The organism is Metabacillus idriensis (assembly GCF_050483325.1).
Taxonomy (GTDB): domain Bacteria; phylum Bacillota; class Bacilli; order Bacillales; family Bacillaceae; genus Bacillus_P; species Bacillus_P idriensis_A.
Genome location: NZ_JBCMYF010000021.1, coordinates 57,672 through 106,930 on the forward strand (window position 1 = coordinate 57,672; position 49,259 = coordinate 106,930).

The window sequence follows — 49,259 nt, forward strand, 5'->3', positions numbered from 1 at the left end:
GAGCTGCCTCCTTTTGTTCAGAATGTATTAAGAAACGTTCCTTATGCAACCCTCGGAGCATTGATTGTTCCTGGTGTTTTTCTTATTCAAGAAGATATCTGGTTTGGAATCACTGGGGGGATTGCTGCTTTTGCCATTGCTTATCTTGGTGTAAATGTCATCGTCGTTGTGATGAGCTCCATCCTGACGCTGATTGTATACGGGCTCGTGTTTTAACCCGAATTTTAAGTTCTAACTCTCTTTGTCGTGAACTACACTAATACAAAGAGCTTGTTCGAGGGGGCATCATCATGCGCAAATGGCTGACTGTTTCAGTCCTGATTTACTTCTTGTATGGCCTGTTTGTTTATTGGTATATCTATATGGGGGCAGATTCCGCCTTGCCAACCCAGTTTCAGGGAGGTTCAGCTGACCCGAATACGTTTATGAACAGCCGAGAACTGGTGCTGTCAGGCGAATATTCCAGGCTCAGGGATTTTCTCTATTTTGTCACCGCTCCATTTGAATGGTTTATCTTTTTCGTTATTCTAGTCATTGGATTTTCAAGGAAAATTCAGCATTGGTCTGAAGGGATTTCACGCTTCTTTGTCATACAGACTGCGGTATTTGTGTTCTGGCTTTCTTTTATCGTGACACTTTGTGCGTTCCCAATTGAATGGATGCGCTATAAAATCTCGCTGTCTTACCACATCACAACTCAATCCTTTGCTGGATGGATGAAAGATCAATTGATTGATTTCTGGGTGAATTATGCGTTTATGATTTTAATTGTTGCTGTGCTGTATGGGCTTATCCGCAAGTTTTCCAGGAAGTGGTGGCTTTTTGCCTGGGTGCTGTCGATTCCGTTCAGTCTGTTTTTAATGTTTATCCAGCCTGTTCTAATTGATCCGCTTTACAATGATTTTACCCCGCTTAAAAACAAAGAGCTTGAAACGAAAATCCTGGCTATAGCGGAAAAAGCGGATATCCCGGCAGAGCATGTGTTTGAAGTGAATATGTCGGAGAAAACAAATGCGTTAAACGCATATGTAACCGGAATTGGAGAGAATTCGCGAATTGTGCTCTGGGATACTACTTTAAACAAACTGAGTGAGGAAGAAATTCTGTTTATCATGGCACACGAAATGGGACATTACGTCATGAAGCATATTTATGTCGGAATTGCCGGCTACCTTGTTTTGACGCTGATCGGTTTATATTTGATCAACCGGTTAATGAATTTTTCAATCAGGAGATTCGGGCATATTCTGAATATCACGGAAAAACAGCAGCTTGCTTCCCTGCCGTTGTTTCTGATGCTCCTGGGAATGCTCACCTTCGTATCAGATCCGTTTTCGAACATCATGTCTCGCCATCAGGAAAAGGACGCAGATTTATACGCTATTGAAATGACTGAAAATCCGCAAGCAGCCGTCAATACGTTTCAGGAGTTGACGAAAGCAGGCCTAAGTCAGGTTAATCCACCCGGCCTGGTGAAAATTTTCAGATACAGCCATCCTACAATCCTTGAGCGGATTACGTATCTTGAGGAATGGGGAAGCGGTAATTCTGATAAATAAATATAGCAGCAGCGCTGTCTCTTTACGGAGCAGCGCTGTTTTTATTTTCACCTGCAATCATTGTCTTTTTTCCATTGAAACGCCCATTCTATTAAGCATTCAATCTCTAAAAATAAAAAATTCAAAAAATTTTAAAGAAAAAGATTCCATTTCCAATTAATCTGTTATATATTAATACTATAAATTTATAACTGTATTATAACAATACAAACAACCTACTGGAGGGATCAGGAAATGACGAATGAAAGAGCACTGAAATTACAGGAAAATTGGGCAATGGATGAAAGATGGAACGGAGTTGAAAGACCATATACAGCGGAAGAGGTTATTCGCCTTCGCGGATCTATTGATATTGAACATACACTTGCACGCAGGGGCGCTGAAAAGTTCTGGAACCTGCTGCAGACGGAAGATTATGTACATGCACTGGGCGCCCTTACCGGAAATCAGGCAGTTCAGCAAGTAAAGGCAGGATTGAAAGCGATTTATTTAAGCGGCTGGCAGGTAGCAGCTGATGCAAACCTTTCGGGACAAATGTACCCGGATCAAAGTTTATATCCGGCAAACAGTGTGCCGTCTGTTGTTAAACGGATCAATCAGGCCCTGCAGCGTGCCGATCAAATTCAGCATCTTGAGGGAGAAGGAAACATCGACTGGTTTGCTCCGATTATTGCCGATGCAGAAGCAGGCTTTGGCGGACAGCTGAATGTATTTGAATTAATGAAAGGAATGATTGAAGCTGGAGCTGCAGCGGTTCATTTCGAAGATCAATTATCATCTGAGAAAAAATGCGGTCATCTCGGCGGAAAAGTATTGCTTCCGACACAAACAGCTGTAAAGAATTTAATTTCAGCACGTTTGGCAGCTGACGTTATGGGCGTTCCTACATTAATCATTGCAAGAACCGATGCAGATGCAGCAGACTTAATCACAAGTGATGTAGATCCTGAAGATCAGGCATTTATTACAGGCGAGCGCACACCGGAAGGCTTCTTCCGCACAGCTGCCGGCATTGATCAGGCAATCGCACGCGGACTTGCTTACGCACCATATGCTGACTTAGTCTGGTGTGAAACATCAGAGCCGAACTTAGAGCAGGCGCAGAAGTTCGCTGACGCCATTCATGCAAAATTCCCAGGCAAGCTGCTTGCCTACAACTGTTCGCCATCTTTCAACTGGAAGAAAAAATTAGACGAAGAGACAATAGCCAAATTTCAAAAAGAAATTGCCAAAATGGGCTACAAATTCCAATTTGTTACTCTTGCCGGTTTCCATGCTCTAAACTACGGCATGTTCGAGCTTGCAAGAAAATACCGTGATTACGGCATGGCTGCCTACTCTGAGCTTCAGCAGGCTGAATTTGCAAGTGAACAATACGGCTACACAGCAACAAGACATCAGCGTGAAGTCGGAACTGGCTACTTTGATGAAGTATCACAAACCATCACAGGCGGTACTTCTTCTACAACTGCGCTAAAAGGATCTACAGAAGCAGAGCAGTTCACGGCTAATCAATCTTAAATAGGACAGAAAAAGCTGGGCCGCATCGTTTTAGTGCGGCCGCTTTTTTTGTGTATGGGATTTCCTTTTTCTTTTTTGATATCAAGGAGGTTATATGATGTATTAGAACCGAGAAGGTCATGTAAGATGGTGCTAAAAGAGGCTGTTTAATGCCTTAAACTGAAAAATTATAATCAAAGGTAATCAAAGAACTTGTATGGATTCCCTGCGAATTCTTTTACCAGCAACATAAAAGCAAGCCCCGCTTCGGGGCTTGCTTTTAAATGATTAATCGCAGCTCTGCATATTCTTTGGCTAACTTTAAAAATAGCGGTTTGTCATTACGGTCCAAGGACTCATCGATCTTTTCTGAAAGGAGGGACAGTTTCCGGGTTAACACAGCTTCATCCAACACCATTTGAATGTAAATATCAAGTACGGTTTCCTGTTTCTTTTCCATCTTGAAAGTGTTACGGGACTTCATGATCTCGGTATACGTTTTCCTGTTTTTCACGAAAGATCACCCCTGATGCCTTTTTTTAATTATATGGATAAAAGCCCTAGAAATCAACTAAATATTTATAATTTTTAGAAAACTTATTTCTCCAAATTCTGCATGTGGTTAAAAATCAGGAAAACATGGGAGTCTCAAGATAAGTTGAACGCAGAGCAATACACAGAAAATTGGTTGGAATTTTCCGGAAGTCGCGCATTTAGGGCTTTCTTTTTGTAGATAAGATTTGGATATAGCCTTTTCTCTAACTTTTCATCAAAATGTTAAAATATTGTAAAATTGTAGAAAAAGAGAAATAAATATGCTAGATTGAAACTAGTTCTATATTCCTATATAACTAGAGGTGAAAATTTTTGGAAAACGAGCAAGCAGAGTATTTAGATCATTACGTAGCAAATCGATTGACGATGGCAATCTTGCCTGAGGCGCACAGAGGAAGTCTGTTTTCTAGAGTCATTGAGGCAGAGCAGGAGGTTTTTGTGAAGCTCAGTCCTCAGGAGATTATGAACCGCAGCTGTTCTTATTTCGGATCCAGCTACGAAGGGCGCAAAGCCGCCACCAGGGATTTAATGGGAATTACCCATAAACCTCCGATTGTCATTGATCCGGGAAATCATATGTATTTCTTTCCGACGTCTTCTTCATCAAGAAGTCAATGCGCATGGGTTTCACATGCACACATTCTTCAATATACAGCAGCTGATTTTGATAATACAGACATTTTCTTTACAAATGGGGGAAGTGTGACAATTTCAGTCTCTTCAACCTCTTTTGAGAACCAATTATTCCGGACGGCTCAGCTGCGCACGATCATTACAGCCCGAATTGAAGAAGAGCACCGCAAGATGAACTTGGTGCTGTTTCCAAAGGAAAAGCAGACGAATCTCATTTACGAACAGATCATTCGCGAGCTGAACAAACATTAATTACTTTTTTATCACTTTAAATAAATATTGTTCCATGAGTTCGCATACTTTATTGCGAATTCTCGGATTAAAATAATTGTGCTGCTCCTCGTAGCCTTTAAAGATGAATGAGTACATTGTAAATGCCTCATCTCTTTGCACCTGGCTGACCTTTATGCTGTTTTTTTTCAGTTCATGGCGTACGACTGTCAGATCTTTTTGTGCAAGTTTGAGTGATTCTTCGATGATGTTCAGGTAAGGCTGTTTGAGCTTGAACGGACTTTGCTCAATAATGGATAAGTCCCGGTTGAATATGGAAATGGTCATCGGAAGGTATATGGACATTTCAATTGCATCTCGAAGGTCTGAGGGAATTCTCGTCATCAAAAAAACCTCGCTTCAACATTTTAAAAAGAACATATGTTCGATTTTATTTTACTTTATCAGCTTATGAAATGCAAGTCTGTTTTATGCATGCTCCCGCAATGAACTGCCCTCTATGTTTAAAGTCTTTACACAAACGTGTAAAATAATAGCATAGATAAAGATGTAAGGAGCTTACCGCATGGAACTCGAAGCGTTTCTGGATTATTTTACTATTGAAAGAATGATGGAATTTTTTAAGGATTACCGTTCGTTTGGCCCGCTGCTGGGCATAGGGCTTCCTTTACTTGAAGCGTTTCTGCCATTTTTGCCGTTGGTCGTTTTTCTTGTAGCGAATGTCAATTCATTTGGCCTGTGGCCCGGTTTTATTTATTCCTGGATCGGAAGCTGTCTTGGTGCACTGATTCTGTTTCTGATTGTCCGAAAATACGGACAGGAGAGGTTCTTCAGGGTTTTCAGCCGGAATGCAACTGTGCAGAGAATGATGGGGTGGCTTGAGAGGCACGGGTTTGGTCCTTTGTTTTTGCTGCTTTGCTTTCCATTTACGCCATCTGCTGCCGTTAATATCGTAGCGGGACTGTCTAAGGTGAGTATCTGGCAATTCAGTTTGGCTGTGCTTTCCGGGAAGTTTGTGATGATTTTTTTAGTCAGTTTCATCGGATATGATTTGCGAGCTTTGATTACGCAGCCTGTTAGAACGGTGATTGCCGTGTCTGTCATTTTTTTATTGTGGTTCATCGGCAAGCAGCTTGAAAAGCGGCTCAATGTTAAAATGCTAGAAAAGAAAAGAGATCATTAAATTTACGGAGGGTTAAGATGAGAAAAAGATACTGTTTTTTTACAGCTGTCATCACATTCTTGCTCATTATTACCATAAAAAATCTCGTTTTCGTTGATTATAAGGTTGAAGGTGTTTCCATGCAGCCTACTCTGACAGCCGGACATCTGCTGTCCATAAATAAGGTCAATCACCGCCTGTTTGATTTCAAACGCTTTGAAATCGTTGTGTTTAAAGCACCGGGGGGAGAAGATGCTTACATCAAAAGAGTGATCGGTTTGCCGGGGGATGAACTCGAATATAAAAATGATAAATTGTTTGTAAATGGCAAGGCGATGGAAGAGCCTTATTTGAAAACGCTGAAAAAAGGGAATCCTTTCGGAAGAGTGACAGGCAGCTTTACCTTAAAAGAAATCACCGGAAGAAAGACAATTCCAGAGGGATATTTATTTGTTTTAGGGGATAATCGTCTTGTAAGCCGTGACAGCAGGCAATTTGGCTTAATCAGTGAGGATGAAGTGATTGGAAAAGTGAAATGAACCTATTTTCTGATTGTAAAAAGAACAGCTATGCTGAAAAACACCGAGAACAAAAACAGAATTTCATGAAAGGAAAAGATGGCCGCTAGTAAAGGGCCTGTGCTTGCTCCGGCTAAAAGCAGGAATGAATAAAGGGACACTGCAGTTGCCCTGTCACTTCCCCCGTATTCGCCGATAAGCGAAATGACAGCGGGTATGCAAAGGGAGAGCGACGCTGTGTAAATCACAGAAAATCCTGCTGACATGTAAAGATTCGTGCTTAAAAATGATAGAAGAAATGAAAGAACGATACCAATCATGGCATATCTGACGGCAGTCAGCTTACCAAACCTTATAATCCACATCCCGCTCTTCAGTGAGAAAAATACTCCCGTTAATCCAGCGGCTTTTGCCCAAAACAAAGCCTCATCCGAAACCGTTCCCCCGTATTTTCTGTGAAAACCTTCATAGTAAGCAACAAATGACATTAGCATCGCAAGAGCAAGAAGATAACACAGCAGCAATTTTTTATTTTTAAGAATAGAACTTAAAGAAGCGAAGAAATTTTTCCGCACAGCTCCCATTCTTTTCTCCTCAATCAAAAAGACCATACCAGTCATTGCTAATGCATACATGCATGCAAAAAAATAAAACACTGCAGCCCAATTGAAAGCTGCAGCAATCGCTGAGCTGATCAGCTGACCAATGATGCCCGACATCAAAAAGCCCATATTGATGAGGGAAATCAGCCGTGTCCGTGTTTTCTCATCAAATGATTCAAAACAATAGGCATATGCGACAGGCGCGAAGCAGCCCAAAGAGAATCCTTGTAAGGAGCGCAGCGGGAGAAAGGTTGAAGGCGCAGCAAAAGCTAAAAGAATCGTGGCAATGATGGAGCAGCCAAATCCGGCAATGAGAATTTTTTTCTTCCCGGCGATCTCTGTAAGCGGACCAAATACAAGAAGCCCGGCTGCATAGAAAAAGGTGAAAAAAGTGCTTCCGAGTACAGCTTCATCAAATGAAATTCCAATGCCTTCTGCTGTTTCGCGATAAATCGGAATAAGAATATAGATGCTGCTTGCGACCATGATAGCCGTAATCAAAAAAAAGAATGAGAGTAGATTCATCTTATTCATAATCCTGCCTCCTTTTCATTTATATCAAAATGCAGATAGCACCTGGCAGCTATGTCCAAGTACCCGAGTGCCAGGATATTCTGTCAGAACGGCTCTGATAACCCATTTGGGATTGCCCTTTTCTTATAGCCTATGCATCTGCCAATAAGGCCGTTCTCCCATGATTCTGCAAAACTTGGAAAGAGGGCGGGAATGGTATTCCCCTGATTTTTAAAGTAAAATAGATGGAGAGATTACAATTGAAATAATAGATAGTTTAAAGAATAAAAAGGCATATTGGTATGCCTTTTTATTCATTGCCGATAAGAAATTAATTTGGAATTTTATAGATAGAAAGCTGCCTGTGCGCATCAATGTTTTTTTAGAAAGGGGTCCTGAATGTGGGAGTAAAGTTTGTTTTAGGGAGATCTGGAAGCGGGAAAACACACCGGCTGTTAAATGAAATCCGCATGGATCTTTTTGAAAGGCCGGAAGGAGATCCAATCGTTTATTTGGTGCCTGATCAAATGACGTTTGGCATTGAATATGAGCTGGTTAAAACGCCTGATTTAGGCGGGATGATGCGGGCGCAGACATTCAGCTTCAGCCGTCTGGCATGGAGGATTCTGCAGGAAACAGGAGGAATCAGCCGCTATCATATATCCGGAACAGGGATTCAAATGATGATTCGGAAGCTTGTTGAACAGCATAAGCAGGAGTTTAAAATTTTTGCAAAAGCAAGCAGCAAAAGCGGATTTATTGAGCATATTGAAACGATGATTACAGAACTGAAGCGCTATTGCCTCACACCCGGGGATATGGAAGATAAGCTTGAGAAGATGTCAGTAAATGCTACCCGTCAGGAAAAGGCGCTGGCTGATAAGCTTCATGATGTTGTCCTGCTCTATAAACAGCTCGAGATTGAACTCAGCGGTACGTACGTTGATTCAGAGGATTATCTTAAACTACTGGCAGAGAAAATTGCAGAATCCTCTTATATTCACAATGCAGATATTTATATTGACGGATTTCACAGCTTTACACCACAGGAGTATGAAGTCATCGCAGCATTCATGAATCATGCGAAAAGCGTAACCATTGCCCTTACAGCGGACAAGCCCTTTTATGAGCATCTTCCGCATGAGCTGCATTTATTCAGAATGACTGGAATGACTTATCACAAGCTCTCAATGCTTGCAGAAGAGTCAAGGATGGAAGTGGATGACGTTTTCGTATTAAATGAAATGCCGAGATTCATAGAACGTCCGTCACTTGCCCATTTAGAGAGATATCTTGAATCAAGGCCTGTAAAGCCGTACGAAGGAGAAACAAACGCGGTGATAGCAGAGGCTGCTTCCCGCCGCTCCGAGATAGAAGGAATCGCCAGGAAAATCCGCGGTTTTGTCATGGATGATGATTACCGTTACAAGGATCTTGCCGTTTTAATTCGAAATATTGGAGATTATCAGGACTTGATTGAACAAGTGTTCAGAGATTATCAGATTCCTTTTTTTATCGATCAAAAGCGTTCGATGCTTAATCACCCAGTGATTGAACTGATCAGATCCGCTCTTGAAGTTTTAAATGGCAACTGGCGTTATGAAGCTGTGTTCCGCTGCATTAAAACAGAATTCCTTCTTCCTCTAGATGCCGACAAGCAGGAAATGCGGGAGAAAATGGATCAGTTTGAGAACTACGTGCTGTCATACGGGATTCAGGGAAGCAAATGGACGAAGGAAGAACGCTTTGTCTATCGCAGATACTATTCACTGGACGATGAGTATGTCAGAACAGATGAAGAAAATGAAATGGAAGAATTGATCAATCAGCTCAGAGATCTTATTGTCCGGCCGCTGAACGGACTTGCTGAGAGAATGAAAAGGGCTAAAAGCAGCATCGGCATGGCTGAGGCTCTGTATCTGTTTCTGGAGGAACTCGATATCCCGCTTAAGCTTGAGCACCTGAGACTGGATGCCGAGGAATCAGGAAGATTGATTGAAGCCAGAGAACATGCTCAAGTATGGAGTGCTGTAACAGGAATGCTGGATGAATTTGCTGAGATGATGAAGGATCATGCCATTTCCCGCAAACTATTTTCCGAAATGATCGAAACGGGTCTTGAAGCAATGAAGTTTGCGCTCGTTCCGCCTGCAATGGATCAGGTGGTCATCGCAAGTTTAGAACGATCAAGATTGCTTAACGTTAAAATTTCATTTGTAGTTGGAGCAAATGACGGTGTTCTTCCTGCAAGACCGATGGAAAAAGGCGTGCTGACAGAGGAAGACCGTATGTCTTTGCACCAACAGGGAATTGAGCTTGCGCCAACTGCACGCGAGCAGCTTTTAGATGAAAATTTTATCATTTATTTAGCACTTGCAGGGGCATCACATGAGCTGTATATCTCCTATCCGCTTGCAGACGAGGAAGGAAAAGCTTTGCTTCCTTCGATGATCATTAAGCGGATGAAGGACTTATTCCCGGCTATTCGAACGGAAATCTTTATAAATGAGCCTGAGGAACTGCCTGAAGATGAGCAGCTGTCCTTCATTGTGAATGAAGATGTTACCATTTCCTATCTGACTTCCCAGCTGCAAGCCTGGAAGCGGAGCTATCCAATCAGTTCGATCTGGTGGGATACGTACACGTATTTTACCCAGCAGGTCGAAAAAGAGACGTTATCAAAAGTTGTCGGGAGCCTTTTTTACCGAAACGAGGCAGAAACACTGCAATCAGACATCAGCAGAGAGCTTTACGGCGAACATATTCAAGGCAGTGTTTCGCGGATGGAGATGTTTAAGGCCTGTGCGTTTTCACATTATGCAACACACGGATTAAAGCTAAAAGACCGGCAATATTTCCGTCTTGAGGCCCCGGATATCGGTCAGATGTTTCACTCTGCATTAAAGCTGATTGCAGACAGAATGCAGCAATTAAAGCTCGATTGGAAGGATTTATCAAAGGAACAGTGTGCACGCCTTTCGCATGATGCAGTTGAAACGCTGGCTCCAAGACTGCAAAGAGAAATCCTATTGAGCTCAAACCGTCATCACTATTTAAAAAGAAAGCTTGTCAGCATCATATCGAGAGCTTCGTCTATTTTAAGCGAACATGCGAAGGCAAGCGGATTTGCACCGGCCGGCCTTGAGCTCGGTTTTGGCAAAGGCGGTCCGCTGCCCCCTATCCGCTTTCAGCTGGATAATGGCTGCACGATGGAATTGATCGGACGAATTGACCGCGTGGATAAGGCGGAAAGCTCTAATGGAGTTCTTCTCCGAATCGTTGACTTTAAATCCAGTGACAAAGCTCTTAATTTATCAGAGGTATATTACGGACTCGCCCTGCAGATGCTGACTTATTTAGATGTGATTATCACACATTCTAAAAGCTGGCTTGGAGTGGAGGCGACTCCTGCAGGCGTCCTATACTTCCATGTGCACGATCCGATGATTCAGACAGCATCACAGCTGCCGCTGGATAAAATTGAAGAAGAAATTTTCAAGAAGTTTAAAATGAAGGGGTTACTCCTTGGAGATGAGGAAGCTGTGCGTCTAATGGATCAGACATTGGACACCGGCCTTTCGAAAATTGTATCTGCCGGACTAAAAAAGGATGGCGGCTTCAGATCTGACTCTGCAATTGCAAGCGAAGGGGAATTTGATTTGCTCCGAGGTCATGTCCGTTCTCTTTTCCAAAGCATAGGAACGGATATTACAAACGGGGTAGTCGATATTACTCCTTACAAAATGAAGGAAAAAGTGCCATGCACGTTTTGCTCCTTTAAGTCTGTCTGTCAATTTGATCAATCATTGGCAGAAAATCAATACCGCATGCTGAAGGATGATAAAAATGATGTCATTCTTACGAGATTGAAGAACGAAGCAAGGGGGGAAGAGAATGATACAGAAACCAAGTAACAGCCAGTGGACGGATGATCAATGGAAAGCGATCGTCTCAAGCGGGCAGGATATTCTTGTGGCAGCCGCCGCTGGATCAGGAAAAACCGCGGTGCTCGTTGAGAGAATCATCCGCAAAATCATTTCAAAAGAAAATCCGGTCGATGTGGACCGTTTATTAGTTGCAACGTTCACCAATGCATCAGCAGCAGAAATGAGAAACCGAATCGGCGAAGCGCTTGAAAAAGCATTGAAGGAGAACCCCTCTTCCCTTCATTTGAGAAGGCAGCTGTCCCTTTTGAACAGAGCAGCGATTTCCACGCTTCATTCATTCTGCTTGAATGTGGTAAGAAAGTATTATTACTTAATCGATTTGGATCCTGGTTTCCGGATTGCTGATGAAACAGAGGGACAGCTCCTGATTGATGAGGTACTTGATGAAATCTTTGAAGAACAATACAGCCTTGCAGATAATGATGCTTTTTTTGATCTAGTAGACCGCTATACAACAGATAGAAGTGATACAGACCTGCAGACACTGATCCGTGCGCTCTATCAATTTTCCCGTTCGCATCCGAACCCTTCAAAGTGGCTTGATGAGCTTGCCGGCATGTACGGCGAAGAAGAACGGCTTGAAAACTTGCCGTTTTTTCCATACCTTGCTGCAGATATTTCCATGCAGCTCACAAGCAGCCTTGAAAAACTCCAGCGTGCACTTGCACTGACTGAAAAACCGGGAGGCCCAGCTCCGCGTGCGGAAAATCTGACAGATGACATCAGGCAGGTTCAGGAATTGATTAAATCAAAAGATTCGTGGCAGGAACTGGCGGGGAAAATGGCACTGACGTCATTTTCCCGTGCTAAAGCATGCAGGGGGTCAGAATACAGCAAGGAATTGCTTGAACAGACTACGGCGCTGCGCAACTCAGCAAAAAAACAAATCGAGCAGCTGCAGGAAGAGCTGTTTGCACGATCCTATGAAAGCCATCTGCAGGATTTGCGGGATTTAAAACCTGTCATCAAAACACTTACAGGACTTGTGAATCTGTTTGGGGAACGTTTTGACGAAAAGAAAAAGCAAAAAGGGATTGTTGATTTCTCAGACCTTGAGCACTTCTGCCTTCAAATTCTTGGAACACCGAATGAACATGGACAATTGGATGCAACTGAAGCAGCTCTTGATTATCAAAATCAATTTGAAGAAGTACTTGTCGATGAGTATCAGGATACAAATCTTGTTCAGGAAACCATTCTCAAGCTTGTAGCCAAAAGCGGACAAGGAAACTTGTTTATGGTAGGCGATGTAAAACAATCGATCTACAGATTCCGACTTGCTGAACCGTTTTTATTTTTGAGCAAATATAAAACCTTCTCAAAAGAAGGACAGCACACAGGTCTTCGCATCGATTTATCAAAAAACTTCAGAAGCCGTTCAGAAGTAATCGACGGCACGAACTTTCTCTTTAAGCAGCTAATGGGAGAGAAGGTGGGGGAAGTTGCCTATGACCTTGATGCTGAGCTGAAGCTTGGGGCATCTTATCCGGATTCTGAACAGATGAGGGCTGAACTCCTGCTTATAAATCGCGGCAAGGATGAGGAAGAGAACGGTTCTGAAGAAGAAAATTCATTCCATCCTGAAGAACTTCAGACTGTTCAGCTTGAAGCAAGAGTCATGGCAAAGAAGATTCGCGGGATGATTCAGAATAAATTTCAGATTTATGACCGTAAAATCGGCGGGACCCGGAATATCACATACAGAGATGTTGTAATTCTGCTGCGCTCTATGCCATGGGCGCCGCAGATTATTGAGGAGTTTAAACAAGAGGGCATTCCTGTGTATGCAAACCTCTCAGGCGGTTATTTTGAAGCAACGGAAGTCGCCATTATGATGTCGCTTCTAAAAGTGATTGATAACCCATACCAGGATGTTCCGCTTGCATCCGTTCTGAGGTCGCCAGTTGTCGGACTGAGCACAAATGAACTCGCCATCATCCGGACATATTCAAAAAAAGGCACGTACTTTGAAGCCTTAAAAGTTTTCTTATCAGAAGCATCCAGGGAAGATGCAGCTCTCAGCAAAAGGCTGCAATCGTTTTATGATCAGCTGCAAACATGGAGAGAGCTTGCTCGCATGGGATCCGTTTCAGAATTAATCTGGCAGCTGTACCGGGATACGAAATTCTTCAATTATGTCGGCGGAATGCCTGGCGGCAAGCAGCGGCAGGCCAATTTGCGGGCGCTCTATGACAGAGCACGTCAGTATGAGGCGACAACCTTCAGAGGACTTTTCCGTTTCCTTCGCTTCATAGAGCGCATGCAGGAACGGGGAGATGACCTTGGTGCTGCAAGAGCCCTCGGCGAGCAGGAAGATGTGGTCCGGCTGATGACCATTCACAGCAGCAAAGGTTTGGAGTTTCCGGTCGTATTCGTTGCCGGGCTTGCACGACAGTTTAATATGATGGATATGAATAAAAAATATCTGCTTGATAAAGAGCTCGGTTTTGCTACGAAACTGATTCAGCCTTCTCTTCGAATCAGCTATCCGACCTTGCCGCTTGCGGCCATGAAGAAAAAGATGAAAATTGAATTGCTGTCAGAAGAGCTCCGCGTTCTGTATGTTGCTTTAACTCGGGCAAAAGAGAAACTTTTTTTGGTCGGAACATTGAAAGACGCCATAAAAACGCTGTCTGACTGGCAAAATTCAATGACTCAGGAGGAGTGGCTGCTCCCAGATTTTGAACGGGCACAGGCCAAATCCTATCTTGACTGGATCGGTCCTGCATTAGTCCGCCACGAGGATGCGGCAAGACTCAGGGAAAATAGCGAAGAAAAGAATCCTTTCATTCTTCCTCATCCATCGCGCTGGGAAATTAACGTAATGAATGAGGAGGAACTGTATGACATTCAAAAAGAGGAAAAAAAGTATGATCAGGAAATGCTCAGTGCTTTGAAGAACCTTGAACCAGTAGCTTGTCAGTCAGATTATCAGGAGCAAATAAAAGCCCGGTTATCATGGACGTATGAGCATCAGTTTGCCGCTGTATTCCGTTCAAAGCAATCGGTATCGGAAGTAAAAAGGCAGCAGGAATTCAGAGATGAATATAGTGATGAAACGATTCTGCGTACTCAGAAAGACACCTTTATGTATGACCGGCCAAAATTCATGCAGAAAAAATCGCTCACTGCTGCAGAAAAAGGGACAGCTATGCATGCAGTTATGCAGCAGCTTAATCTGAGCGAACCGGTAACGGCTGAAAATACTCGCCGAAAAGTACAAGAGCTTACCACAAAAGAAATTCTGACAAAAGAGCAGGCGGACAGCATTGATATCGGCTCCATTGCTCGCTTTTTCCAGACGGATATCGGGATAAGACTGCAGAATGCAGACCGCATCGAGAGGGAGGTTCCCTTCAGCTATGCCTTGCCCGCCGATGAACTATACGAAGAAGCGAAGGGTGAACATGTGCTGATTCAAGGTGTCATCGACTGTTTATTTGAAGATAAAGAAGGTGTCGTTTTACTTGATTATAAAACAGATGCCATTGAAGGGAAATTTCCGGGCGGATTTCAGCAGGCACGTCCTGTTTTAGCGAAACGCTACAGTGTTCAGCTTGATCTTTACGGAAAAGCGATTGAAAAAATTACGAAGAAACCTCTTTCATTAAAAGTTCTTTATTTCTTTGATGGAGGACATGTACTGGAAGTGTAAGACATTAAGAAGAAGGATTTGCTTCTTCTTTTTTTAGAACATAAGTAAGTATGAATTGCGCATTGCTAGCTCCACCTCCTAGCCCCTCGGTCAGAACAAATTCACCCAAAAAGGCGGGAACCGGACTTTATGGGTGAATTCTTATCTGCCTATCGGGGCTGAACAGTCGGTTCCGCATTTCGAGGTGTCTAGCTCCATCGCTCAGGCTCCTCGGCCAGAACGGCTCCGAAAGTATTGGCAAAAAGCGCCTTTTCTGGCGGATCCTTATCTGACATGCCTGAGCTAACCGGGCCGCTTGCGCTTTTCTAATAAGAAAGGTTGGGAAAATCTCTATGCGGATTTTACACACAGCAGACTGGCATTTAGGCCGGACGCTTGAAGGGAGAAGCCGTCTTCTCGAGCAGGCTCAATTTTTAGATGAGCTTTCACAGATTGTCATTGATGAAAAAGCGGATGCTGTCATAATGGCAGGCGATGCTTTTGATACGGTGAATCCTCCTGCAGCAGCAGAACAGCTATTTTATGAAAGCATCTCGAGGCTTTCAGATAAAGGCCGCCGTCCTGTAATTGTGATAGCCGGCAACCATGACAACCCTGAACGTCTGCAGGCTGCTTCACCGCTTGCAGACACACAGGGCATTCACCTGATTGGATACCCTTCATCAAGTATTATAACCGTTGATGTGCCGGCTGCCGGTCAATCAATGATGATGGCGGCTCTTGCTTACCCCTCAGAAGCAAGGTTAAAAGAAATGCTCTCAGACAGTCACGATGAAATTCTTTTGCGCAATTCATATGATGAACGAATTCGGGATTTATTTGCCTATATGTCAGAGCAGTTCAGAGCTGACACGGTTAATCTTGCGATGAGCCATATATATGTAGCCGGGGGAAGCTCCACTGATTCGGAACGTCCAATAGAAGTAGGAGGCGCATATACGGTAGCAGCTTCAAGTCTTCCCGAAAAAGCGCAGTATGTGGCGCTTGGACATCTTCATCGCCCGCAAACATTGAAGCGGGCCCGCACAATGGCAAGATACTCGGGTTCGCCTCTTGCCTACAGTTTTTCAGAATCAGGCTACGCAAAATCAGTTTCCATTGTCGATCTTGAGCCAGGCGGACAGGCTCAGGTTTCTGAAGTTTTGCTCTCAAGCGGAAAGCCATTAGTAAAATGGAGAGCCCAAGAAGGTCTGCAGCAGGTTCATCAGTGGCTTGATGATGGGAAAGACAAAAATGCCTGGATTGACTTAGAGGTTCATTTAATAGATACCCTTTCCCTTGAAGAGATTCATAGACTGCGAAATTCTCATCCAGGGTTTGTGCATATCCGTCCTGTCTTTGAAAAAAGCATAAATGACCAAAGCCGGGAAAGCAGAGCAAACCTTCCGATAGATGAGCTTTTCGCCAAATTTTATGAGCAGCAGACAGGCGGGGCACAGCCTGATCAGGAAACAATGAAGCTCTTTCTGGATATGATTCATGACGAGCCGGAAGAAGAGGAGGACAAGGAATGAAGCCAATATCCCTTACCATTTCAGGATTGCATAGTTTCAGAGAAAAGCAGGTTATTGACTTCAGTTCTCTTTGCGAAGGCGGAGTGTTTGGCATATTTGGCCCGACAGGAAGCGGAAAATCCTCTATTCTTGATGCGATGACTCTTGCATTGTACGGAAAAGTAGAGCGTGCAGCCAATAACACTCATGGAATATTAAATCATGCAGAGAATGTCCTTCACGTCTCATTTACGTTTGAACTTGAAAATGCAAACAGCTCCAAACGGTATTCCGTAGAACGAATGTTTAAGCGCACAGATGAGCAGCGTGTTAAAACTTCGCTTTCCCGCATCATGGAGCATACGGAAGAGACCGTAGTTCTCGCTGATAAATCAGCTGAAGTAAATGAGAAAGTGTATGCTCTCCTCGGTCTGACAATTGATGATTTCACTAGAGCGGTCGTGCTACCTCAAGGGAAATTTGCTGAATTCCTCTCTTTAAAGGGAGCGGAAAGAAGACAGATGCTTCAGCGTTTGTTCCATTTAGAGCAGTATGGAGATGAGCTCGTTAAAAAGCTCAGAAAGAGACTGCTGCATGCCAAAGGGAAACAAAACGAACTGACAGCTGAACAGGCAGGGCTCGGAGATGCTTCAAGTGAAGCGGTTAAGCTTGCTGAACAAGAGCTTGAAGGGGCGAATCTGCTCTTTGAAAAAAGACAAAAAGAATACGATCAAACCGTCAAACAATATGATGAGTACGAAGAAGTGTGGCAGCTTCAGCTTGAAAAAGGCGAGTATGAAAATCTGCAGTCGCGACTTCTGGAGCAAAAAGATGATATGGCCGCGCTTGCGGTGCGTCTGGAAGCTGCGGAGAAAGCGGACTATGTCAAGCCTTATACTGAGGCGCTTCAATCAGCTGAAAAAGAAAAAAACAGCAGCAGCCTGCAAATGGAAGAGCGGCAGCAAGTTCTCAAGCACCATAAGGAGCGTTACGCCAAAACCGTCAGCGCTTATGAACAGATACGTGAAAAGAAAGCTGCAGAAGAACCCGTTTTAGTAACGAAAAAAGAACAGTTATTGCAGCTTAGAGAATTGGAGAAAGTTCTTAAAGAAGAGTTAACTGTTATCAGAGAATTGATGGAGAAGGCTGACGCGGCAGCGGGAAATCTGAGTCAGCGGCAAGAATCAGCGGAGCGGACAAATCAATTATTGAAAAAAGCGCTTGAAAAGCAAAAGACACTGACAGAGCAAATGGATCAGAACACTGTAACGGTTCAAGAGAGAGAACTAATACGGAAGGCGTCGGAGCAAAGGCTTCACCTCGCTAACCTTGAAGCATCTTTAGCTGAATGGAAGAAGGCAGCAGATAAAAAAGAGATGTTTGCAAAGCGTGCAGAAGATCAGCTGAAGGAAACAAGACAGAAGCACGAGGCTGGCCGTGTGAAAATCAAGGATTCCTTTGGAAGTGTTCAGCAATTTTATCATAAAAGCTGCGAACTGCTTAACACTCATCAGCAGCAGACTGAAACCCGCAAGCTGCACCTGCTGGATGAAAAGAACAAAGCTGAGAAACAGCGCGAGCACAACATGGCGGTCCAGCTGGCAAAACACCTTTCACAAGATGATCCTTGCCCGGTATGCGGATCGGCTCATCATCCAGAGCTTGCTAAAGAGACGGATGCTTTAGAAATATCAGGCTCACTGATTGAGGAGCTTGAAGTGAAAACATCTGAAGATACAGCAGTCAGTGCACATCTTCAGCATTTAAAAGAAAAATGGGAAGAACTCTCAAGAGAAATGGTCTCATCCTATCCTTTTTTATCGGAACTGGTTGTTACATTGAATGAAGATAAAAAAGAGGAAATTGATCCACTCACAGAGTATAAAGCGCTGAATCAGGATTTTCTGCAAACAAAAGAACGATTCCAAAAGCTTCAAGTAAGCGAAAGAGAATGGCAGGAGAAAATTAATCAGCACCTATATACTCAAAAGAACAGTGAAGAAGATTTAAAGGAAATTTATGAAAAACATGATCAAATTGAATCTGAATACCTTGCCGGACTAGAAAAGTGGAATCATGAGTTTGACGGGATTTCCTTTGAACAGGCAGAAGAAAAGCAGCGTCAGATCAGAGAAAAAGATGCTGTTCTCGAAGATCTGAAAACAAGAGTGCAAATAAGCGTTCAATTCATTGAAGAAAAAGAAAAACAAATCAAGCAGCTGGAGCATGAAGCTCAGTTAATCAAGAACAATCAGATTGAGCTTGCTGCTTCGATTCAAAATAAAAAGCAGGCAGCTGACGAGAAACAGAAAAGGCTGGATCAAGTGACAGGCAGCGATGATATTGCCTCTTTGCTCCGGGAAACGGACAGAAAATTAGAAGTTCTTGTTCAAACGGAGAAGAGTCTGTATAACGAGTGGCAGACTGCCCTGCAGGATGTTCAAAAGGCTGAAAGCAGGAGCCATGCAGCAGAGAAGGCTCATGAACAGGCAGAAGCGCGTCTGAAACATGCTGAAATGAAATGGGAGCAGGTCAAGCAAGAGACCTTATTTGAAGATCTTGAAGCTGCTGTGACAGCAATTGCGGCACCTGCAGATAAGCAGAAAATGAAAGAAGAAATTGATGTTTATCAGGATAAAAAGAAACAAGTGTTGGCAGACTTAAAACGTGTAGAGGCAAAATTGAATCACAGATCTGTCAGCCTTGAAAAATGGACAGATATTAAGCAGCTGAAGTCTGAAAGCAAAGAGCTGATTGACCTTGCAGCGCAGGAAAAAGGAGCTGCTTTGAAAGCCTTGCAGCTACTGATGGAAAAGCATAAACGATTTATGGAAATTGAAGAAAAGCGAGAGGAACTTGACAGTCTTGCTGCGCGTCTTGAAAAACTTCAATCTGTCTTTAAGGGCAACGGCTTTGTCGAATTTTTGGCAGAAGAACAGCTTCATCTGGTCGCAGAAGATGCCTCCGAACGCTTAGGTCAATTGACGAGGCAGCGTTATGCGATTGAGGTAGATTCCGGCGGCGGATTTATTATGAGAGATGATGCAAATGGGGGAGTGAGGCGTCCGGTATCAAGTTTGTCCGGCGGTGAAACGTTCTTGACTTCTCTGGCTCTGGCGCTGTCTTTATCTTCGCAAATTCAGCTGAGAGGGGAATATCCGCTTCAGTTCTTCTTCTTGGATGAAGGATTCGGGACCCTTGATGGGGAGCTGCTTGAAACGGTTATCTCAGCCCTTGAAAAACTTCAGTCGGACAATCTTGCTGTAGGTGTCATCAGCCATGTTCAGGAGCTTCGCGCCAGATTGCCGAGGAAACTTATTGTCATGCCTGCTGAGCCGACAGGAAATGGAACGAGCGTATCGCTTGAAGTGATGTAGGTATAATAAAAGGATGGATGTAAATGGCGAAAAAAGAGCTGGGAACGTGTGAACTATGCAGACGGCAGGAAGCTGAAACGACGGAGCACCATTTAACACCAAAAGAAAAAGGCGGGACCTTTTTGCCGACAGCACTGCTCTGCATACCTTGCCACAAGCAAATTCATGCTTTGTATACAAATGATGAGCTTGCCATCCGTCTGAATACGATAACTGAATTGAGGAATGATCCAAAACTTGCAAGCTATGTAAAGTGGATCCGCAAGCAGCCTTCTTCTAGACTAGTCCGGACCAAAAAATCAAATGAGCGGAAGAAAAGAAAATAACCTGACATGAAAATGACGTGCTGTCGAACAGGCACGTCATTTTAGTTATTCCCAACAATATTTTGATCATTTATATCAGGATCGAGTGAATTAGTCGCACTGACAATATTGTTGACAATGATAAAGTCCCCGGTATTTCCTCCGCCGGAACCGGATGCAGTCTTTGATGAACTCTTAGGGGAAAGATAAAATGAGTCACCGAAGTTTACAACACCGCCGCCAACGGAGTTAATGCAGATTGGACCTATTATAGCTGGCATGAATGAACATCCTTTGGCTTTCTGTCATATTCACAGTCTATGCATCAAGGCTGTTTGCGTTCATTCCGGCTTAGCAATTGTCTGATGTGCTTCACGCGTGACTCAGCTGAGATGGTATTTGAGGAGCCGAAATGAACAACACTTGATGAAGAAATAGATGTTACTTTGACAGCCCCAACTTTGATTGTTGGATTTACATGAAAAAAAGCTGTCTGAATATTTTCTGTGATAAGAGGTTTCGGCAAAAGCTCTGAATAAATATTATATTGTTTTAAGTCACCCTCGTTGCTGAGTTCGATTTCTGCTTCCCTTTGCACCGCATATACTTTAACTCGGGGAACGATATCTACACTGTCCCCGATTTGAAAAATGGAACTGAGTCCGATTGAGTCAACATACGCCTTGTTAACAATCGATAATCGATTAATCATAGCGGCTTACGCTGGTGCAAGAGGGACAAATGGACCGATAATCAGTGATTCTGGCGGCGTATCAAAAACAGATGACAGTGTTATGCAGTTGGCATCGCCAATCAGGAAGACGCTGGAACTTGCTACAGCAGTAACCCGAATGGCTCCAACTGAAAGCTCTTTATTTACAACGCTGAAATTCATGTGTTGCTGTCAGCTCCTTCTTCTGGCAGGGCTTGGATAAAGTACGTAATAGAACGTTCCACATCCTGCTTCACTTTAGATGTAATATCTTCAATCTGCGCGCTGACAGGCACGGATTCATTATAGGTCCCCTGTTTTAAGTAGAATTTAATCCGGCTGTCAATTTGCTTGCGGATATCTTCAATAATAAATTCTTTATGCGCATCATCAAGCTCATAGTTATTTTGAGCAGCGAGCTGTTCAATGTATTTGACGCAGTCTTCGTTCAGAAAAGCGGCCAGCCGTGCCTGAACAGCTTCAAATATTTCTTCCTCGCGCTTCGCAGTATCTCCCTGGTTCACTTGAAGTCCATTCTGATCCACCTCAAAATTTTCAATCTGATCGGGGACCGTTGGATTGAGTCCTATGTTCAATGTTCCCTCAAGAGTTTCTACTTTTAATTGATCAAATTTGTATTCTATTTTTTCAATTGTTGTGCTGGGGCGTTTTTTTAACTCCTCTATTTCATCCATCATGGCAGAAAGAGCGGATTCAAGTTTTTTGATTTTCTCATCCTGAGCCTGAACGATTCCATATAAATGCTGTATACACTGCATCATTGACTGATCATAGTACAATTTCATTCACCCCGCTTATAAAATCGCGTACACAGTATCTAGGTTCCATTATATGCAGGCGATTGAAAATGGGTGAATGCCTATGCTGGATTAACTTGGTGCCAGCGGAACAAAAGGACCTTCGGTTTGAATCTGGCCGCCCGGAGGTTCAGCCGGCGGGGCAGGTGCAGTAAATGATCCAGTATTATAAAGGTTTGCGAGCGGCTTAATAATACCAGCGCTGCCAATTTGAAGGACGGAAGAATTGCTCACGGCATCAACTTTCAAATAATTAATTTGGATCGTCTGGTTAATGTAAAAATTCATGTTCTCACCTCATTTATCCCGCATTAACGGGCAGTAATACCTTTAATCAAGACTTGAGAGGGAAAGGAAAGATGGGCAGGCAGGGAAACTGCCTGTCAAAGCCCTCTTTGATTCCACAAAACCCAGGAGTGTGCTGAATGGAGGAACCATGAGCCCCTTTGATTCCACAAAACCAGTGAGTGTGCTTAATGGTGGAAACAAAAGCCCTCTTTGATTCCACAAAACCTGGGAGTGTGCTTAATGGTGGAATCATATGCCCTCTTTGATTCCACAAAACCATGAGAGTGTGCTCAATGGAGGAAACAAAAGTCCCTTTGATTCCACAACCCGTGAGTTTGACCAATGGAGGAAACAAAAGCCCCCTTTGATTCCACAAAACCCAGGAGTGTGCTGAATGGCGGAAACATGAGCCCCTTTGATTCCACAAAACCAGTGAGTGTGCTTAATGGTGGAATCATATGCCCTCTTTGATTCCACAAACCATGAGAGTGTGCTCAAAGGAGGAAACAAAAGCCCCTTTGATTCCACAAAACCCGGGAGTATGCTCAAAGGAGGAAACAAAAGCCCCCTATGATTCCACAAACCCTGTGAGTGTGCTCAAAGGAGGAAACAAAAGCCCTCTTGATTCCACAAAACTCAGGAGTGTGCTGAATGGAGGAAACATGAGCCCCTTTGATTCCACAAAACCCAGGAGTGTGCTGAATGGCGGAAACATGAGCCCCTTTGATTCCACAAAACCAGTGAGTGTGCTTAATTGTGGAATCATATGCCCTCTTTGATTCCACAAACCCTGTGAGTGTACTCAAAGGAGGAAACAAAAGCCCCTTTGATTCCACAAAACCCGTGAGTGTGCTTAATGGTGGAATTATATGCCCTCTTTGATTCCACAAACCATGAGAGTGTGCTCAAAAGAGGAAACAAAAGCCCCTTTGATTCCACAAAACCCGGGAGTATGCTCAAAGGAGGAAACAAAAGCCCTATTTGATTCCACAAACTCTGTGAGTGTACTCAAAGGAGGAAACAAAAGCCCCTTTGATTCCACAAAACCCGGGAGTATGCTCAAAGGAGGAAACAAAAGCCCTCTTTGATTCCACAAACCCTGTGAGTGCGCTCAATGGAGGAAACATACTCCCCTTTATGCATTCCCAACTACCGGCTGGTCAATCGTGTCATTATCATAAGCATTCGTGACACTATTTTGATTGTTAATGCTCAAACCGTCTCCTGTATTGAAAGACCCAGCCCCTGCAAAGGTTTTGACTTCGCTGTATGGCGAGATGGTAATTACATCCCCGATATGAACAATGCTGCTCGTACCAACGGCATTTACTTTAAATGCTCCTACTATGGCTGGCATATTCCGACATCCTTTGCTTTGAGGTAAAGTATTGCACCTGTAAATATCGTATGAAAAATAGGCAGACTTGTGATAGGTGCGGAGTTATTTAGCGGATAAGGGGAGTGGGATAACTGCTGAAAATAAAAAAGGACCCGCAAATATTGCAGGTCCTCTCAACAGCAGTTTTCCTTTTTTGTTACTTCATTCCGGAGATCGTATATCCTTCAATAATGTGCTTCTGAAATAAGATGAAAATGAGGATAATCGGAACGACCATAAAGGTGGATCCTGCCATTTGCAGGGCAAAGTTTCCTCCATACTGGCCTTTTAATAAAGACAAACCAACTGAGAGGGTATAAAGTGCTTCGTCATTTGCGATAATTAATGGCCATAAGAAGCTGTTCCAACCTGCAATAAAGGTAAGGATTCCCTGGACAGCAAGAATCGGCTTGGAGATCGGCAGGACGACTTGAAGGAAGACGCGGAACTCGCTTGCCCCATCAAGTCTTGCAGCCTCAAGTAATTCATCCGGTATAGTTGACATGAATTGTCTGAACAGAAAAATGCTGAAGGCTCCGACAAGACCCGGCAAGACAATTCCAGCCATTGTATTTGTCAGCTGCAATTGATTTAAAATTAAGTAAACAGGAATCATAGTAACTTGTCCGGGAATCATCATTGTAGCAAGCACCATATAAAAAATCTTTTCTCTTCCTCTGAATTTGAATTTTGCAAAGGCATATCCCGCCATCGCATTTAGAAACAATCCGGCAAACGAAAAAAGCACTACGATAATGGTGTTTTTTAAGTAAACGGCAAAATTCATGTTGACGAAAAGATTGACAAAATTTTCAAGAGTAAATTCACTTGGCCATAGGGTTGGCGGTATTTGCATGACTTCACTCTCAGTTTTAAATGCCGAGAGAATCATCCATATGAATGGGATGGAGATAAGAAAGCCGCCAATTGTTAAAATGATGCCAAGTGTCCACTGTTTATAACGCTCTTTTTCAGTTAAATACACAGGCTGTTTCATTGTTTTTGTTTTCATTGCACTCACCTCTTCATCCTCAATAATCAACATCTTTTTTCTGTAATCTGAATTGAATCATTGTCACAATGATGATGGCGATAAACAAGATAAACGAGCCAGCAGCAGCGTATCCGAAGTTGCTGAGCTGAAATCCATTGCGGTAGATAAATAATGCGACGGATGTTGTGCTGTCAAGCGGTCCGCCCTTTGTCATAATAAATGGCTCCTCGAAAAATTGCAGCCAGCCGATCATCGTAGTAATGGAGACAAAGAAAATCGCATAGCGGAGCAGGGGAATGGTGATTTTTGTTAACTGTTTCCAATCACTTGCACCGTCAAGCTGAGCCGCCTCATAATACGTTTTGGGAATACCCTGAAGTGCTGCTAAAAAAATGATCATATTAATTCCGATTGCACGCCATAAAGCTAAAGCGATTAAAGATACTTTTGCCATTACAGGGTGCTGCAGCCAAGGGACGGGAGGGATGTGAAGCAGCTCCAATATGTAGTTGAACAAACCGAATTGAGGGTTATATAAATAACTCCATACTACGGCAACTGCTACAACATTCGTGATTGAAGGCATATAGAATACAGCTCTGAAGGCTTTGAAAATACGTGCTTTTCCATAGTTAATAAGCAGAGCGATTCCAAGAGAACAGACAATGACAAGCGGAACCCCAAAGATTACGTAAAAAAGGGTGTTTAGGATAGATTTAATGAAGATCTCATCGCTTAAAACATCCTGATAATTCTGCAATCCAATAAAGCTTATGGTTGACCAATCTGCCAAGCCTGCTAAATCAATATCTGTGAAACTGATAATCAGAGCCACAAAGATCGGCAGCAAAGAAAACAAGAACAACAAGAGTATTGCAGGCGCTATGAAGAAATATGGTGTTTTGTTGTTAATGATGCTTTTCAAGGGAATCCCTTCTTTCACGTTAGCCAATAATGGATAATGGCTGACAGACAGAGGATTCTGCCTGTCAGCTCAATACTGTCACTTTATTTGTTTAAAATTTCTTCGGACTTCTTATTGAATTGATCTAATTCTTTTTCTATATCTGAGCCGCCGCGGTAAATCTTTTCAAACGTGCTTAGGTAAGTTTGGGCAATTTTTTCCCATTCTTTCATTACAGGCATTGCTTGTGAGTGCTCCATTTGCTCTCCAAACGTCTTGTAAAGCGGGTTTTCTTTTAAAGATTCATCTTCCCAAGCTGCTTTTGTTGATGGAAGTGAATTAGTCATTTCCATCCACTTAAGCTGTGTTTCAGGTTTATTCATGTACGCTAAGAATTTTAGAGATGCATCTTTATTTTTTGTATGCTCAAAAATTGATAGATTTGATCCGCCAAGTGCAGAGATGTTATTTTCTTTTGCAGGAAGAACAGCAGTAGCCCATTTCCCTTCAAGCTCTGGAGCCTGGTCATTAATCAGTTTAATCATCCATGGTCCGCTGATGAACATTGGAAGAATTCCGTCATCGCGGAAGCCTTGGATGATATCTATTCCCAGTTCATCTTTAGGTGCTGATCCATTCTTGAAAAATCCGTTTAAGTACTCTACAGCTTCAGTAAATTCCGGTTCGTTGAACAGCGGCTTATTTTGGTCATCAAGCAGAGTTGAACCATTTTGTCTTGCGAACATGAATGCCAAGCTTTGTTCTTTAGTATCAAGGCTTATTCCATACTTGCCTTTTCCGCGTTCAGCTAATTTTTTTGCAGCATCCTGAAGTTCATCCCATGTCTTTGGAGCTTCGTTATAGCCTGCTTCTTTCAGTAAATCAGTACGATAATAGAGAACGCGCGTATCAATGTACCAAGGCACTCCTACCGTTTTATCTTCAAATTTAGTTGTTTCTACGGAACCTTCATAATACTTGGCAGGATCAAGCTCCGGATAATCTTTTATGTGAGGTGTTAAGTCCATTAATGCATTTGCAGAAGCAAATTCAGGAATCCATGTTGTTCCCATCTGCAGAACATCCGGGCCTTTTTTTGAAGCAACAGCGGTTAATAATTTATCATGTGCTGTATCCCATGGGATTGCCTGAACCTTTACATCAATTTTCGGGTTTTCCTTTTCAAATTCATCAGCAATTTTTGGAAGGGATTTTGCTTCCTCACCCATGCCCCAGACAGTGATGGTCGTTTTATCGGATGATGCTGAATTACTTGAGCAGCCTGCCATCACACCAGAAACAAGCAAAGTTCCTAATACAGCAGCACTGATCCATTTTTTGTTCTTAAATCTTGCAGATTTCTTCATTTTATTTCCCCCAGTTCATGTAATTCATTGATAAGAAGAATCAATGGTGTAAACGATAAGCATTAAGAGAGTATGCAAAGTGAAAGATTGAAAGATTTAACCCATCCCCCTTTGGTGAAACGTTTCTATTAATAAGAAAAAAATATAGATTGACTGAATGCAGCGGCCTTATCCCTTTGTATGAACAATACAAGGAATAAAACGAATTGTAGAAACGTTTCGATAGGGTTATTATAATGGAGTGTGTAATCGTTTTCAACATAAAAATTTTGGATTTTATTCATTTTTCCAACAAAATTCTATTATTTATTCGCTGATAAATAGGAAAATAAGAGATTTACCTCTGTTAAAAACGTTTCGATATTGTTTGACTCACAAAATGAAAGCGTTTATAATCCAATTAAATAGCAAATCGAAACGTTTTTATTACATACTTTTTAAAAGTTATCAATATATGGGGGATGAAAAATAGTGAAACAGAAACTGAACTCTATGATCCAGAAGATGACACTAGATGAAAAGATAGCTCAGTTTATGCAGCTGGCGACTCCATTTTATAAAGGAGCAAGCAGTGAAGGGCAAATAACAGGACCCATGGCAGATATGGGAATCACAAAGGAAGTCATTCAAAACAGCGGATCTGTTTTAGGTGCATCAGGAGCAAAAGAAACCATGGACATTCAAACTGCCCATATGAAAGAAAACCGATTAGGAATTCCGCTTTTATTCATGGCGGATGTTGTTCACGGATATAAGACTATTTTTCCTATACCCCTTGCAATTGGATGCTCATGGGATACCGAATTGGCTGAAAAAAGCGCGGAGATTGCGGCTGAAGAATCTGCTGTGTCCGGTGTGCATGTTACGTTTGCCCCTATGGTTGATTTAGTGCGAGATCCGAGATGGGGACGAGTGATGGAATCTACGGGAGAAGATCCATATCTTAATAGCCGGTTTTCAGAAGCATTTGTCCGCGGTTTTCAAGGGACAGATTTAACATCCGATCTGAATCGGGTTGCGGCATGCGTGAAGCACTTTGCAGCATATGGTGCTGCTGAAGGCGGACGTGACTACAATACCGTTGATATGTCAGAGCGCGCGCTGCGTGAATATTATCTTCCTGCTTATGAGGCAGCGCTTGATGCAGGCTGCGAGATGGTTATGACGGCTTTTAATACAGTAGATGGCATTCCTGCAAGCGGCAATAAAAAGCTGATGCGGGATGTACTGAGAGATGAATGGGGATTTGACGGAGTTCTTATTTCTGATTGGGGAGCAGTCAAAGAGCTGATTCCGCATGGCGTCGCAGCTGATGAATCAGAAGCGGCACTTAAAGCTTTCCGGGCAGGAGTTGATATTGAAATGATGACTGCCTGTTACGTCAGGCATTTAAAGAGTTTAATAGAAGCAAATTTGCTTGATGAAAAGCTTGTTGATGAAGCAGTCTTAAGGATTTTGGAGCTGAAGCAAAAATTAGGATTATTTGATAACCCGTACCGGGGGGCGGATGTGCAGCTTGAAAAAGAGGTTGTTCTTTGCGCGGAACACCGTCTGACAGCGAGAGTACTTGCAGCAAAATCTTGTGTTCTATTAAAAAATGAAAGCGTTCTTCCATTAAACACCAGCCAGAACATTGCTCTTATTGGACCGTTTGCTGAAAGCGGCGATCTTTTAGGGCCGTGGTCATGGCTCGGTTCCCAAGATGAAACTGTAAAACTCTCAGACGGGTTTAAAATGAAACTGGAATCTTCAAAGCTCCAAACTGCCAGGGGCTGTGAAATAGAAGAGGGGAATCAAAGTCAGCTTGAGGAAGCTCTTGAGGCAGCACAAAAAGCGGATGTGATCGTGCTTGCTTTAGGCGAGCATTCTGGTATGAGCGGTGAAGCAAAAAGCAGGTCAAATATCCGCCTTCCTGAAATACAAGCTGAATTAATCAAAGCGATGAAACAGCTGAATAAACCGATTGTAACGGTGCTCTTTAATGGCCGGCCTCTGGATTTGACCGGTGTGATCGATCAATCGGATGCTTTACTTGAAGCATGGTACCCAGGGACAGAGGGCGGTGCAGCCATAACAGATTTGTTATATGGTGATGTTAATCCATCAGGACGTTTATCCATGTCATTTCCACACTCTGTCGGACAAGTGCCAGTCTATTACAATTGCTTCAGCACCGGCCGCCCGCCTGAAAAGGCTCAGGATGAGTACGTTTCAAAATATTTGGATATCCCAAATGAACCGCTTTTACCGTTTGGGTTCGGCCTTAGCTACACAAGTTTTGCATATAGCGAAGCAAGCCTCTCCAGGGATGCCATTAATGAAAAAGAGACTTTGCAAGTATCTGTGAAGGTGACAAATACAGGTGAAGCATCCGGAGAAGAAACGGTTCAACTATACGTTCAAGATCTGGCAGGAGAAGTAGTCCGTCCTTTAAAAGAACTGAAAGATTTCAGGAAAGTTCTTCTGCACCCTGGGGAAACAAAAGAAGTGACGTTTGAATTATCCGAAGCAAAGCTTCGCTATCATCATTCAGACCTGACATTTAAAAGCGATCCAGGCAAGTTTTATATCTATATTGGTGCAAACAGCACGGATGTTATTGCTCTGCCATTCGAATTATTGAAAGAAAATGAGGGATAAAAACATGACAACAATGACTGGTTCAACAATTGAAATCAAAGCAGGAGATATTTGCTTCAGCTTTTTAAACAGCGGAGATCTGAGACTTGCCTCCCATAAAGATACAATGATTAATCAGTGGATCTCAAACCCTATAGACGGATCATTAAATAATCTGTATTTGCGCTTGCATAAAGAAAATGAGATTCAGTTTTTTCCTTTGATTGGTGTACAGTCTGACAGCAAAGTTTCTTTTACAGACTCTGAGGTTATTTGGACTGGAAAAGCTGAACAAGTATCCTATCAAGTGACGTTTCAATTAACAGAAAGAGGCATTTGGTATTGGAATGTGGAGCTTGAAGGGAATGACGTGATTGCGGACGTGATTTACGGTCAAGATCTGGGAATTGCAAACAAAGGCGCAGTCCGTACAAACGAAGCATACCTCTCTCAATATATTGACCATCGTGTCTTTGAACATGAGCGTTTTGGGTATGTTGTGTGCTCCCGCCAAAACCAGCCTCAGAGCTCCGGATTTCCTTATATTCAGCAGGGTGCTCTGACAAAAGCCGCGGGCTATTCAACAGACGGATATCAGTTTTATGGCTTATCTTATAAAGAAACAAATATTCCACAAGCATTAACTAAAGAAAATCTGGCAAATGAAGTGTACCAATATGAATTTGCCTATACAGCTCTTCAATCGGAACGAGTGAAATTGGCAGGGAAAGCACAGATTGTTTTTTACGGCCTTTTCAAAGAAAATCATCCTGAAGCCGTTGCTGCACTGGAATACGCAAATGAGGCAGAGGATGCATGGAATAAAGGCAAGACAGAAAGCAAGAAAGACTTTCAGTTTATTGAAAAGATATCACCATCTTCTGACATAGGAACGCCTCTTGAGACACTTTCTATGACAATTGAAGAAGTGAATCAGTACTTTCCGGACAGACATCAGGAAGAATGGGACGGAGATACCCTGCTTTCTTTCTTTACAGATACACATGAGCATATTGTTTTAAAGGAAAAGGAAATGCTAGTCGAACGTCCTCATGGTCATATTTTGATGACAGGGAACAATGACAGGCTCTCTGATCAAATTATTACGACGTCTTCCTTTATGTATGGTGTGTTCAATTCGCAGCTTGTAATCGGAAATACTTCTTTTAATAAAATGCTGACCAATACCCGAAATGCACTGAATGTAATAAAAACCTCTGGCCAGCGCATATATGCGGAAATAGATGGAGTTTATCAGTTATTAACTATGCCGTCTATGTTTGAAATGGGATTCAATTATGCCCGCTGGTACTATAAGCTTGAAAAAGATATGCTGATCATTACAAATTTCACGACAGTTGATTCTCCGGAAATTCAGTTACATGTCCGTTCTCAAAATGGCAGCGCATATCGCTGCCTTGTCACACACCAAGTTTCAATGAACAATAATGAATATGAAACATCGTTCAAAATGGAGAAAGATGGTCAAACCCTCACTTTTCATGCAGATGCTGCAGCAGACAGTGCTGGTGTTTATCCGGAGTTAATGTATCGTCTTCAGGTAGAAGGCTCAGATGCGGTGATCAAAGATGAGCGGGCACTTGCCGAAAATGCTGAGCCGATGTCAGCTTCCTTAGTTGTGATGGAGTTATCTGCGTCAAGTAATTGGAACATAGTCTTCACAGGACATCTTCACGGGGAAGAAAGATCTGCATCAGTTCTTGATGCAGAACAGGAAATCGAACGATACCGCGAATTTTATAAAAAAGTCATGAATGGTTTCCGTTTGTCATTGCCTGACGGGAAAGAAGAAGTTGAAAAAGTGAACGACCTTGCCTGGTGGTACACACATAATATGCTTGTCCATTATTCAGTTCCCCACGGTCTGGAACAATACGGAGGGGCTGCATGGGGTACACGGGATGTGTGCCAGGGGCCAGCTGAATATTTCATGGCGACACAAAAATATGATTCCGTCCGCGAAATTATCAAAACCGTATACTCCCACCAGTATGAGGATGATGGGAACTGGCCGCAATGGTTTATGTTTGACAGCTATTCTAAAATCCAGCACGGAGAAAGCCACGGCGACATTATCGTCTGGCCGCTTAAAATACTTGGTGATTATCTTGCTGTTACAAAGGACTACAGTATTCTAACTGAAAAAGTGCCGTATACAATCCGCGGATCCTTTCAATTTACGGACACAGAAAAAACAATTTTAGATCATGCCAATAAGGAAATTGACTATATTAAACAGCACTTTCTGCATGACACTTATCTGTCTTCCTATGGTGACGGAGATTGGGACGATACTTTGCAGCCTGCAAATGCCAGCCTGAAAAAATATATGGTCAGCAGCTGGACAGTAGCCTTGACATATCAGGTCATCAGCCAGTTTTCACAAGTTCTTTTGGAAGTGGATGAAAAAGAGGCTGACAGTCTTGAAAAACTAGCTGCAGGAATTAAAGCTGATTTTAATAAATATATGCTTCAGACGGATGTGATTCCCGGATTTATTTACATGGAAAAAATGGGCGGGGAAGAGCTTATGCTGCACCCGGAAGATACAAAAACAGGCATCAGCTATCGTCTATTGCCGATGACGCGGAGCATGATCAGCGAACTGCTTACGCCTGAACAGGCTGAAAGACATTATCAGCTGATTAAACAGGAACTTTATTGCCCGGATGGAGTCCGCTTAATGAACCGTCCTGCAAAATACGCAGGAGGGGTAAGCACTCATTTTAAACGGGCGGAACAAGCAGCCAATTTTGGCCGTGAGGTAGGACTTCAATATGTTCATGCACATATCCGATATGTAGAAGCTATGGCTAAGCTTGGAAAAGTGGATGAGGTTTGGGACGGACTTTCCATAATTAATCCAGTTGGCATTAGTCAGACTGTTCCAAACGCTGAACACCGCCAAAGCAATGCATACTTCAGCAGTTCAGACGGGAAATTCAATAACCGCTACGCGGCACAGGAAAGATTTAACGAATTGCGTGATGGCAAAGTCCCTGTTAAAGGGGGATGGAGAATCTATTCAAGCGGTCCTGGCATTTATATGAATCAATTGATTTCCAATTGCCTCGGAATCAGGCAAGTTCAAGGTGACTTAGTCATCGATCCCGTGGTTCCTCAAAGGTTAGACGGCCTTAAATTTCAATTTGAGTATGATGGACAGAAAATTACGTTTACTTACCGCATAAAAGGTGAAAAACTAAGCCATGTTCTAATTAACGGGAATGAGATTGAAGGGGAAATCCTGAAGAATCAATACAGGGAGAGCGGCATTCGCATTCCAAGAACAGAACTGGAAAAATGGCTTGAACACCATACAGCTGAGATTGACATTTTTATGTAATAAACAGCAGGCGGTCATGATTGACCGCCGTATTGTATAATAGCTGTAATGTTAAGGGAAGAGATAGGAGAGAGTTTCTTGGTCAGTATTAAAGATATCGCTAAAAAAGCAGGAGTTTCCATTTCAACGGTATCCTATGCGCTAAACGGCAGCCCAAAAGTTACAGAAGAAACCTCCGCGAAAATATTAGCCATTGCCAAAGAATTAAATTATATTCCTAATGCAGCGGCCCGTAACCTTAAAAAGAGAGAGACGAAAGTGATCGGTGTCTATTTGACTGATTTCAGCGGAGCATTTTACGGCCAATTGCTTCAGGGGATATTGGAATCTCTCAGCAGAAATGATTATGGACTGATTGTCTGCAGCGGGGAGCATTCTCATCGGTACTTGCCTGAGCGCATGATTGATGGTGCGATTATTCTCGATTCGACGTTTTCAAGCGACGAACTTTTGTTGTATGCAGAGCGGGGACATAAAATAGTAATACTCGACAGGCAAATCGAACATCCAAATATTAATCAGGTTTTATTGGATAATAAAGCGGGTGCCACACTTGCCATTGATCATATCGTTGAGAAAGGACATACAAAACTGTATGTGGTCACGGGTCCTGAAGATTCATTCGATTCGATGCAGAGATTAAACGCAGTAAGACAGGCTGTACAAAGGTATCCTCATATTGAATATACAGAAATTCAAGGTGATTTTACTAAAGAAGCGGGAGAGCGGGCCGCAGAGCAAATCATTAATGAATATGATCAAATTGCTGCAGCCTTTTGTTTAAATGATGAAATGGCGATTGGCATGTACAATTACTTGGCTAATACAGAGTTCAATGCAGGAGAGCATATTCATATCATCGGCTTTGACAACCTGGAGGTTTCACATCATACCAAGCCCCGGCTAGCTACGATTGACTATTCAAAACGCAGGTGGGGTGCGGTTGCTTCAGAGCAATTGTTGAAACTGATCAAAGATGTGCCTGCAGAAAATGAACGGATTTATGTGACCTTGGTAGAAGGCGAATCAATTGGAGATGCGGGTTAAAGGATTATGAGGCGGGAGTGGAAGGGATCTGTTAGGATTCTTTCCATTCCCGTCTTTCGTTTGTCTAATGTAAAATTAGATTTTACCGGATATAAGAGCTGAAATCTTAAGCAAAATTCTGTTTTAGTATCTGGCTGCACGGTGTCATGTATTTCTTTTTCAGAGAAGATGTTTCATACTATAGACAGAATGAGAGGACAGCAGATTTATAGTCTCTCTTAATTAAATGTTTGAAAAGAGGTTCAAGAAAGCATGTCGAGAGTTCTAATACTGGCAGAAAAACCTGATCAGGGGCGTAAACTCGCTGCTCCGTTTCCTTTTGTAAAAAGAGAGGGATACCTGGAGATTGGGTCATGCTCTGTTTTTCCAAATGGTGCGAAGGTCACGTGGGCAATCGGCCATTTAGTCGAGCTTAAAAATCCTGATGAATATAAAGATGAATGGAAAAAGTGGAGGCTTGAAACACTGCCGATTATTCCGGACCAGTTTTTGTATAAAGTAAGTAAAGGAAAAGCAAAGCAATATAAGATTGTTAAAGAGCTATTAAAAGAAGCAGACGAAATTATTATAGGTACAGATCCGGCCCGTGAAGGAGAAAACATCGCGCGGCTGCTGATCATGATGGCCGGCGCAAATCAAAAGCCGATAAAACGTCTCTGGACGTCTTCATTAACCGAGAATGCGATTGTAAAAGGCTTTAATGAGCTGTATGACGGCAGTAAAACAATTCATTTATTCCACGAGGCCCAAGCGCGGCAAATATCGGACTGGCTTGTCGGATTAAATGCAAGCAGGCTCTATACCCTGCATCTTCAAAAAAAGGGGATCCGCGATGTGTTCAGTGTCGGCCGAGTTCAAACCCCTGTATTAAAATTAATTTATGACAGGCAAAAAGAGATCGAAAATTTCAAACCGCAACCTTTCTTCGAGATGCAGGCAGCCTTCAAGGTCGAGAACGGAAAGTATACAGGCAAGCTGAAAGGCCGTTTTAAAACGTCTGAAGAATTGTTTTCGGCAGTAGCACCTGATATCACGGCAAATCAGAAAACGTATGATGCAATGGTTAAAAGTACAGAAGTTGCTGAAAAACGCGTGCCTTCACCAAAGCTTCACAGCTTATCAACTTTGCAGGCAAAGCTGAATAAACAACGGAAAATGAGTCCGAGCCAGGTGCTGAAAACGGCTCAATCATTATATGAAAAAGGATACATTTCCTATCCGCGGACAGATTCGCAATATATTACAGATGAAGAGTTCAGTTATATTAAAGCAAATATCAGCCAATATCAGCAGGCACTATCCCTGTCGATTAATCCTGTGCGGCTGCATCCAACAAAGAGATATGTAGATTCTAAGCGAGTCAGTGATCATTATGCGATCGTACCGACTGAAAAGAAGGTCAGTTCAGCTGTTTTCAGCTCTTTTAGCTATGAACAAAAATCCGTTTATGAAGAGGTCATAAAAACAGCACTTGGAATGTTCATGGAAGATTATGTGTACGATGAAACAACCATTATCACTTCTATTGGAAAAAATGATTTTATCAGTAAAGGCAAAACGCTGAAGAATCCTGGCTGGAAATCACTATATCAAAAAGAACCTGCAGAAGCAGATGAAAAAAAAGAGGATCAAATGCTTCCGAAAGTTACAAATGGGGAAGCAGCTGCAGCCTCTGTGAATGTAAAGGATGGCATGACGCAGCCGCCAAAACCTTACACTCAGGGCCAGCTGATTACCCTTATGAAAACGGCAGGCAAGCATGTTGAAGACAAAGAAATGAGAGAAGCGCTGAACAGCACCGAAGGACTTGGAACGGAGGCAACCCGCTCTGGAATTATTGATACATTGCTGATGAGGAAATTCATTGAAGTCAAAAAGAATGAAGTATTCGTTACAGGAAAAGGGGAAATTCTCTGTGAAGCTGTTGAGGGCACACTCCTTTCAAAACCGGAAATGACAGCTAAATGGGAGGTTTATCTGAAAGGCATCGGCAGCGGGGAAAAGTCAAAAGACGTATTTATTGATACAGCCAAAAAATTCTGTTTCACATTGCTTGATCAGGCTAGTGTGAGCATGGAGAAGCTAGAAGTGACTGCACCGCCGGCTGCAGATACAAGAGAAGCCATTTGTATTTGCCCTGCCTGTAAAAAAGGCAGCATCATGGACCGCAAGACTTTTTACGGATGCACAGATTACAAAACAGGCTGCAAGCAGACGTTTCCGAAAAAGCTATTGGGCAAATCGATTTCAGCGGCACAAATTAAACAGCTGTGTCTTAAAGGGAAAACGAATAAGCTGAAAGGTTTTAAAGGCAAGAAACCGTTTGATGCAAGCCTTGTTCTTAAAGAAGGAAAAATAGAATTTTCTTTCTCTTGACAGTTCCATTTTGTCAGACTTAAAAGAGAGAATATGGACTGGGTAAAATGGGGTTGATGCAACTGAATCAGAAAAGAGAGGTTAGGCAATGTGATATGATATTGCTTAACTAGATGAAATTGGAGGCTGCAATGGATTCATTACACGCAATACAAAAAAAAGACAGGCTTCATTCCCTTGATATTTTAAGGGGTCTATCTCTGCTTGGGATTCTATTGGTGAATATGAAATCGTTCCATGAGCCCGCACTGTACAAAAGCAGTTTTGTCAGCAGCACGGCAGCCCCGGACAGGCTGATCGAACAATTCATCAATTTGTTCGCGCAAGCGAGTTTTTATCCGCTTTTTTCCTTTCTTTTCGGTGCGGGCAGTGTGATTTTTTATGAGAGGGCAAAGAAAAAAGGACATTCGTTTGGACGGTATTACTCTAAGAGGCTGATTGGTCTTTTTATGATCGGTATTCTTCATGCCGCTTTTGTATGGCACGGGGACATCCTGACAAATTACGCAATCATCGGGTTTATCTTTATGTTTTTTATTAAATGGAGTGCTGGGCGCCTCATGAAGTGGGCACTGTGGATTCTGATCCTGCCGAACCTCCTGATTACGCTTGCTTTGATGGCGGCATATTTAGGAGAACCATTAAGTCTTGATGCTGAAAAATATGGATCACAGGAAGCCATCCAGCAATCATTGGATGTCTATTCGACAGGAAGTTTTATTGAAATCACCCAGCAGCGTCTGACGGATTGGGCTTATGTAAACAATGCGGAGAATGCCGTTTTCCTGATCGCATCCATTCTTCCGCTGTTTATGCTTGGTGCGGCAGCTTATAAAAGAGGCTGGTTTCATCAGCCGATGGTAAAAGAATGGAAACGCACGGCACTCATTACAGGTGCTGCGGCTGCCGTTTTTAAAGGCATGCCCTATTATTGGAATGAAAGCATTCTTACTCAGCATTTGCAATTATCATTAGGAGGTCCTGCTTTAACCCTGTGTTATGTATCACTTGTCCTGATGGTTTTAACTAAATTTAAGTTCAGGCTTGAGCCAATTAGAGCTGTGGGAAGGGGCTCTTTGAGCAATTACCTTATGCAATCGGTTGTATGCGCGTTTATCTTTTATTCTTATGGTCTTGGATTCTATGGTGAAATCTCTGAATGGACAGGGTTCGTGCTGGTTTTCATTATTTACGGGATGCAGGTATTTTTAAGTCACCTTTGGTTTAAGCGCTCCCGATTTGGGCCGGCTGAATGGCTGCTGCGGAAGTGGATCTATTTTTCGCCGCGCTAATTGACGGCAGTCTGAAGGGATCTGTGCTGTTTAAGCTGCTGTTTAATTTGTTCAATAATCAATAAATCAAGTTCCTGGCTGCGGCGAACGGTTTCTGATGAGTTCATGCCGTATTCTTTTGCAGATTCAAAAAGTTTTTGTCTGTAGTTTTCAATTTCGTTCAGTGCCATGATCTTTTCTCCAACTTTCGGTTTAATATGTCCTGTTTTTTCAGGCGGAAAGTGTATTTAAAGTGTGAAATTGATTCCTTATAATGCATCTCTTCATAGGTAATAAGCTTATTATACACAGGGTTGTACAAAATGGTTTACATTCGCTAAAATAACAAAAAACATTACAGATTTCTACAATCAGCGGCTGTTTGCGGGTAGCTGAGAGTGATCTATTTCACTCATTAATTACCTGATTTATAAGAGAAAACTTCTTCTTGAGTTGAAACTTCATCTGTTTTATAGAGGAAATATGTCATTGTTTAGCGAATATTTTACAAAAGAGAAAGCAAGGAATCATTAAATGTTCTATCAAAGGCAAAATGGGGGAAAACTATGAAACTGGCAACTGCACAGCTACACGGTCGAACATTCATCGGACTGATTATGGAAGAAAATAAAATCCTTGATATTCAAAGGGCAGAGAAAAAATTATTTGATATGTCTTCAGCCCCGCGTACGGTGATTGAATGCATTGAAATGGGAGAAAAATTCTTCAACCATATTAAACAGCTTGAAACATGGGTGAAAAAGTCAGACGAAACCGAATCATACTTATACTCCTTTTCAGAAGTTAACTGGCTCGCGCCAATCCTGAACCCCCGCAAGAATATTTTTTGCGTCGGAAAGAATTATCGTGAACATGCGGTGGAGCTTGGAAGCGAAGCGGATATTCCTGAACACGTGATGCTTTTTTCTAAAGCACCAACGACCGTGATTGGACATGAAGAACCGGTTGATCCGCATTTGCATCTCACAAAGGAACTCGATTATGAAGGCGAACTCGCGGTTATTATCGGGAAAAAAGGAAAACTCATCCCTGAAGAGGAAGCCATGGATTATGTGTATGGCTATACCATTATTAATGATATTACGGCAAGAGACCTGCAATCAAAGCATAAACAATTCCTGCTTGGCAAAAGCCTTGATACATCATGTCCGATGGGTCCTTTCATTGTACATAAGTCTGCTGTCCCAGATCCTTATGAACTGAATTTGGTGACAAAAGTGAACGGGGAAGTAAGGCAGGATGGACATACGAAAGATATGATTTTTTCAATTGAAAATGTGATCTCGACCATCTCTCAGGGTACAACACTTGAGCCGGGAGACATTATTGCTACGGGAACACCGGCAGGCGTCGGCAAAGGATTCAAGCCTGCAAAATATTTAATGCCCGGTGATGTCGTAGAGATTACGATTGACGGAATCGGGACGCTCAGCAATACGATTGGAGAATAAGTCAAGCACACCAGTTGAACAGCTGGTGTGTTTTTAGCAGAGGGAGTATCATTATGTGCGGGATTTGAATGGAATCATAGATTGAGAGACGAGGGAATTCCTCTAAAGAGGCAGGAGTTATTGGCTGCTATTAAGAAAGATCTTCTTCATGATCAACACATAGAAGCTTTTTTCTATGGAGGTTCAATCGCCCAAGAGAATACAGATTTGTATTCAGATATAGACTTAAGAATTGTAGTGAATCCAGATAAGTGGGAAGATTTCCTTTTGAATAAAAAAATCAGGCCTGGTAAATGGGGGAACGTTTTATTTTACGAAGACTTCCCTGGTGCAAGCTACACCATTGCCCACTATGATTCATTCATTAAGGCGGATGTCTTTTTTTACAGAAAAGAAGATCTCACTCCTTCTGTATGGCTTAAAAACATTCACATTGTCCGCGATGACAATGGATTTATGACTGCAATAAAAAACGAATCCAATCAGCTTTCCTATAAAATTTCTAAGCCAGAGTTTGAGTTTTGGAGAACTAAATTTTTCGCCTATTTTCATGAAGCTTATAGAAGAATGATGCGCGGTGAACTTTATTATGCGATTCACTGCATCGACAGCATGAGGCAGTCGTTAGCTGCCGGGTGGTATATGGAATGCGGAATACAGCCCAATTCATTTGGGGACTGGGCTAAGATAGAGGGACCGCGGAGTCAATTGAAAAAAGAACAGCTTGATTTACTGGCCCGCTTTCATTGCGGAAGAGAACCTGAAGAGATTTATGCCGTTATGAAAAAAATGATGCCTGAGTTTACTAGACTTCATCTTCAATTGGGGGAAAAGGCTGGGGCAAAAACGGATCAATATTTGACAGATAAGCTATTTAGTATGGCAGTGTCTGAAATAAAGAAGGATCAAACCCGGCCATAGAGCTGGGTTTGATTTTTTTTTGGGATGGCTTCAAAGCCTGGGCTGAAACTGAAAAACAGTGTTAATCCCCGCATAGGATTAACACTGTTAAAATTAACTATTATGAAAGAATTTTTTTCACTTTCTCAATCGCCCAGTCAAGATCTTCTTTAGAGATGACGAGCGGCGGTGCAAAGCGAATGACGGTTTCATGCGTTTCTTTGCAGAGAAGTCCTTCTTCTTTAAGCTTTTCGCAATACGGGCGCGCAGATTCAGTGAGTTCTAATCCAATAAATAAGCCTTTTCCGCGTACTTCTTTAATAATTGGATTGTCGATTTTACGCAGGCAGTCCTGCATATAGCTTCCAAGCTCGAGCGAGCGCTCAGATAGCTTTTCATCAACAAGCACATCCAAGGCTGCAATGGAAACGGCACATGCAAGCGGATTTCCGCCGAATGTTGAACCGTGTGATCCAGGCTCAAAAACGCCAAGGATATCTTTATCTGCAGCAACACATGAGATCGGGAAAACACCCCCGCCAAGCGCTTTTCCAAGAATGTACATATCCGGTTTTACGTCTTCCCAGTCACAGGCAAACAATTTTCCTGAGCGGCCAAGTCCTGCCTGGATTTCGTCTGCCACATAAAGCACATTGTTTTCTTTACAGATGTCATATGCAGCCTTCAGGAATCCTTCTTCAGGAATGTGAATGCCTGCTTCACCTTGAATGGGTTCAAAGATGAAAGCGGCTGTATTTGAAGTAATCGCTTGTTTCAGTGCTTCCAAATTGCCGAATGGAATTACTTTAATGCCAGGCAGCATAGGTCCGAAACCGCGTTTGTATTCTTCGCTTGAACTCATTGAGACCGCTGTCATTGTACGGCCGTGGAAATTCTCCTCACACACAATAATCTCTGCTTGATCTGCCGGAACGCCCTTTACATCATAAGCCCAGCGGCGAACGGTTTTAACGGCTGTTTCGACTGCTTCTGCACCTGTATTCATTGGCAGAACCATTTCTTTTCCTGTAAGATTTGAAACCTTTTCATACCAGGGGCCAAGCTGGTCATTGTGGAAAGCTCTTGATGTTAAAGTGATTTTGTCTGCCTGTTCCTTCAGTGCAGCAATGATTTTTGGATGACGGTGTCCTTGGTTTACAGCAGAATAGGCACTGAGCATATCCATATATTTGTTTCCTTCAGGATCTTCTACCCAAACTCCTTCTGCCTTTGAAATCACAATTGGCAGCGGATGATAATTATTTGCTCCATATTTTTCAGTAAGGTCGATGATTTGTACTGATTTTGACACAATATCCCCTCCGTATGCGATTATGTCTGGAATTACGGGAACCCTAGCATTCCCTCATGTTCTACAATAGCCTACCTTTTTAAAGAAAACAATAGGAGAGGAGATGCGCTTACATTTCATTTTTTATAGGCATTCATGATACTATATGAATGGGAAGTTATGAGAAAGAGGAGGATTTACCAATGACTACACACTTACATATCACGACTTGGGTTGTCGCACTTATTCTATTTTTTGTCGCGAACTCACTCTTTAAGTCTGGTAAAGAAAAACCATTTAAAATTGTACACATGACTTTAAGGCTTTTCTATTTACTGATTATCGGTTCAGGACTTCAGCTGCTGTTAGGCCTCGCTTTCATCAGCGGAGAATATGTCGGAAAAGCGATTCTTGGTGTCTATGTTATTGCGATGATGGAAATGATCCTCGTCCGCGCCAAAAAGAAAAAGCCGACACGCATCTTCTGGATTCAGTTTGTCATTGTTCTGATAGTCGTCATTCTGCTTGGACTGCGTTTGCCAATCGGAATGAAATTCTTTTAATGCGAGAACCTCTGCAGGAAGCAGAGGTTCTTTTTTATTGCTGAATCTGTGTTAAAAGAGCTCTTTTCCCCGTACAGACTGTAAATTCAAACCGATCTTCGTTTTTGCTGCCTCTTGCAAAATGATGCTGTACTCCGCAAATGGCCTCCCCGTTGTCAAATTGATAGAAAGAAACCCCTTGTTTATCGTTTTTATCTTCCTGAAAGACCATATGATTATAGCTGTAAATGCAATCATGGATGGAGAAAGATAACTCGTTCAGCTTACCTGTGAAAGCAAGAAAAGAATCATCACTGAATTCCTTGAGCATATATTCTAATGCGAAAGGCACCTTTTTTTGAATGCGCAGCATGTCATTTGTTTTTAATTGATGGATGCCCATCGGTACTGAAAGCTGTCTATCTGGTAAATAGGTGCCGGTATACCAGCAGTCATTCAGCAAAATCTCAATCGTTTCGTCCTGTTTAAATTGCAGGATGGAGACTTCTTCGTTCACATCATCGTAAAATAGAAATTCCTGATTTTCGCCGATTTCAATTGAACCTGTTACGTGTGCCCGTTCCTGCCGTTCGAGCAGGCGGTGTTTTTGTTTAGAAAGCATGGAATGAACCTCCCTTAAATAGCTTCGTTATCGTCCGTTTTTTCCATTTAGAGGAAGAATTATTCATTTTAATGCAACGCGGTTTTGATTTATTTACCGCACCATTCACCTAAACTTAACAAAAGCATCCTGCTGCAAAGAAAAACGTGATACGGACAAATCAACACTTCATAAGTTAAGCATAGGATAGGTACATCTTTTAATGTCTGAGTAAATTCAGGCTGTTTAAATGGAGGAGATGGTAAGCAGATGTGTGGAATAACAGGGTGGGTTCATTATCAGCAAGACCTGCAGCAGCATAAAAATGTCATGACAACCATGGCTGAATGCTTATCGAAAAGAGGACCGGATGATACGAATGTGTGGGGAGAGCAGCACGTTCTATTTGGCCATAAACGTCTTGTAGTAGTTGATCCTGAAGGCGGCAGACAGCCGATGACCCGCAAAAAGGAAGAAAATACATTTACGATTTGCTACAATGGGGAGCTTTATAATACAGAAGATATCCGCGTTGAATTACTGAAGCGGGGGTATACATTTGCAGGCCATTCCGACACAGAAGTCCTCCTCAGCGCCTACATGGAGTGGAAGGAAGAATGTGTGCATCATTTAAATGGTATTTTTGCCTTTGCGGTCTGGGACTCAGGTAATGAGAAACTGTTCATTGCAAGAGACAGACTGGGAGTAAAACCGCTTTTTTATTCTGAACAGAATGCATCGATTATCTTTGGCTCAGAACTGAAGGCGATTCTTGCCCATCCTGGTCAAAAGGCCGTTATTGACAGGGAAGGGTTAAGCGAGGTATTTGGACTAGGGCCTTCTAGAACACCTGGAATTGGTGTCTTTAAAGGTGTAAAAGAGCTCCGTCCAGCTCACGCTATGATGTTTTCAAAAGAAGGACTGAAGGTTTGGAGATACTGGAACATTCAAAGCAGAAAGCATCTCGATTCATTTGACGAGACGGTCAGCAGGGTTGGATTTTTAGTGAATGATGCCGTAACTAGACAGCTTGTATCAGATGTTCCTGTGTGCACATTTCTTTCAGGAGGACTCGATTCAAGTGCGATTACCGCAATTGCTGCAAAAGCGTTTGAAAAAGAAGGCAAGGGTCCTTTGCACACGTTTTCCATAGATTATGAGGATAATGATAAGTTTTTTAAAGCAAATGAATATCAGCCAAACTCAGATGCTCCATGGATCGATAAAATGACAGAGACTTTTCAAACCGTTCATCACAGGTCTATCATTACACAGCAGCAGCTTGTTGATTACTTAACAGAAGCTGTTGAAGTAAGAGATCTTCCTGGTATGGCGGATATTGATTCTTCTCTTCTGTGGTTCTGCAAAGAAATTAAGAAAGATTTTGTTGTAGGCCTCTCAGGAGAGTGTGCAGATGAAATATTCGGTGGATATCCGTGGTTCCACCGCCCTCAGGATTTATCAGAAGATGCCTTTCCGTGGATGAGATCAACGCATGCAAGGATGAATCTCCTCCGTACAGATTGGCAAAGCAAACTTAATCTAAAAGAGTACGTAAAAACTAGATATCAGGAAACCATGAAGGAGACACCACTGCTTGAGGGTGAGTCTGAAACAGAATCTAAACGCAGACAGCTGTTTTACCTCAATATTCTCTGGTTTATGACGACCTTGCTCGACCGGAAAGACCGCATGAGCATGGGAGCAAGTCTTGAGGTCCGCGTTCCGTTTGCAGACCACCGCCTGGTTGAATACGTGTGGAACATACCGTGGGAAATGAAAATGCACGGCGAGCGGGAAAAAGGCATTCTCCGCAAAGCGTTAGAAGGTGTGCTTCCGGAAGAAGTGCTTTACCGCAAAAAAAGCCCGTATCCAAAAACGCATAATCCCCACTATACAAAAGCCGTAAAAACATGGCTTCAATCGTTAACTCAAAATAAAGACTCAGCCCTTCACGTTTTCTTTGATAAAAAAGCACTGAACAATATTATTGAATCAGAAGGAAATGCATTCCAGGCACCATGGTACGGACAGCTGATGACAGGTCCGCAGTTGCTTGCCCATCTGGCGCAAATCCACGTATGGTTTGAAAAGTACAGAATTGATATTGATGAATCTTAAAAGCCGGCTATGCCGGTTTTTTTGCATCTTGAAATTCCTCTTTATGTTAAAATTGGAATTGAGGTGACAGGTGTGATTTATAAAAAAATCGGAATAGCTGCTTTAGCATCCCTTGGTGCCAATTTTCTTATCTATTTAACGGCACTTCTCACAGGGTTTATTACAGGTGATTTCATTACAGGGACAAGCCTTGAGGACATCGCTTTTTTGCTGTTCTATATTAGTTTATTTATTTTTGCGATAGGCACTCCTGTCAGTATTCTTGCCTATTACATTGTCCGAAATAAGGGCGAAAGCAGAAGAACCTTGAATTTTTCCATTCATATGCTGTCTTCAACAGCTGCTGGCCTGATTTTTTTTCACGAGATCTATCCGCTGGTTATCATAACTGTTCTCTCAGGATTTCTGTTTTTTCTTGGGGATGAATGGGTTTTGTACAGAAAGAGTTTGAAAAGCGGAAGATTCAGAGTCTGGAAGGCCGCAGCTGCTGCAGGTATTATTGCCTGTACGGCAGCTCCGATTTATCTCCTTTCTGAAGATGAGAGTGCGGAGGTGGCAGAAACAGTCGATCTCAGTAAGCCGCCGGTTATTTCGGTTGAATGGAATGAGACAACACTTAGCCGCATTAAACCTGAATACTGCAAATTTAAAAGAAAAGACTGTACCAGGGATAAAGAGCCATATTACATAAACGACGTAAAAGGTGAGGCTATTGACATTTATTACGCAAACACGTTCAGGCTGAATATGTCTAACAGATTAGAAGATCCTGAATATGAAATTTATTATCTTGAGGGAGAACAGGTCAAACAGCTTGAATCTGTCAACGGGATATTTGTCATTCCCGATGGCCTTAAAGATCAAATAATCAAAGGGAACGCAGTTTGGGAGAATGAAATATTGCAGTTTGAGGCTGCAGTCAATATGGTTGACGGAAGTCCGGCGAAATGAGCCGGACTTTTTTTATGGTTTCAGGATATTTCGTTTTCTGCCAGTGTTAAATGAATTGATCTGAAAAGCTCTTTGAGATCGTTATCTTTTGGGAAAGATATTTACTACTTGGAACACCATATTAATTGTGTTTTAATAAAGTGGATTGTATAATATTTGTATAACTATTGTACAGTATTTAGGAGGAGTAAAACATGGCTAAAAAAATCATAGTCATCGGTGCAGGACCTGGCGGCTTGGCAGCTGCCATGAACTTGGCCAGTCAGGGGTACCAAGTAGACGTATATGAAAAACAGCCATATGTGGGAGGACGCAACGCCTCTATTGAAATGGACGGATTCACATTTGATATGGGGCCAACCTTTCTGAGCATGATCCATATTGCTGAAGAGATTTTTGAATCAGCGGGCAGAAACCTTCATGATTATATGGATATGATTGAACTAGAAGAAATGTATGAATTGATCTTTGATGATCAATCTTTAAAAATGACGGGGAATTCAGATGAAATGGTCAGGAGATTAGAAGAGTTTTCCCCTGGAGACGGGAAGGGCTACATTAGATTTATGAATGATACACGAAAAAAAATGGCAGCCCTGACGCCAATTCTTCAAAGTAAAATGGATCGTTTTCATCACTATATGAGCTGGAAGGTCATTCAGGCGCTTCCGCAGCTTACGGTTACGAAATCTTTATACAATGTACTTTCCAATTACTTTCAGGATGAAAGAGTCAAATACGCCTTTACGTTTCAATCGAAGTACCTTGGCATGTCACCTTGGGACTGCCCCGGTGCATTTTCAATTCTATCCTTCATGGAGCATGAATATGGAATATACCATCCAAGAGGCGGAGTAAATCAACTGTCAAAAGCGATGGGGAAGGTGCTTGAAGAATACGGGGGAAAGCTTCATCTCGGCATAGGAGTCAAAAAACTATGGATCGAGAAAAAAGATGTAAAAGGGGTTATTTTAGAGGACGGAACAGCAGTCCATGCGGATGAAGTCGTCATTAATGGCGATTTTGCCCATGTAATGTCGAATTTAGTGGACCCAGGCATCTTGAGGAAATTCTCAAAAGAGAGGCTGGAAAAGAAAAAATATTCCTGTTCGACTTTCATGATCTATCTTGGACTTGATAAGCAATATGATCTACCGCACCATTCCATTATTTTTTCAGAAGACTATAAAAAAAATGTGGAAGAAATCACAAAAACGCTCAAGATGTCAGGGGATCCATCCATCTACATTCAAAATGCAAGTGTGACTGATGACACACTTGCACCTGAAGGCAAGTCTGCCCTTTACATACTTGCCCCGGTACCTAATAATTTCAGCGGAATTGACTGGGAAAAACATCAGGATTCGTTCAGAGATTTGGTGTTTGAAACAATTGAAAAGAAGACGCAGTTTAAAAACTTAAGAGCTCATATTGAAACGGAAAAAATCATGACTCCAAAAAATTGGGAAGAAGATATTCTCGTATACAAAGGTGCAACGTTTAATTTAGGCCATCAGCTGACGCAAATGATGGTCCTCAGACCGCACAACAAGTTTGAGGAGCTGAACCATTGCTGGCTTGTCGGCGGCGGAACGCACCCTGGAAGCGGGCTTCCCACCATACTGGAATCAGCACGGATCACAACCAATGCCCTCATGAAGGAAACAAGTCTTCCTGTATCTTTAAAATCTGAAAAGAAATTGGGGAATGCACTATGAAAATAGCGATTGCGGGCGGAGGTATCGGCGGTCTGATATCAGCGCTGTTACTTAGGAAACATGGATATGATGTCACGATCTTTGAAAAAAGGAACAAGCTTGGCGGCAGGTTAGCTTTTGTCGAGGAAAAAGGGTACAGGATCGATGAAGGACCGACGATTGTTCTTTTGCCTGAAATGCTGACAGGGATTTTAAAAGAGGCAGGAGTATCAGATGATCAGTACGAATTAATCAAAATTAATCCCTTGTATAATCTGCAGTTTAAAGATGGTGTGTCTTATACAAAATACAATTCTGCAGAACGCCAGCTCCAGGAAATAAGTGAAAATTTTCCCGGGAACGAAGAAGGGTTCAAACGGTTTATGAAAGATATGGAGATTCGGTTTCAGCTTGGGAAATCAAAATTTCTTGAGAAGTCCTTTCATGACAAGCGCACGTTCTGGACACGGCATAACCTGCAGAGCCTTATGCAGCTGAAAGCTTATAAATCTGTAAATACCTCACTCAAAGCTTATTTTCAGGATGAAAAGATCAGGCAGGCCTACTCACTGCAGACACTGTATATAGGCGGCAACCCTTTTGATTCTCCAGCTCTGTACTCACTCATCTCATATAGCGAGCATCAGCATGGAATCTACTATTTTAAAGGCGGATATGCAAGTCTTGTCACTGTTTTAGAAAAAGAACTTTTAAAACAGGGTGTAGAAGTTGTAACGGACGCGAATGTTGAAAGAATATTGTCAGACGGCGAAAAAGCAGAGGGACTGATTGTGAACGGGAAAATGATAAAAGCAGATTCCTTTATATTAAATGGAGATTTCCCTTTAGCATCCAAGCTGATTTCACAAGATTCGATGCCGTCCCGAAACTATACGCCGTCATCAAGCTGTGTCATGCTTTATTTCGGTTTAAACAAAATCTACAAGGGTGCACTTGTTCATCAGTTTTTTATGGGTTCAGATTTTAATCAGCATATGAAGGACATTTTTGTTACTAAAGAAGTGCCGTCAGATCCGTCCTTTTATGCTTTTCATCCTTCTGTAATCGATTCTTCGCTTGCGCCTGAGGGCCATGGAGTGCTCTATGCATTAATTCCCGTTCCTTCAGGAAGCAGCATTAAATGGACCGAACAAACCGGCTTTATCGAGAGAATGATCGATCGGCTTGAGGAGCGGGGCTTCCCTGGACTGAGAGCATCCATTCAGTGGATGAAAGTCCGTACTCCTGAAGATAAAGAAATGGAAGGTCTTTTTCAGGGAGGAAGCTTTGGCATTGCGCCTTCATTATTCCAATCAGGCGTGTTCAGACCCCAGGTAAAGCCTTCGAAGCTTTCAAATGTATATGCAGCGGGAGCATCCATTCACCCGGGAGGCGGGGTCCCGATTGTGATGCAGGGGGCGAAATTGATGGTATCAGCCATTCTGTCAGATCATAAAAACAATGAGAGTGAAGGAGTGAGTTTGAGTGGTTGATTTAAACCTTGCCTATAAACAATGTGAAGAAGTCATTCGGCATCATTCTAAAACTTTTTATAAAGCTTTTTCCCTCCTTCCGTCTAAAAAAAGGAAAGCTGTCTGGGCTGTATACGCTTTTTGCAGAATCGCAGATGATATCGTTGATGAAGGAAAAAAACCTAAAGAAGAGCTGGTAGAATTTCAGGAAGAATTCGAGAATTTTCTAAAAGGCCATTTTTCTCATGAAAACTTTATGTGGGTCGCCCTTCACGATACATTCAAACAATATGAAATGGATATTCAGGCCTTTCAGGATATGATAAAAGGACAGGGGATGGACCTTGTAAAAATCCGCTATCATTCTATGGACGAAGTGCTTGACTATTCTTATCATGTAGCAAGTACTGTCGGTCTAATGCTTCTGCCGATTCTTGCGCCTAAAAAGAAAGCGGTTCTTCGAGAAGGGGCGATTGCACTAGGACTTGGCATGCAGCTGACAAATATTCTCCGTGACATCGGTGAGGATCTTGGCCGTGACCGGATTTATGTCCCAAATGATATTATGCAAAAGCATCACCTGACAGAGAGGGATCTGCAGAAGCAGACCGTTACTCCAGAATTCATCAGAGTATGGGAGCATCTTGCCGCTGAAGCAGAGAAACAATATGATACAGCGATGCTGACAATGAATGAGTATCCTATCCATGCCCGTGCACCGGTAAAAGCCGCCGGATACTTTTACAGAGCGATACTTAACAAAATCCGTCTGAATGACTACAATGTTTTCGGAGAGCGGAACTTTGTGTCGAATGAAGAAAAACATGCCATACTGTCTCAGATCTGATTCTGAATTGGTGCTGAGGCAGCCAATGAGGCTGGTGCTGCAAACCCGGTCAGAAGCATAAACTTTGGTCGGGTATAAAGGGGAAAGTGTTGTAAAGGAGTTTAACAGCACAAACTGGTTTGGGTAATAAGGGGAAAGTGCGGTAAAAGCTGAATAGCAGCACAAACTTGGTCG

39 protein-coding genes (1 of these 39 only partly in view) are annotated in these 49,259 nt (G+C 42.5%); 24 read left to right on the forward strand and 15 right to left on the reverse strand.

All coding sequences use genetic code 11. From position 1 onward, the window contains the following. The 3 genes from ABEQ24_RS13025 to aceA form a co-directional block, all read left to right on the forward strand. A protein-coding gene (locus ABEQ24_RS13025; RefSeq protein ID WP_430007178.1) for an AzlD domain-containing protein crosses the window boundary here: on the forward strand, positions 1-216 show its 3' portion. It extends 90 nt beyond the left edge of the window; 216 of the gene's 306 nt are visible here — the last part of the coding sequence; its start codon lies beyond the left edge, outside the window; the stop codon is at positions 214-216. A gap of 74 nt (positions 217-290) precedes the next feature. Beyond that, positions 291-1,559 carry a M48 family metallopeptidase gene (locus ABEQ24_RS13030; protein ID WP_430007179.1) on the forward strand — a complete coding sequence of 423 codons (1,269 nt, stop codon included), beginning with the start codon at positions 291-293 and terminating at the stop codon, positions 1,557-1,559. Between the two features lie 234 nt (positions 1,560-1,793). Further along, positions 1,794-3,080 (forward strand): isocitrate lyase, encoded by a 1,287-nt coding sequence (gene aceA / locus ABEQ24_RS13035; protein WP_430007180.1) that lies wholly within the window; start codon positions 1,794-1,796, stop codon positions 3,078-3,080. Positions 3,081-3,339: 259 nt separating this feature from the next. Here aceA and ABEQ24_RS13040 read toward each other — a convergent pair whose 3' ends face one another. Continuing rightward, positions 3,340-3,573, reverse strand: a complete 234-nt coding sequence (locus tag ABEQ24_RS13040; protein WP_133311990.1) for an IDEAL domain-containing protein — start codon at positions 3,571-3,573, stop codon at positions 3,340-3,342. A 353-nt stretch (positions 3,574-3,926) separates the two neighbouring features. Between ABEQ24_RS13040 and ABEQ24_RS13045 the strand changes: the two genes are divergently transcribed. Continuing rightward, on the forward strand, positions 3,927-4,499 hold the full coding sequence (locus ABEQ24_RS13045; protein ID WP_430007181.1) for a competence protein ComK: 573 nt from the start codon (positions 3,927-3,929) through the stop codon (positions 4,497-4,499). On the opposite strand, the gene ABEQ24_RS13050 is transcribed toward ABEQ24_RS13045, so the two are convergent. Beyond that, complete coding sequence (locus ABEQ24_RS13050; RefSeq protein ID WP_430007182.1) at positions 4,500-4,862, reverse strand: hypothetical protein; 363 nt, start codon at positions 4,860-4,862, stop codon at positions 4,500-4,502. It lies immediately after the preceding gene. 181 nt (positions 4,863-5,043) lie between these two features. On the opposite strand from ABEQ24_RS13050, the gene ABEQ24_RS13055 reads away from it, so the two are divergent. Together ABEQ24_RS13055 and lepB are read left to right on the forward strand one after the other, a co-directional pair. After that, positions 5,044-5,661, forward strand: a complete 618-nt coding sequence (locus ABEQ24_RS13055; protein ID WP_430007183.1) for a TVP38/TMEM64 family protein — start codon at positions 5,044-5,046, stop codon at positions 5,659-5,661. A 17-nt stretch (positions 5,662-5,678) separates the two neighbouring features. Beyond that, complete coding sequence (lepB, locus tag ABEQ24_RS13060; protein WP_430007184.1) at positions 5,679-6,179, forward strand: signal peptidase I; 501 nt, start codon at positions 5,679-5,681, stop codon at positions 6,177-6,179. A 2-nt stretch (positions 6,180-6,181) separates the two neighbouring features. Here the strand turns inward: lepB and ABEQ24_RS13065 are convergent, their stop codons facing one another. Next, complete coding sequence (locus ABEQ24_RS13065; protein ID WP_430007185.1) at positions 6,182-7,294, reverse strand: MFS transporter; 1,113 nt, start codon at positions 7,292-7,294, stop codon at positions 6,182-6,184. A gap of 380 nt (positions 7,295-7,674) precedes the next feature. Here ABEQ24_RS13065 and addB point away from each other — a divergent pair, with 380 nt between their 5' ends. From addB to ABEQ24_RS13090, 5 genes are all read left to right on the forward strand, one after another. Beyond that, entirely contained in the window at positions 7,675-11,187 is a 3,513-nt protein-coding gene (gene addB / locus ABEQ24_RS13070) for a helicase-exonuclease AddAB subunit AddB (protein ID WP_430007186.1), read from the forward strand. Beyond that, a complete protein-coding gene (addA, locus tag ABEQ24_RS13075; protein ID WP_430007187.1) occupies positions 11,168-14,875 on the forward strand; it encodes a helicase-exonuclease AddAB subunit AddA in 3,708 nt (1,235 codons plus the stop codon). The genes addB and addA overlap by 20 nt, the downstream gene beginning before the upstream one ends. Before the next feature lie 332 nt (positions 14,876-15,207). After that, positions 15,208-16,389 (forward strand): exonuclease SbcCD subunit D, encoded by a 1,182-nt coding sequence (locus ABEQ24_RS13080; RefSeq protein ID WP_430007188.1) that lies wholly within the window; start codon positions 15,208-15,210, stop codon positions 16,387-16,389. Continuing rightward, positions 16,386-19,745, forward strand: a complete 3,360-nt coding sequence (locus tag ABEQ24_RS13085) for an AAA family ATPase (RefSeq protein ID WP_430007189.1) — start codon at positions 16,386-16,388, stop codon at positions 19,743-19,745. The genes ABEQ24_RS13080 and ABEQ24_RS13085 overlap by 4 nt, the downstream gene beginning before the upstream one ends. A 23-nt stretch (positions 19,746-19,768) precedes the next feature. Next, positions 19,769-20,071, forward strand: coding sequence for an HNH endonuclease (locus tag ABEQ24_RS13090; RefSeq protein ID WP_430007190.1), 303 nt, complete (start codon positions 19,769-19,771; stop codon positions 20,069-20,071). A 41-nt stretch (positions 20,072-20,112) separates the two neighbouring features. On the opposite strand, the gene ABEQ24_RS13095 is transcribed toward ABEQ24_RS13090, so the two are convergent. The 9 genes from ABEQ24_RS13095 to ABEQ24_RS13135 form a co-directional block, all read right to left on the reverse strand. Then, positions 20,113-20,331 (reverse strand): spore germination protein, encoded by a 219-nt coding sequence (locus tag ABEQ24_RS13095; RefSeq protein ID WP_430007191.1) that lies wholly within the window; start codon positions 20,329-20,331, stop codon positions 20,113-20,115. A gap of 44 nt (positions 20,332-20,375) precedes the next feature. Next, a complete protein-coding gene (locus ABEQ24_RS13100) occupies positions 20,376-20,762 on the reverse strand; it encodes a spore germination protein GerPE (protein ID WP_430007192.1) in 387 nt (128 codons plus the stop codon). Positions 20,763-20,768: 6 nt separating this feature from the next. Continuing rightward, positions 20,769-20,945 (reverse strand): spore gernimation protein GerPD, encoded by a 177-nt coding sequence (locus ABEQ24_RS13105; protein WP_430007193.1) that lies wholly within the window; start codon positions 20,943-20,945, stop codon positions 20,769-20,771. Then, positions 20,942-21,568: a spore germination protein GerPC gene (gerPC, locus tag ABEQ24_RS13110; RefSeq protein WP_430007194.1), complete on the reverse strand. Its 627-nt coding sequence runs from the start codon at positions 21,566-21,568 to the stop codon at positions 20,942-20,944. Before gerPC ends, ABEQ24_RS13105 begins: the two co-directional genes overlap by 4 nt. 84 nt (positions 21,569-21,652) lie before the next feature. After that, on the reverse strand, positions 21,653-21,868 hold the full coding sequence (locus ABEQ24_RS13115) for a spore germination protein GerPB (RefSeq protein WP_430007195.1): 216 nt from the start codon (positions 21,866-21,868) through the stop codon (positions 21,653-21,655). A 1,135-nt stretch (positions 21,869-23,003) separates the two neighbouring features. After that, a complete protein-coding gene (locus tag ABEQ24_RS13120) occupies positions 23,004-23,225 on the reverse strand; it encodes a spore germination protein (RefSeq protein WP_430007196.1) in 222 nt (73 codons plus the stop codon). Between the two features lie 178 nt (positions 23,226-23,403). Then, the gene (locus ABEQ24_RS13125) at positions 23,404-24,258 is read right to left on the reverse strand and encodes a carbohydrate ABC transporter permease (protein WP_430007197.1); all 855 of its coding nucleotides are present in this window, start codon (positions 24,256-24,258) and stop codon (positions 23,404-23,406) included. Between the two features lie 19 nt (positions 24,259-24,277). Continuing rightward, on the reverse strand, positions 24,278-25,165 hold the full coding sequence (locus ABEQ24_RS13130) for a carbohydrate ABC transporter permease (RefSeq protein ID WP_430007198.1): 888 nt from the start codon (positions 25,163-25,165) through the stop codon (positions 24,278-24,280). Positions 25,166-25,248: 83 nt separating this feature from the next. After that, entirely contained in the window at positions 25,249-26,511 is a 1,263-nt protein-coding gene (locus ABEQ24_RS13135) for a sugar ABC transporter substrate-binding protein (RefSeq protein WP_430007199.1), read from the reverse strand. Between the two features lie 471 nt (positions 26,512-26,982). On the opposite strand from ABEQ24_RS13135, the gene ABEQ24_RS13140 reads away from it, so the two are divergent. From ABEQ24_RS13140 to ABEQ24_RS13160, 5 genes are all read left to right on the forward strand, one after another. Next, entirely contained in the window at positions 26,983-29,151 is a 2,169-nt protein-coding gene (locus ABEQ24_RS13140; RefSeq protein ID WP_430007200.1) for a glycoside hydrolase family 3 N-terminal domain-containing protein, read from the forward strand. Between the two features lie 4 nt (positions 29,152-29,155). Next, a complete protein-coding gene (locus tag ABEQ24_RS13145; RefSeq protein ID WP_430007201.1) occupies positions 29,156-32,497 on the forward strand; it encodes a GH36-type glycosyl hydrolase domain-containing protein in 3,342 nt (1,113 codons plus the stop codon). Between the two features lie 78 nt (positions 32,498-32,575). Beyond that, the gene (locus tag ABEQ24_RS13150) at positions 32,576-33,544 is read left to right on the forward strand and encodes a LacI family DNA-binding transcriptional regulator (RefSeq protein WP_430007202.1); all 969 of its coding nucleotides are present in this window, start codon (positions 32,576-32,578) and stop codon (positions 33,542-33,544) included. Positions 33,545-33,796: 252 nt separating this feature from the next. Beyond that, complete coding sequence (locus tag ABEQ24_RS13155) at positions 33,797-35,920, forward strand: DNA topoisomerase 3 (protein WP_430007203.1); 2,124 nt, start codon at positions 33,797-33,799, stop codon at positions 35,918-35,920. Positions 35,921-36,051: 131 nt separating this feature from the next. Further along, positions 36,052-37,212: a DUF418 domain-containing protein gene (locus ABEQ24_RS13160; RefSeq protein WP_430007204.1), complete on the forward strand. Its 1,161-nt coding sequence runs from the start codon at positions 36,052-36,054 to the stop codon at positions 37,210-37,212. On the opposite strand, the gene ABEQ24_RS13165 is transcribed toward ABEQ24_RS13160, so the two are convergent. Next, complete coding sequence (locus tag ABEQ24_RS13165; RefSeq protein WP_430007205.1) at positions 37,209-37,382, reverse strand: aspartyl-phosphate phosphatase Spo0E family protein; 174 nt, start codon at positions 37,380-37,382, stop codon at positions 37,209-37,211. The genes ABEQ24_RS13160 and ABEQ24_RS13165 overlap by 4 nt on opposite strands. Positions 37,383-37,757: 375 nt before the next feature. Between ABEQ24_RS13165 and ABEQ24_RS13170 the strand changes: the two genes are divergently transcribed. Continuing rightward, entirely contained in the window at positions 37,758-38,663 is a 906-nt protein-coding gene (locus ABEQ24_RS13170; protein ID WP_430007206.1) for a fumarylacetoacetate hydrolase family protein, read from the forward strand. A 120-nt stretch (positions 38,664-38,783) separates the two neighbouring features. After that, positions 38,784-39,584 (forward strand): aminoglycoside 6-adenylyltransferase, encoded by an 801-nt coding sequence (locus ABEQ24_RS13175; RefSeq protein ID WP_430007207.1) that lies wholly within the window; start codon positions 38,784-38,786, stop codon positions 39,582-39,584. Between the two features lie 100 nt (positions 39,585-39,684). Here the strand turns inward: ABEQ24_RS13175 and ABEQ24_RS13180 are convergent, their stop codons facing one another. Further along, positions 39,685-40,875, reverse strand: coding sequence for an ornithine--oxo-acid transaminase (locus ABEQ24_RS13180; protein WP_430007208.1), 1,191 nt, complete (start codon positions 40,873-40,875; stop codon positions 39,685-39,687). A 182-nt stretch (positions 40,876-41,057) separates the two neighbouring features. Here ABEQ24_RS13180 and ABEQ24_RS13185 point away from each other — a divergent pair, with 182 nt between their 5' ends. Next, complete coding sequence (locus tag ABEQ24_RS13185; protein WP_430007209.1) at positions 41,058-41,417, forward strand: YisL family protein; 360 nt, start codon at positions 41,058-41,060, stop codon at positions 41,415-41,417. A gap of 34 nt (positions 41,418-41,451) precedes the next feature. Here the strand turns inward: ABEQ24_RS13185 and ABEQ24_RS13190 are convergent, their stop codons facing one another. After that, positions 41,452-42,018, reverse strand: a complete 567-nt coding sequence (locus tag ABEQ24_RS13190; protein ID WP_430007210.1) for a DUF2777 family protein — start codon at positions 42,016-42,018, stop codon at positions 41,452-41,454. A gap of 249 nt (positions 42,019-42,267) precedes the next feature. Between ABEQ24_RS13190 and asnB the strand changes: the two genes are divergently transcribed. From asnB to ABEQ24_RS13215, 5 genes are all read left to right on the forward strand, one after another. Continuing rightward, positions 42,268-44,118 (forward strand): asparagine synthase (glutamine-hydrolyzing), encoded by a 1,851-nt coding sequence (gene asnB, locus ABEQ24_RS13195; protein ID WP_430007211.1) that lies wholly within the window; start codon positions 42,268-42,270, stop codon positions 44,116-44,118. A gap of 72 nt (positions 44,119-44,190) precedes the next feature. Beyond that, positions 44,191-45,069, forward strand: coding sequence for a hypothetical protein (locus ABEQ24_RS13200; protein ID WP_430007212.1), 879 nt, complete (start codon positions 44,191-44,193; stop codon positions 45,067-45,069). A 194-nt stretch (positions 45,070-45,263) separates the two neighbouring features. Then, positions 45,264-46,787 carry a phytoene desaturase family protein gene (locus ABEQ24_RS13205; RefSeq protein ID WP_430007213.1) on the forward strand — a complete coding sequence of 508 codons (1,524 nt, stop codon included), beginning with the start codon at positions 45,264-45,266 and terminating at the stop codon, positions 46,785-46,787. After that, positions 46,784-48,259 carry a phytoene desaturase family protein gene (locus ABEQ24_RS13210; protein ID WP_430007214.1) on the forward strand — a complete coding sequence of 492 codons (1,476 nt, stop codon included), beginning with the start codon at positions 46,784-46,786 and terminating at the stop codon, positions 48,257-48,259. The genes ABEQ24_RS13205 and ABEQ24_RS13210 overlap by 4 nt, the downstream gene beginning before the upstream one ends. Next, positions 48,252-49,085: a phytoene/squalene synthase family protein gene (locus ABEQ24_RS13215; RefSeq protein ID WP_430007215.1), complete on the forward strand. Its 834-nt coding sequence runs from the start codon at positions 48,252-48,254 to the stop codon at positions 49,083-49,085. Before ABEQ24_RS13210 ends, ABEQ24_RS13215 begins: the two co-directional genes overlap by 8 nt. The last annotated feature ends 174 nt before the right edge of the window (positions 49,086-49,259 follow it).

Excerpts from the sequence above, each read along its gene's own strand:
- ABEQ24_RS13120 (WP_430007196.1), bottom strand. The coding sequence starts at position 23,225 with ATGCCAGCCATAGTAGGAGCATTTAAAGTAAATGCCGTTGGTACGAGC.
- ABEQ24_RS13170 (WP_430007206.1), top strand. The coding sequence starts at position 37,758 with ATGAAACTGGCAACTGCACAGCTACACGGTCGAACATTCATCGGACTG.
- ABEQ24_RS13100 (WP_430007192.1), bottom strand. The coding sequence starts at position 20,762 with ATGATTAATCGATTATCGATTGTTAACAAGGCGTATGTTGACTCAATC.
- gerPC (WP_430007194.1), bottom strand. The coding sequence starts at position 21,568 with ATGAAATTGTACTATGATCAGTCAATGATGCAGTGTATACAGCATTTA.
- ABEQ24_RS13205 (WP_430007213.1), top strand. The coding sequence starts at position 45,264 with ATGGCTAAAAAAATCATAGTCATCGGTGCAGGACCTGGCGGCTTGGCA.
- ABEQ24_RS13095 (WP_430007191.1), bottom strand. The coding sequence starts at position 20,331 with ATGCCAGCTATAATAGGTCCAATCTGCATTAACTCCGTTGGCGGCGGT.
- ABEQ24_RS13030 (WP_430007179.1), top strand. The coding sequence starts at position 291 with ATGCGCAAATGGCTGACTGTTTCAGTCCTGATTTACTTCTTGTATGGC.
- ABEQ24_RS13050 (WP_430007182.1), bottom strand. The coding sequence starts at position 4,862 with ATGACGAGAATTCCCTCAGACCTTCGAGATGCAATTGAAATGTCCATA.
- ABEQ24_RS13080 (WP_430007188.1), top strand. The coding sequence starts at position 15,208 with ATGCGGATTTTACACACAGCAGACTGGCATTTAGGCCGGACGCTTGAA.
- aceA (WP_430007180.1), top strand. The coding sequence starts at position 1,794 with ATGACGAATGAAAGAGCACTGAAATTACAGGAAAATTGGGCAATGGAT.
- ABEQ24_RS13085 (WP_430007189.1), top strand. The coding sequence starts at position 16,386 with ATGAAGCCAATATCCCTTACCATTTCAGGATTGCATAGTTTCAGAGAA.
- lepB (WP_430007184.1), top strand. The coding sequence starts at position 5,679 with ATGAGAAAAAGATACTGTTTTTTTACAGCTGTCATCACATTCTTGCTC.
- ABEQ24_RS13160 (WP_430007204.1), top strand. The coding sequence starts at position 36,052 with ATGGATTCATTACACGCAATACAAAAAAAAGACAGGCTTCATTCCCTT.
- ABEQ24_RS13055 (WP_430007183.1), top strand. The coding sequence starts at position 5,044 with ATGGAACTCGAAGCGTTTCTGGATTATTTTACTATTGAAAGAATGATG.
- ABEQ24_RS13210 (WP_430007214.1), top strand. The coding sequence starts at position 46,784 with ATGAAAATAGCGATTGCGGGCGGAGGTATCGGCGGTCTGATATCAGCG.
- ABEQ24_RS13125 (WP_430007197.1), bottom strand. The coding sequence starts at position 24,258 with ATGAAAACAAAAACAATGAAACAGCCTGTGTATTTAACTGAAAAAGAG.
- ABEQ24_RS13105 (WP_430007193.1), bottom strand. The coding sequence starts at position 20,945 with ATGAATTTCAGCGTTGTAAATAAAGAGCTTTCAGTTGGAGCCATTCGG.
- ABEQ24_RS13165 (WP_430007205.1), bottom strand. The coding sequence starts at position 37,382 with ATGGCACTGAACGAAATTGAAAACTACAGACAAAAACTTTTTGAATCT.
- asnB (WP_430007211.1), top strand. The coding sequence starts at position 42,268 with ATGTGTGGAATAACAGGGTGGGTTCATTATCAGCAAGACCTGCAGCAG.
- ABEQ24_RS13155 (WP_430007203.1), top strand. The coding sequence starts at position 33,797 with ATGTCGAGAGTTCTAATACTGGCAGAAAAACCTGATCAGGGGCGTAAA.
- ABEQ24_RS13065 (WP_430007185.1), bottom strand. The coding sequence starts at position 7,294 with ATGAATAAGATGAATCTACTCTCATTCTTTTTTTTGATTACGGCTATC.
- ABEQ24_RS13145 (WP_430007201.1), top strand. The coding sequence starts at position 29,156 with ATGACAACAATGACTGGTTCAACAATTGAAATCAAAGCAGGAGATATT.
- ABEQ24_RS13135 (WP_430007199.1), bottom strand. The coding sequence starts at position 26,511 with ATGAAGAAATCTGCAAGATTTAAGAACAAAAAATGGATCAGTGCTGCT.
- addA (WP_430007187.1), top strand. The coding sequence starts at position 11,168 with ATGATACAGAAACCAAGTAACAGCCAGTGGACGGATGATCAATGGAAA.
- ABEQ24_RS13115 (WP_430007195.1), bottom strand. The coding sequence starts at position 21,868 with ATGAATTTTTACATTAACCAGACGATCCAAATTAATTATTTGAAAGTT.
- ABEQ24_RS13185 (WP_430007209.1), top strand. The coding sequence starts at position 41,058 with ATGACTACACACTTACATATCACGACTTGGGTTGTCGCACTTATTCTA.
- ABEQ24_RS13190 (WP_430007210.1), bottom strand. The coding sequence starts at position 42,018 with ATGCTTTCTAAACAAAAACACCGCCTGCTCGAACGGCAGGAACGGGCA.
- ABEQ24_RS13090 (WP_430007190.1), top strand. The coding sequence starts at position 19,769 with ATGGCGAAAAAAGAGCTGGGAACGTGTGAACTATGCAGACGGCAGGAA.